Origin of the sequence: Salipaludibacillus agaradhaerens (assembly GCF_002019735.1) — a bacterium.
Lineage (GTDB): Bacteria > Bacillota > Bacilli > Bacillales > Salisediminibacteriaceae > Salipaludibacillus > Salipaludibacillus agaradhaerens.
On sequence record NZ_KV917378.1, the window covers coordinates 1,390,869 to 1,448,539 of the forward strand.

A 57,671-nucleotide genomic window follows, 5' to 3' on the forward strand; every position below is an offset into this window, starting at 1 on the left:
CACGGGATCGTAACTCGCCGGTTCATTCTACAAAAGGCACGCTGTCACCCATTAACGGGCTCCAACTACTTGTAGGCACACGGTTTCAAGATCTATTTCACTCCCCTCCCGGGGTGCTTTTCACCTTTCCCTCACGGTACTGGTTCACTATCGGTCACTAGGAAGTATTTAGCCTTGGGAGATGGTCCTCCCTGCTTCCGACGGGGTTTCACGTGTCCCGCCGTACTCAGGATACACTCCGGAGGAGTGACCGTTTCGGCTACAGGGCTTTTACCTTGTCCCGCGGACCTTTCCAGGTCGCTTCACCTACGATCACTCTTTGTAACTCCGTATGGAGTGTCCTACAACCCCAGAAGGCAAGCCTTCTGGTTTGGGCTGATTCCGTTTCGCTCGCCGCTACTCAGGAAATCGCATTTGCTTTCTCTTCCTCTGGGTACTAAGATGTTTCAGTTCCCCAGGTCTGCCTTCTCACACCCTATGGATTCAGGTGTGGATACCGCCTCATTACAGGCGGTGGGTTCCCCCATTCGGATATCTCCGGATCAACGCTTACTTACAGCTCCCCGAAGCATTTCGGTGTTCGTCCCGTCCTTCATCGGCTCCTAGTGCCAAGGCATTCACCGTGCGCCCTTTCTAGCTTAACCTCTTAAACCGCAGATCATCGACAGAGCGCGTCGTCAGCTGCGTTCGCTCACCATCCTCACGTACCTCAGTACGTTCCGGTGTTGCGCTCACTTGCTTCCTCGATCTCTTTGATGCTCTTTGTTTAAGCACACTTCTGGCTTATCACCAGGTGGCTTAAACCCTTTCCTTTATTAAAAAGGCGGTTTTAGGCGTCTTAATGGCCTTTTTCTAAGACACTCGGTTCTCTCATCGTTTGATTAAATCAAGCGATTGTGAACCGGTGATGTCATTTATCAGTCTTTCGTTATCCAGTTTTCAAAGGTCAATTCTTACCCAACGGGTAAGTTTTTCTATCTGAGAGTTTAACCTCTCAAAACTAAACAAAATAGCCAAAGCAAAGTTTTAATAAGCTGAGCTTAATAGCTCCTTAGAAAGGAGGTGATCCATCCCCACCTTCCGGTAGGGATACCTTGTTACGACTTCACCCCAATCATCTGTCCCACCTTCGGCGGCTGGCTCCAAAAGGTTACCGCACCGACTTCGGGTGTTACAAACTCTCGTGGTGTGACGGGCGGTGTGTACAAGGCCCGGGAACGTATTCACCGCGGCATGCTGATCCGCGATTACTAGCAATTCCGGCTTCATGCAGGCGAGTTGCAGCCTGCAATCCGAACTGAGAATGGCTTTATGGGATTCGCTTAACCTCGCGGTCTCGCTGCCCTTTGTACCATCCATTGTAGCACGTGTGTAGCCCAGGTCATAAGGGGCATGATGATTTGACGTCATCCCCACCTTCCTCCGGTTTATCACCGGCAGTCACCTTAGAGTGCCCAACTGAATGCTGGCAACTAAGATCAAGGGTTGCGCTCGTTGCGGGACTTAACCCAACATCTCACGACACGAGCTGACGACAACCATGCACCACCTGTCACTCTGTCCCCCGAAGGGGAACGCTCTGTCTCCAGAGGTGTCAGAGGATGTCAAGACCTGGTAAGGTTCTTCGCGTTGCTTCGAATTAAACCACATGCTCCACTGCTTGTGCGGGCCCCCGTCAATTCCTTTGAGTTTCAGCCTTGCGGCCGTACTCCCCAGGCGGAGTGCTTAATGTGTTAACTTCGGCACTAAGGGTATCGAAACCCCTAACACCTAGCACTCATCGTTTACGGCGTGGACTACCAGGGTATCTAATCCTGTTTGCTCCCCACGCTTTCGCGCCTCAGCGTCAGTTGTAGGCCAGAAAGTCGCCTTCGCCACTGGTGTTCCTCCACATATCTACGCATTTCACCGCTACACGTGGAATTCCACTTTCCTCTCCTACACTCAAGTCCCCCAGTTTCCAATGACCCTCCACGGTTGAGCCGTGGGCTTTCACATCAGACTTAAGAGACCGCCTGCGCGCGCTTTACGCCCAATAATTCCGGACAACGCTTGCCCCCTACGTATTACCGCGGCTGCTGGCACGTAGTTAGCCGGGGCTTTCTCGTGAGGTACCGTCAAGGTGCCGACCTATTCGAACGGCACTTGTTCTTCCCTCATAACAGAACTTTACGATCCGAAAACCTTCATCGTTCACGCGGCGTTGCACCGTCAGGCTTTCGCCCATTGCGGATGATTCCCTACTGCTGCCTCCCGTAGGAGTCTGGACCGTGTCTCAGTTCCAGTGTGGCCGATCACCCTCTCAGGTCGGCTACGCATCGTCGCCTTGGTAAGCCATTACCTTACCAACTAGCTAATGCGCCGCGGGCCCATCTTGCAGTGTGAGGATAAATCCCCACTTTTACATTCGGATCATGCGATCCAAATGATCATCCGGTATTAGCCCCGGTTTCCCGGAGTTATCCCAGTCTACAAGGTAGGTTGCCCACGTGTTACTCACCCGTCCGCCGCTCATTCCACCGGCTTCACCCCGAAGGGATCCGCCGGCTTCCTGCGCTCGACTTGCATGTATTAGGCACGCCGCCAGCGTTCGTCCTGAGCCAGGATCAAACTCTCCGATAGAGTTCGATGTCTCTGACATCATGTCCAAACTTTCGTCTGGCGTTGTTGAATGTTTCCACTCAACGCTTTGTTTCTTTGACGGGATATTTTCATATCCCACTTTGCTTGGCTTTTTGTTTAGTTTTCAAAGGTCAAAACGATAAAATATTATCCGAAGAAAATATCCATCCGCTTTTTTAGCGACTTTATTACTATAACACCATGACAACTTGTAAGTCAATATCTTTTCTTAAAAAGTTTATCACTGTGTTTAGCGGCGCTTTATAGCGACAAGAAATAATATAACATGTATCCAAACTAAAAGGCAACCCTATTTTAGAATAAAAATTTTCCATTTTAATAAAATATAAAGAGACTTTTCAATCCGTGGGCATTTGCGCCCTTCTCCACTGATTGGTCGTTGCGTGAATCAGGACATTAGCGCCCGTCATCTCCCGCCTAAATAGATTTTCTCTGCTCTCTATGTTGAGACGGGAGGTTTACGGACGGTTACCTGTGATAAATCAGTACAACATCTTCTCACTATTTATTATTAATATACACGCCTTCTAGGTCATGAAAACCTTTATTTTTTTACCAAAGAGAAGCTTCACTTACTAACTTATACTACATTTCTTAAGACAAAGCCTTCACTATAATTATGAAAGCTGTCCCTTAACTGTATATTTACGGTGATAGATTACTTGGCCTTTCGTATCTTCTTTAACGACATCGATGTATCCCTTTTGGACGAGAAATTCCACAAGAATGCTTAAATCCAATGTGTATTCATGATGGGAGAGCTGCTCTTTTAACTCCTGAATCGACCATGGTGTTGATTTAGATGCCATCAATTGAAGTAAGTGGGTACTACCCATTTTTGATTTCGTCATCAATTCGAATTCGTTAGCAATGAGCAAAAGTTCAAGTCTTTTCTCAATCGATTCCGCTCCTGTCACAAGCTCTGAATAAAGTTTATGTAGTTTAGGCTCTATTTTTTTCACCTGTTGCCATACCGTTACCTCAGGATAAAAACCATGCTCAATAACAGAAAGACGAGCCAAATGATGAAGAGCGTGTATTATTTGATTGTACGCATCTAAATAGTGGTGTTCTCGGTAAAGTAATTTCCCGTCTGTGAATCTCCGGATGAGCTTTGAAAATTCTCCGCCGATTTTTATTTGCCTTTCTTCTATAGGAAATTCTGCTAATCGCTGTTTGAACTCCTTTAAATATTCATTTCTATCAAATAACACTTTACCGTTAAGCACCCAATCAACAGCCCGACGATTCGAACTATTTAATAACCAACTGTTTAACTGTCTTCTATTAACAAGATGCATAGCTACTTTAATAGAATCATATTCATAATGCTTTAAAATCCAAGCAGGATGACTATCATCTAATATAACGAGCAACACTCTATCAAAATTATCTGTATTTGCATCTTCCTGAGCACGTTTCTCAATGACTATAATTCCTAAAGTACTATCATCACTTGTCCGATCTTGATAAAGCTGTCTTAGTCGATCATCCATGGAAGAACCTCCATTCAACACCACTTTATTAAATTATTATTAGCTTTTCTTCATTTAAACGCTTCGTTCATTACTCCATTTAAATGTCCTATCTAAAATTTACCTAAACAAACTCTTACGTTAATTAATACAAAATAAGATACAGCTTTTCATTTTAACACAATGGAATAAGAAGTTAAGCTCTTTTCTCATTTCGACGCGTTTTCAACAATTCCTTTTTTGTATTGTGAGAAAACCAGACAAGACTTCCTCGGCTTCAATCACATCTCTTTATTTGACCGTATTCTTACAACTCGTTCTAGTCACTTCCTATCCCAAAAAACAATTCGTGAACAAAGTGATAAAAATCTGTTAGATGTTCACTGTAACATGATAGAAACCAATCTTTCCTTCCTTCATAAGACGAACCTTCAATCAATGGCGTTTCCATACTTCCCCCACTAATTGATAGTCGCGTGAATCATTAGCGGCCGTTAGCTTCTACCAAAATAGATAGATGTGCTCTACTCTCTATTTTGAGGCGGGAGGTTTACAGACGGTTATGTTTGATAAAAACAAAAGAGGACATGACATATGTATATATTACGCCACTTTTTCATTAATCATTTAAAGAATAGAAGCCTGTTTCTTCTATTCTCTCCCCTCCATAGTATGATATAATTTTCCTTCGGGAGGCGTTTATCTATGGGTGTGAAGTATAGTAACAAAATTAACAAAATAAGAACGTTTGCGCTCGTGCTTATATTTGCCGGGATAATCATTATGTATTTAGGCCTGTTTTTTCAAACAAATTTTATTTTAATGTCTATTATTATGTTTCTAGGTTTTTTAGCGATCATTGCCAGTACCGTTATATACTTTTGGATCGGTATGTTGTCATCTAAAACGGTCCAAGTCGTGTGCCCCGATTGTGGGAAGCATACGAAGGTATTAGGACGGGTTGATGCTTGTATGTATTGTAATACCCCATTAACAATGGATAAATCGTTAGAAGGTAAAGAATTTGATGAGAAATATAATCACAAGAAAGGCAAGGAGGAATAACCTCTTTGTCTTTCTTTTCTTCTTCAGACTATTGATATTAACTATACAAAACAAAAAAACCGGAAACCATTAAAGGTTACCGGACCACATTAATGTTGTTGCTTTTTTTTACACTCTGGACATTTACCGTAAATTTCCATACGGTGGTTATCGACAGTAAAACCAGTGACGTGCTCCGCCAACGTTTCTACCTCGTCAAGTCCAGGATAATGGAAATCAACAATCTTTCCGCAGTCTTGACAAATGACATGATAGTGATGGGATGTATTACTGTCAAATCTGCTGGAAGAGTCCCCGTAAGTCAATTCTCTCACTAATCCTACCTCTTTAAATACACGAAGATTATTGTATACTGTTGCCACACTCATGTTTGGAAATTTCCCTTCTAATGCCTTATAAATCTCATCCGCCGTAGGATGTGTAGGTGCATTAATAAGAAATTCTAAAATAGCGTGACGTTGTGGCGTCATGCGAACTTTCGTATTTTTTAAAGAATGAAGGGCATCTTGAAGTTGATCATGCTTTTCCATTTACCTCACCTCTTCTATAAATAAAGCTAAAACAAGCTACAATCACATAGTTAAGACTACTTATTACTAGATCTACCTTTAAAGAAAGGATTATTAATTTATAATGTTTATAAACAGTATACAAAAGGCGGTCAATCGTTGTCAATGTTAATACCTTCAAAGAAGTTCAACGATTTTAAAATTGTTAAACAATGTTCAGAATTGATAATATATCCCCCTAACGCTCACGTAATTGAAAAAATGGTAAACTATCTTTGACATCAATTAAAAAGGACGTATACCTGCTTGCCATCTCTTTCGATTGCCCTTTTTGTTTTTCTTGCGCTAGGCATATTTGCTGCATCGTTTGCTGAAGGTTCTCCACGTCTTCTTCAGTAATACCAATCAAAAAAGTCGTACTACCTTTTTTCAAAAATCCTCCACTACTAGCTAGCTCTGTCATACGATAGTTATTTGCCTTCAACCCCTCTTCCATCGCTGTTCTATATCGATTTTGGACAACACATATCATTAATTTCATTACGACAACCTCCTATAAAATGAGTCTTCAATCAGTGAGTGTTTTCGTACTTTTCCCACTGGTTGGTCGTTGCAGAATCAGGACACTAGCGATCTTCATTATCTCCGCTTAAATAAATTTACCTCTGATCTCTATTTTGAGACGGGAGGTTTATGGGCGGTTATCTATGGTATATAGACTATGAACTAGTAGCCTTTGACAGGGTCGATTTTATTTAAGTAATCTCCTCGGCTAGTTAAAAACACGTGTAAATTATGTTCAAAAATGTCTAATGCCCGCGGCTGATATTGAGGAGATATTCCTGACATATGCGGCGTAACAGTGACTTTAGCATGTGACCAAAACGGGTGGTTGGCAGGTAACGGCTCTTCTTTAAACACATCCAAAACAACGTGCTTAAATTCACCTTCATCTAATGCCGTTAACAATGCATCTTCGTTAATGGCGTTACCGCGTCCGATATTAATAAGTACGGCAGTCTCTTTCATTACTTTGAATTGCGGTGTACGCAATATGTCGTCTGTTTCCGGTAACTTAGGTAACACAGACACAATAAAGTCCGAAGACTCAAGTAACGAATTTAACCCTTTTATCGTGACAACATGGTCTACATTCTCAACCGGACTCCCACTTCGATTAAGGCCAATGACTGTCATATTAAATGCTTTAGCTAAGCGGGCAATTTCTTTACCGATGGCACCTATCCCAAGGATTCCAATTGTTTTCCCATGTAGTTCTGTCATGACAGGAGATCTATCCCACTCTTTCTGCCGCTCATTCTCTATAAGTGTTTTCATTTGCCGTCCCGTCTGCAACATCATACTTAATGTGTATTCAGCCATAGGAATAGCATGTATTCCTCGAGCGTTAGTCACGATAATCCCTTGTCTCTCAATAGCGGTAAATGGCATTCTATCAAGTCCGGCGGAAATTACCATAATCCATTTCAAATTCGTTGCACGACTAATTAACGTGTCGTCTAGATCCTCACCATAAGTAATGAGAATATCAGCTTTTGTTAAATCTTTTTCCGCTTCCTCCATACTTGTATGAAAACGAAATGTCAATTCCGTATACTTTTCTGTTAAAAAGCGCCGTAAATCTTTTCGAATCTTAGCTGAAGATACTACAATCACGTTGTTCATCTCCTTCAGACTGTCTTTTGTTACCTATTATATTACCAAAGGCAAGCGACCGTCCATGACAAAAACCTCTTAGCCAACCTCCCTCTCCATTCAATTAGTACGTTCATATATAGATTGCCTTTTGTAGCACTTTACACAAATAAAAAATTAAAAAGGAGGGAGATCACCTAATTTAAGCGATCCCTCTCCTTTTTTTCTAAAGTAGTTTGTAACCAAACTTAATTTGAAACCTCTCTTAAATAGTTAAGAGCTTCTTCAACATGTCCTTTTACTCGAACTTTGCGCCACTCTTTTATTAAATTTCCTTCTTTATCAATGACAAAAGTCGAACGTTCTATACCCATATATTCTTTACCGAAGTTTTTCTTTAATTTCCAAACACCAAAATCCTCTGCTAACTGATGGTCTTCGTCTGCTAAAAGTTCAAACGGAAGATCATGCTTATTAATAAATTTTTCATGGCGGTCTACAGGATCAGGACTCACCCCTAAAATAACAGCGTCTAAATCACTGAAGCTATCATGATTATCTCTAAAATCACACGCTTCTGTTGTACATCCCGGCGTCATGTCTTTAGGATAAAAATAAAGAACAACGTATTTCCCTCTATAATCATTAAGAGAGACTTCCTGTCCACTATTCGATTTAAGCTGTCTACTAGGTACTTTCTCACCAATTTTAATTGTCATTACATTTACCTCCTCATCATAAAGGCTTCTAAGTGGGCTTATAAAGCCTTTTACACTAAAGTCTTTGTAAATTAAGTGTCTTGAGCTGACAGACAATGATCAAATAAATTTGCATCATTTTCTTTAAGGAGCTTTTGTCTTACTCGCACCGGTTCCATATGTCTGTCCACATTTCATGATACCCAAATAAGAGGCACTCTACAAATGATGTGATCGTTTACGACCCACATCATCGTAAGTAACGAAGGAGGTTACAACAAAAGCAGCTGGCAAAAGATATCCTATTAACGCCTGAAGGATAGCGATCCACCGTCCGATACCTTCAGGAATAATATCACCGTAACCGACTGTAAGTAATGTGACAGCGCTAAAATAAAGCGCATCTTCTATTAGGTGAAATAACGATTCACCTGGCATCTTTGTTCCTTCTTTAATAACTTGTACACCTAGAAGCTCTAGTGCAATGTAAACCACACCAAAACCAACCGTGACATTTAAATAGACCATGATTAAAACGAGAAAATGTTTGACCGAAAGTCGACGTTCGATTCTAGGTTGCTTTTGAATCAATAGATGCATACTTGCCACTACACCAACAAAAGAACTAATTATGATGATTATAATTAGGAGGTTTACCATCTTATCACCTCACGTTACTATATGAACTGAGCATTGCTATTAGGACAAATTTTCACTCAAATAAGTCAAAACTAGCTTGAAAGAAGGCATCCTGTTTGAAAAACATCGGGTAAAAGATTTCCGATAATGGCATATCCCCATTCTTTCTCTTTTCTCCTTTAATGGTACAATAACTAATGTGATATCTTGAACATTTAGGAGGTTTACAAGTTATGAAACTAGATAGATCAGAACAACTTAACAAAGAAGCCCACAACGTCATTCTTGGCGGGGTTAACAGTCCTTCACGTTCCTTTAAAGGTGTTGGTGGAGGAACACCTGTGTTTATGAAAAAGGGAAAAGGCGCTTATTTTTGGGATGAAGATGGCAACCAATACATAGATTATTTGGCAGCGTACGGTCCGATTATTACAGGGCATGCACACCCTCACATAACAGCAGCTATTAAAGCTGCCGCAGAGGATGGCGTGTTGTATGGGACACCAACAGCTTATGAAAACCACTTTGCTGACATGCTGAGAGAGGCAATTCCCTCTCTTGAGCGTCTTAGATTCGTTAATTCAGGTACAGAAGCCGTCATGACGACTATTCGCGTAGCAAGAGCTTATACAGGCAGGAACAAAATCATTAAATTTGCCGGTTGCTATCATGGTCATTCAGATCTCGTCCTTGTAGCAGCTGGCTCCGGCCCTTCCACTACAGGCAACCCTGATTCAGCTGGCGTCACAAAAAATATCGCTGAGGAAGTGATTACCGTGCCGTTTAATGACCCTCAAGCTCTTGAGGAGGCGTTAAACTACTGGGGAGATGATATTGCAGCTGTACTCGTTGAACCGATCGTTGGAAACTTTGGCATTGTTGAGCCTGCGGAAGGTTTTCTTCAAACAGTTAATCAATTAGCACATTCAAACGAAACTCTCGTCATCTATGATGAAGTTATAACAGCTTTTCGCTTTATGTACGGTGGCGCTCAAAACCTCCTTGGGGTGGAGCCTGATTTAACCGCTCTAGGCAAAATCATTGGTGGCGGCCTCCCAATTGGGGCATATGGGGGAAAGAAAGCAATCATGGAACAAGTATCACCTTTAGGACCAGCCTATCAGGCCGGTACGATGGCTGGTAATCCAGCTTCTATTAGAGCTGGAATAGCATGCCTTGAAGTATTAAGGGAGCCGAATGTTTATGAGAAACTAGATGATCTTGGCAAGCAATTAGAAAATGGGTTGCAAAAATCAGCGGACATCTATAATATACCAGTGACGATCAATCGATTAAAGGGAGCTCTGACGCTCTACTTCGATACGACCCATGTATCTAATTATGAGCATGCAGAAAACAGCAGCAGTCAAATGTTCGCTTATTTTTTCAAGCAAATGCTAAAAAGAGGGATAAACCTTGCCCCTTCTAAGTTCGAAGCTTGGTTTCTTACAATCGCCCACACACATGAAGATGTGGAAAAAACGATAAAAGCTGCAAGCGATGTATTTTCAAATTGGTCGAATGAATAAATATACAAAATGATTTTTCGGACGAGCATCTCCTTTCTCGTCCTTTTCTAACACGCAAACATTTGTAAACGCTTTCAAAATGACTTTTTTCTTTATTATTTCCTTCGACAATCGAAAAACTGTTGAATGTACTATTCTATTTTTTGTATAAATAATTGATTTTTAACGCTTAAAATGCTATATTGGATATAATTCTGACTATTCTGATTCAGGCATTATTGGCGACGTTTTTTGTAAGGTTTTCTAACAGATAATTTACGATTTTACAGGAGGTGAAGGTCAATAATTTGACCAGCATTATGAATGTTTCTAATGAGATTCAGCGTTTCCGCGGAGCGCTACAAAACGAGCATGACAGTTGTGGAATTGTCTCTTTCATAGAAAAAGAGAATATCCCTACAAAGAAGAACATTGACGATACGATAAAAGCATTACTAACAATGAATCACCGTGCAGGCTTTATTAATGAAGAAGGCGATGGTGTTGGTATCCATATTGATATCCCCCGTGCTCTTTGGAAGGAAAAACTGAATAAAGCAAATTTAGATGCTGCAATTGTCGATTCTCCTTCATTTGTTGTTGGTCATTTATTTATTGAAAAGACGAACGAAACAAGTAAATTTCAACAAGAAATGAAAGATCTTTTCGAAAAAAATGGGTTTCGTCTCATTTTTGAAAGCACGAACGAGACAAACTCAGCTGCTCTCGGTCCCATCGCTCAAAAAGCTGAGCCTGTTTTTTGGCAAATTGCACTTGAGTACAAAGACTGTAAGCAATCGTTCACAATGCTCCGCTCCAAGTTGTTTGATCTTACCTTAGCATGCGAAAAAAATCTGGCTGTTCACGTGGCGTCGTTAAGTCACGAAAGTGCCGTTTACAAAGTGATGGGAGCAGGCGACATATTACCGAAATACTACCCTGATCTTGCTAATCCACTTGTGGCATCAGCCATGACTCTCGGACACAATCGTTATTCAACAAATACATTATCTAATTTTTTCCGTGTCCAGCCATTTAGTGTTATTGGTCATAATGGCGAAATTAATACCATTGCTAAACTTCGCGACGAAGCAAATATGATCGGTGTGCCATTAGTAGACGGTGGCAGTGATTCACAAGATTTAAATCGGGTCATTGATACGTTTACGTCACGCCATCATCTATCACTTTTTGAAACAATGGAAATTTTATTCCCGCCTATCGTGAATGAAATTAAGCATTTCCCCGCACATTTAAAAGACTTATATACGTATATTCGCGAAGCCTGGGGACATTATGCTCAGGGACCAGCAGGAATTATCTCTCGATTAGGAGATGAAGCCGTCTTTAGTGTAGATTCCCTTGGGTTGCGTCCCGTATGGATGCTTGAAACGGATACTAGCTATATTTTTTCCTCTGAACAAGGTATTTTTACGACAAATCAATACGTGTCAGAGCCAAAACCTTTTGCTCCAGGTGAAAAAGTAGCCTTGAAGCGGAACAGTAAAGGGACAATTACTATCCTCTGGCATGATGAGCTACAAGAAGAAGTGTACAATCGACTAGCTTCAACGTTACGAATCAAAGAGGCCGGTGATCGCCTAACGACGCAATGGAATGAAAACTCGAATACAGTCCATTTTCAACAAAACGTGACACCAAGTGTGTATTCTGCAAATGGTTGGGATCGTGAACACATTCAGCTTATCGAGCAAATGGCAGAAAAAGGCGTAGAGCCGATTCGTTCACTTGGTCATGATGCCCCATTAGCAGCCATGCATCCTGGCCGAAAAAATGTGGCTGATTTCATTAAAGAGAGCGTAGCCGTGGTAACAAACCCTGCGATTGACCGTGACAGAGAAATGGAACACTTTTCAACGCGAGTGGTTATCGGTAAACGTCCTGAACTCTTTCTGGCAGAAGACTTAAATGCAATTGTCCATCTAGACTCACCTATTACTGCTGAAGGCTTAGCAGGAAAAGGGTTACAAGATGAATTTAGCCATCCTTCATTTGAAGGACTTTTGGAATACTTCGATAGGAATCATGAAGTGATGAAATTAACGCTTGGCAGATTCGAAGATGAGTCAGTGGAAGAAGCATTATCCCGTTTAACACACGATGCTGTATCTGCTATTAACAATAATAAAACTTTGCTCGTCTTTGATGATCAAGGTGTGCATGATAACGAGCTTTTCTGGCTTGACCCCCATCTCGCTATTTCAGCGGTGGATCAAGGGTTAACTCATCAGGAGCTACGCCGTCACTGTTCACTTGTTATTCGGTCTGGTAGTATAAGAACCCTTCATGATATTGCCGTTATCTTTGGGCTAGGTGCTGATCTCATTAATCCCTATATCATGTTTGCCAGCGTTGTGGACAACAACGCCGAACCAGCAGTTAAATTATATAGCGCCTTAAATAAAGGACTAGAAAAAATAATATCGACTATTGGTATTCATGAATTAAGAGGCTATGGACGACTTTTCTCCTCTATTGGATTAAATGAAGACATTGCTAAAGTGCTTAATATTGTTAACTATCTTGGCAGTAAAGACGTCAGTTATGGCTTTCTCGAAATGAAAAAGGACAGCGAATCGAGATTTGAGGATTACCATGATGAAAAAGCAAAGCCCGGAAAGACATTTCACATTTTTCCTAGAATTTGGAAATCTCTTGGCGACCTTGCCTCAGGGAAAATCACATATACAGAATACGGGGAAAAAGTCTCGGAACAAGAAATGAAAAACCCAACGACAATTAGACATTTCACAGATTTAAAAGCCCGCCAATCTGACATTCAACCTAATAATGTCGATGTGAGTGTTGGCCAGCATGACCTCCCGTTTATGATCAGTTCTATGTCATTTGGTTCACAAAACGAAGTGGCTTTCCGCGCCTATGCGGAAGCGGCAGATAGGTTAAATATGATCAGCTTTAACGGTGAAGGCGGAGAAATTAAGGATATGCTCGGCAAATATCCGAATACGCGTGGGCAACAAATTGCATCTGGACGTTTCGGTGTCAATGTAGAGCTGTTAAACTCATCTAATTTACTCGAAATTAAGATTGGTCAAGGGGCCAAGCCAGGTGAAGGTGGACACCTTCCAGGATCTAAAGTGACAGATAAAGTGGCGGCTGCTCGTAATGCTACTACAGGTTCCGATCTTATTTCACCATCAAATAATCATGATATTTACTCTATTGAAGATTTATCTCAAATGATTGCTGAACTTAAAACAGCTAATGATCAAGCAAAAGTCACTGTGAAGGTCCCAATCGTTCCAAATATAGGGACAATCGCTGTAGGAATAGCAAAGGCTGGGGCCGATTATATTACGCTAAGTGGGTTTGACGGCGGAACTGGTGCTGCAAGAGTTCATGCATTACAACACGTAGGTCTACCCGCGGAAATCGGTGTTAAAGCGGCCCATTTTGCTCTTTTGGAAGCAGGCCTTCGTCATAAAGTTGAAATCTGGGCAGATGGCGGTGTGAAAAGTGTCCAGGATGCTATTAAACTGATGCTTTTAGGTGCAAACAGAATCGGCTTTGGTACTTTATCTATGATTGCTGTTGGATGCACGGCGTGTCGAGGTTGTCATCTAGATACGTGTCATGTGGGTATTGCTACACAAATCGAAACCGTGGATCAAGCAAAAGATCATGGGCTTCGTCGCTTTGTACCACGCGAGTATGACCTAGCTGTTAATGGGCTCATGAATCTATTCACTGAATTCGGTAAAGAGTTACAAGCGTTGACGGCTGCCCTCGGTTTTGATAATACTCAGGACCTCGTAGGACGATCCGATTTACTTGAACAAACTCGCGGTCATGAACACTTAGACTTAGCCGACTTGTTAGCAACGTTACCTGAGCAAGATGTAGCACCTTTTGAACCAGTTAATGTATTAGAAGAAATACAAGAGCAACAATTAGCCGTAGCAGTTGGGTCTGAATTTGAGTACCTTGATGCTAATGTTTCTGAATTAACAACTTCTCGGGAATTTGAAGCAGTTACCGCTGAACAACGTATTCTTGGTAGCCGTGTTTCATGTCACCGCGTACGTGGTAAACTAGACGGTTCTTATCGCACGTTACCTGAGATAGATTTACGGTACACGAAAGGGTCCATTTTAGGTAATGGGCTCGGCGCCTATAATAGTGATGGTGTTAATATTCATATCTCTGGCGGAGCGCAAGACGGTGTAGGTAAAACCTCGTTTGGAGGATCATTTAAAGTATTTAAAACACAAGGACTTAACGGTCAGCTTATCAACGGATCTGTTGGAAAAGGGATAGGCTACGGCGCTCAAAAAGGGACATTTATTATTCAAGGAGACGCTGATTCACGCGCTGGAATTAGACTATCTGGTGCAGATATGATTTTCGGAGGTCGTGTGAAAAAGCCATTGAAAGCTAATAAACACTATAATACGGGCATTCATGCTAACATTAAAGGCTTTGCATTCGAGTATATGACGAATGGTCGAGGATTAGTTATGGGGGACCCAGGTCCTTGGATGGCGGCTGGTATGACCGGTGGTGTTGTCTATCTTCGACATGACCCGCAGATGGGACTTGACGAAAAAATGCTCAACAGCCGTATTGCCAAAGGAGCAAAAGTAACAATTGAACCTCTTACAAATAAAGGGGTACAAGATGTCGTCGAGCTATTAACCATCTATCACGACGAATTGCTACAATTAAATCAGACCGATGAAGCGGCTTACGTAGAACAATTGCTTGCCGATCCTGTCTCTCATTTTAGACAAGTAACGCCTGTTAAACAGCAAGCAGACCCTGCGGTATCGACAGAATAATAGTACGAAAAGGATGAGCTACAAGAGAGCTCATCCTTTTGTTTTCTTAAGTTTACGATAAATAGCTGATCGATGTATACCCAGCTTCCTCGCTGCTTCACTCGTATTATCATGACACGAATGAATAACTTGTTTAATATAATGAGCTTCAACAACTGACATAAAATCGCCAAGCGACTTGAACCGTGCCATATTATTTTTAATAAAATGATTTAACGCATAAGAGTCTGACAGTGCTTCCTCTTCCTTCAATTCCACGGGAAAATGTTCCGTTACGACTAATCTTTCAATATAATTTTTAAGTTCCCTTGCGTTTCCTGGCCAATCATGTAGAAGCAATTTTTGAAACTCTTCAGCACTTAAATAAATATTCTTGTTATATTTCTCATTCAATTCAGCTACAAAGTGTGAAATTAATCCTACAAGATCAAGCTTTCTCGTTCTAAGGGGCGGGACATGAATAGGAATGACATTTATTCGATAATATAAATCTTCTCGGAATAACCCTTTAGTGACCATTTCCCATAAATCACGATTGGTAGCTGAAATTATTCGACAATTAACCGTTAGATTACGAATGCCTCCAATTCTCCTTACATGGTTATTCTCTATAACATGGAGCAATTTAGCTTGTACTTCCAAAGGCATTTCTGATATTTCATCTAAAAAAAGAACGCCACCTTCCGCTTCTTCAATCATACCTTTTTTCGTTTCTGTTGCCCGGGGGAAAGCACCTTTTTCATAGCCAAATAATTCATGTTCAAAAAAATTAATTGGTATTGCTGCACAGTTGATTGAAAGAAACGGGCCATTTTTGTGGTGACTTTTCCGGTAAATATATTTTGCAATCATCTCTTTACCAGTACCTGACTCGCCATAAATGAGTACTTTACTTTCATATGATGTTATCTGGTTACATACTTTAATTATTTGTTTCATAGCAAGGCTTTCAGCAACTAATTTAGTATCACTTTCATCTATGCTTTGGCCGCTATCTTCAACAACTTTAGAAGGACACTCCTCTTTAGATAGATTCGCCTTATAGGTGTTAGATGTTGTCACCACGAGTTTAACTTTTCCATCACTTTGCAATAAAGGGGTAGCTGTGGAAAGAATACTAAATCCTTTATTTGTATTTATGGTACGTGATACTTTCTCTTTTTTCTCAATCGCTTCCATCGTGATTGAACGATTATAATAGCCCTTTTTCACCAAATCCTGGACGTTGCACTTCAATAACTCTTCAAGAGGCATGCCGACAGTTACAGCTGTAAAGTCATTAGAAATTAAAATATTCCCTTTTGCATCAGTGACAAACAGTGTAGAAGGAGAATCACTTAAATTTTCATTTATATGAGGATTCATTTATGCACAATCCTTTTTAGTTATTATTATAACAACATATTAAACTAATGCAGTCTCGTTTAAAAAAAGCCACGTGATCGTCACAATCAAACACCTCATTCACCTAAATAATGCAATGAATTCAAATTTAAAGCTGGACACACCTATCGTATTGCATAGCGTGAGTGTCCAGCTGACATGTTAATTGCCGATTTTCTCTTTAATCCTGTATTGTCCTAATTTTGTCATGACAACTTGTGCTTCGTCAAACATTGATGTAATCATATCTTCTACCGTGGTAAGTTTATTACACATGCCGCATATTTGTCCCGCCATGACAGAACCTTCATCCATATTTCCTTCAAAGACAGCTTTTCTAAGTGAACCTAATGAGAGTTTTTCTAATTCATCACGTGAAGCATTATTTTTTTCTAGTTTAATGTATTCGTCAATCATTTTATTTTTAATGCTTCGAACAGGTCCGCCTATGCTTCTGCCTGTTACAGTAGTGCTTGTGTCATCTGCATCAAGTACTGCTTGCTTGAAATTGTCGTGAGTAGGACACTCCACTGTTGTTAAGAAGCGTGTACCCACCTGAACACCTTGTGCCCCTAAAGCAAATGCCGCCGCAATACCTCTCCCATCTCCAATTCCACCTGCTCCAATAACTGGAATAGATACGGCGTTTGTCACCTGTGGTAATAAAGCCATCGTAGTCGTTTCACCAACGTGTCCACCTGCTTCTGTTCCTTCTGCAACAATGGCATCTACGCCAAGCGCCTCCATCTTCTTGGCTATTTTAACTGATGGAACAACTGGAATAACAATAATTCCGTGAGCTTTTAACTTTTCCATATATGGGGCTGGATTCCCTGCGCCAGTAGTAACTATTTTAATTCCTTCCTCAATAAGAACATTGATAAGTTCTGGGATATTTTCCATCATGAGCATTAAATTCACTGCGAATGGTTTATCTGTTATGGCCTTTGTACGTTGAATTTCCTCTCGTAGCCTTTCCGCCGAAAAGCCTCCAGATCCTATAATTCCTAAACCACCTGCATTAGAAACTGCACCAACTAATGGTGATAACGCGATTTGGGCCATTGCTCCTTGAAAAATTGGGTATTTGATTCCTAACATTTGGGTAAGTTCCATCATTAATTCCTCCCTGAGTTATTCCTAGTTAATTACGAAGCAGGTGTAAGTGTCGTATCCTGCTTTTGTTGTTTCACTTCCATATTTTTGAAAACAAAAGTTAATAAAAGGCCTATAAGTGAAATGATTAATGCTATATAGAAGGCATTAGTAAACATACCACCGTTCGCTTCAGCTACACTATTGGCTATTCGCGGTCCAAAGAATGCTGCACCCGAATATCCGATAAACGTTACACCATAATTGACACCATAATATTTCATACCGAACTTTTCCCCTACAATAGAAGGGAAAATTCCCATTGTACCTCCGAAACATAATCCTATACCAATAATAGCGATCGCAAATCCTGTAACAGAGGTTGCTTGTGCTAAAACTAACATTAATACTGCAATCACAATGTAAATCATCATAAGGCAATATGTTCTACCTATTTTGTCCGAAATAGCTCCCCAAAAAATTCGTCCGAGACAATTGCTCAAGGAGTAGAGGCTTACATATAAGGCTGCTGCCCCTGCTGTTAAGCCGAACATTGTTTGACCAATGACAGATGCATTTGACGTTACCATCATGCCTGATAACGCACCTATTAAAAACATAGAGGCAATAACATAGAAGATTGGTTTCTTAATCATCTCGTGCCATGGTGTATTAATGGCACTTCCTTTACCTGACTTGGCGGGTGGTATCCAACCTTCAGGAAGATAACCAGTTGGTGCTGGCTTAACAAATAGACCGCAACCTAGAATAATAAGTAAGAATGCTACCCCTAGTGTAAGGAGAGCAGACTGCACACCAAAGTTGCCAATAAGGAGATTTGCTACAGGCGCTATAGCAATAGTCCCCCCACCATAACCTGCTGTAACAATTCCAGCTGCCAGGCCTCGTTTATCAGGGAATAATTTCCCCGTGTTGCCGATTGTTGAAGAGTAAACAATTCCTTGACCGATTCCAGCGATAAGTCCGTACGAAATATAAAGCATCCAAGGTGCCGTACTAAGACCAGATAGTATAAACCCTCCGCCGAATAAAGCGCCACCTACAAAAATAGCTGTTTTCGCCTTTCCTTTATCAACCATCCTCCCTCCAAGAATCATAGGGATTGGTGAAATAGCCGCATTAATAGTAAATGCCACCATAATAGTTGACATAGACACATTAAATAACTCTGTTAACGGTAAGGCAAAGATACTAAAAGCATAGACAGCACCAACACATAGATTAATAATGGTTGAAGCGATTAGTATCTGCCATCTGTTTAAAATTCCGTTCATCTTTTTTCCCCTTTCACTTTAAACGGAAAGTGGTCAGCTTGTTAACTGATTAGAAGCTGGTCCACTAACGTCTGTCTACTAGCTTTTTAGTTTAAACGTGAGTAACTTGATTCTTAGTTAATAGTGTTTTTAGTTGTCCCCAGCTTTCCTGAAACATGGCTGTATCCATGTCTTTTAAGTTTGGAGAGATAGCCGGTTCAAATTCCATTTGTTCTAGAATATCTTTCTGCAAATCTATTCCTGGTGCAATTTCAGTAAGAGTCATTTTGCCATCAATCAATTCAAATACTGCTCTTTCTGTTACATAAACGACGTGTTGTCCGGAATTAACAGCAAAGGCTCCACTAAAAGTAATTTGCTGAACATGTTTTAGGAATTTCTTCGCTTTTCCTTCTTGCAAAATCGTCAGTTTGCCATCTTCCACCTTTGTCTTTAAACCACCTGCCGTAAAAGTACCAGCGAACACAAGTTTTTTGGCAGAATGAGAAATATTAATAAATCCTCCGCAACCAGCCACACGAGTTCCGAATTTACTCACATTAACGTTCCCAAATTCGTCTGTCTGCGCTAATCCTAAAACAGAGAGATCTATGCCACCACCATCATAAAAGTCAAACTGAGCATCGTGGTCTACAATAGCTTCCGAATTATAAGCGTGCCCAAAATCTTTAAGTCCTGCTGGGACACCTCCTATCGAACCCGCTTCTGTGGTCAATATAAATTGGTCATTCGCTCCTTCTTCTGCAGCCACAGTCGATACATCTACTGGAATACCAACACCGAGGTTTAATACAGCATTAGGCACAAGTTCAGCAGCTGACCGCCTTGCGATAACCTTTCGTTGATCTAAAGGTAATTTTTCAATACCTTCTAGCGGTACTTTTACGTGCCCAGAAAAGGCAGGGTTATAATACGTATTTTCAGTCTGAAAATGGTTTTCTGGTTGTGAAATGACCAAATAATCAACTAAGATACCTGGCACCTTAATATCTTTTGGATTCAGTGTCCCTTTTTTTGCAACATTCTCCACTTGAGCAATGACGATGCCACCTGAATTTCTTGCTGCTTGGGCAATTGGAAGAACCTCCATATGTAGTCCTTCCTTTTCTAATGTTAAGTTGCCATTCTCATCTGCAACTGTCCCACGGATTATGGCAACATTAATAGGGAAAGTTTTATAGAATAACCACTCTTCATCTTCGATTGTGATGACTTTTACTAAATCTTCCTTGGCCGAAGGTGACATCTTGCCTCCTTCTACTCTTGGATCCACAAATGTGCCCATACCAACTTTTGTAATAACACCTGGGCGTTTGGCTGCGATTTCCCTAAACAGTTGCGTAATAACTCCTTGTGGTAAATTGTAAGCTTCACATTTATCTTCCTCGATTAGCTTAGCCATGCCAGGCGAAGCAATAGCAATTCCACCAATCCAACGCTTCGTCAATCCTTCATATCCTAAGTGACTCATTCCTTTATCACGACGATTCCCTACAGCACTCGCATGCATAACTGTGAGATTTTTTGGATGACCGGTTTGTAGAAACCTTTCCTCAATTGAAATCCCCATCTCTTCAGCCCAACATGATAAGCCAAATCCGCTTGCTGCCACAGTATCGTTATCTTTAATTAACTCCGCTGCTTCGGCGGCCGTTACTACTTTCGCCACATTCATCACTCCTTAGTTGTAAAATGTGAAATGTTTCACATTAAAGCTTAAATAATAACTCGTCACATTAAAAAGCTATTATTTTAAGTCGACTTATTCCTTTGTGAATCATTTCACTTGAATCCTATAATAGAAATTTGATGTCGTCAATCTAGTGCAAACTGCCTGTGATAACGGCAAAAAAACGTCTCATGAATACGACACTTTCTATAACTAAGATGGTTACTCCCTCATATTTACCATGTCATTTTAAGATGAATAGATATAGGTCACATAAAACTCGCACTATTTTAAGGGAAGACAACTGTCTCATGATAGCGACACATCCAACTCTCTTATGCGAACTATCTTCAGTCATTTTCCATAATTTTTTCCATATTATTAATGCCACTTACTCGCCTATACTTCTTGGATTAAAATGGGTACTTAATAAAGGTCTTCTATAATAAGCTTTTCTTATAGTTTCGCTTCTTTTCTTCATCCAACTTTTCTTCCATAGACATGAACTTTGAATAAATTGTGACGTTTTTAGATGATGATATATTAACGGCTATTCTCAGAAATGAGACATCAGATAATGACATAATTAAAACAATGATTAAAGCAATTAACTTGACGGGTATACAGCCACTAGGCCCGTTCTATTTGATTGCTATTGATAATTAAAGCCATTTCAAGTAACAACTCCGCCATATCTACATGGAATTTTACGAAATTATAGGCGAACGCACCTTGATGTTTTAATGAAACGGGTGTATAGTACAGTTTTGTATTGATTGTCATTTTATTTCACACTCATTGAAAATGAATTGATTTTTATCTATTGAGTGAATCAGGACATTAGCTAAAGTTATCTTCCGTCTTAATAACTTTAGCTTTCTTCTCTATTTTTGAGCTAGGAGTTTTACGGAAGCTTATCTGTAATAAATGAAGTTTGATATGGTTCAATTCGGTTAACTATTATTTTATGTAAGAAAGGAATTTGACTTATTATGAGGCTCGGTGCCCGTATTTTCAAAACAGGATTAGCTGTAACATTAGCGCTTTACGCTGCTATGTGGATGGGATTTGAGACACCTGCATTTGGGGGACTCGCTGCTTTTTTTGCTGTGCAACCATCTGTTCACAAAAGTTTAGTACTTATATGGGACCAGATTCAAGCGAACATCATAAGTGCCATACTCGCCATCGTTTTTGTACTCGCTTTTGGCCATGAGCCATTCGTCATTGGTGTTGTCGTGCTTCTGATTCTTGGTATTCATATTAAATTAAAAAAAGAAGCGATTATTCCATTAGCTGTTGTGACAGCAATCGTCATTATGGGAAGTCCAACAGATGACTTTATTAATTTTGCGGCTAATAGGTTCATCCTTATTATGCTCGGTGTTTTTTCTGCTTTTATTGTCAACATGATTTTCCTTCCGCCTAAACATGAAAATCAGCTTTATCATAAAGTAACGTATGCAAACGACCAAATTATTCAATGGATTCGTTTAATTTTGCATCACGAGGTAGACTACCACACGCTAAAAAAAGATATTAAAAAAATCCGTGGTAGCGTATTAAAGGTCGAGAACATCTATGCGTTGTATAAAGAGGAACGGAGCTATTTTCGCAAAAATGAATATGCCCGTATGCGGAAGGTCGTATTATTCAGACAGATGATGACGTGCACGAAAAAAGCGAAAGAAATTTTAAAAAGTCTTAGCAGACATGATAATGTTTTAAATCAGTTACCTGAGGAAATGGGACAGCTTTTGCAGTTACAGCTCGACTATTTAACAAATTATCATGAAAGAATTTTATTAAAGTATTCCGGCAAAGTAAAGGCACAATCCACAACTGATTATTTTGAAGAAATTAATGATGGCAAACATCAATTAATTAATGTATTTATGACTTATCATAATACAGAGCAGATCACGTCTGATGACTGGATTCATTTCCTGCCTGTCATTGGTATTATTATTGAATACACTGAGGAGCTTGAACATTTAGACCGCTTAGTTGATGGATTTTTTACGTATCATACAGATGATAATGAAGTAAAAATTAGAGAGCGTGAAAGTTTCTAAAAAATCGAAGGGACAGTCCTATAAGTATTAACTTATGAGGGCTGTCCCTTTTATTTGGTCACCTTACACTAGCTCTTTAATCATATTTTCGATATTTTGTTAATGTAATTGTTGGACTTGAAAGAGGTCGTAATAGGCTCCTCGTTTCGCTAGAAGCTCACTATGTGTTCCATGCTCTATCAACACCCCATTATCAATCACGAGTATTGTATCAGCATGCGTAATCGTAGAGAGACGATGGGCCACGATAAAAGTCGTACGGTTTTCTGCCAAATTGACTAACGATTGTTGAATAAGCTTCTCACTTTCCAAGTCAAGTGCACTTGTTGCTTCATCAAAAATAAGAATCTGTGGACTTTTTAGAAATACTCGTGCGATCGCTACGCGCTGTTTTTGCCCACCAGAAAGCTTAACGCCTCGTTCACCGATATTCGTTTCGTACCCTTCAGGTAGCTCTGTAATAAACTCGTGTGCATTGGCAGCTTTAGCTGCAGCGTATACTTCTTCATCTGTCGCTTCTGGACGCCCCATTCGTATATTGAACATTACAGAATCGCTAAAAATGATATTGTCTTGGAACACGATGCCGATGTTATCACGCAATGACCGCATTTGGTAGTCGCGTATATCCTTGCCATCTACCAAAATTCTCCCTTCTGTCACATCATAAAAGCGCGGAATTAAGCTCATTATTGTGCTTTTCCCTCCACCACTCATGCCGACAATAGCCACTGTCTCTCCACGTTTTATAGTAAAGTTAAGATTCTTTAAAACTGGATCGCTGTCATTATAACTAAATGTCACATCATCAAATTTCACTTCACCATGTGGGAGACGGTAAGGTATCGCGTCTGGTTTATCTTTTATATCATATTCTTCATCTACAAGGTCAAACACCCGGTCCATGGAAGCAACAGACTGTGTAAGTGTCGTTGAGGAATTCACGAGTCGTCTAAGCGGATTATACAATCTATCCATGTACGTGACGAAGGCAACCATCGTACCGACTGTAAGGTTCGTTTGAATGACGAGAGCACCTGCAACACCAATTACCATAATAGGGGCTATATCAGTAAGTGTGTTAACGACTGCAAATGTTTTCGCATTCCACTTCGTATGATCAATGGCTTTCGTTAAAAAATGGCCGTTCCGTTTATCAAACGTTTGTTGTTCGTAATCTTCAAGGGCGAATCCGCGAATGACGTTCATACCATGAAGGCGTTCATGTAGATGGCCTTGCACCTCTGCTAATGCTTGTGACCTCTTCCTAGTCAAATCCCGTAAACGGCTATAAAAATACTTAATTGCCATACCATAGAAAGGCAATAATGCAATGGCTACCAAGGTCAGCCATATATCCATTGTAAACATAATTATAATGGCCACTAGAATCGTAAATAAATCGAGCCAAATATTCATCATGCCTGTCACAATAAAATTCTTCGTTTGTTCTACATCATGAATGACTCTAGAAATAATTTCTCCTGTTTTACTATTTGAGTAAAACCTTAGACTCAGCTTTTGTAGATGATCAAAAAGTTGGCCACGAATATCATACAGTATTTTATTCGCCGTCCACTGAGCAAAATATTGGCGATAATATTCAATAGGAGGTCGTAAGATAATAAAGACAATTAACACGATTCCCATGAGTAAATATAACTGACTAAGCTGCTCATGAGTAGACATTTCTTCAGCCCCGATAATGTCATCTATCACATACTTTAAAATTAATGGTATTAATAAAGGAAAACTAAACTTAAGCATGCCTATACCGACCGTTAAAATGATTTGTTTCATGTACGGTTTTACAAATATGAAATAACGTTTTATGCTTTGCATCTCTACCCTCCTTTTTAACTCTTGTTCTAAGTTGTCAGTGCTAGGACTATCGAATAAGCAAGTAGATATCTTAGCTAAATAGCAGCAAAGAGAAGAAGCGGCCCATAATCATTTAGGAGCCGCCTCATTTCCACAGTTATGTAGTATTAACGATATTGTAAAAAGCGTTCATACCAATATTCGATAAAACCCGGTTCAAAGGGACCTTTTTGTTGACTTATCCATGAAACAAGCTCGTCCACTGTTCTTCTCAAAATAATTTCCACTTCATCTGGATAGTTCATCTGTTTCTTATGTAACGTAAATTCATCTTCGTCGAGTAATTTATACGTCATATCTGGAAACACCTTAATATCCAAATCATAATCAATATACTTTAATGCTTCTTCATCGTAGGTAAAGGGTGTCCCAAGATTACAGTAATAATAAATGCCATCGTTACGGATCATCCCGATAACATTAAACCAATGTTTTGAAGTAAAAAAACAGATAGCCGGCTCACGTGTTCGCCATTGCCGACCATCTGATTCTTGAACAAGAATCCTATCATTACCTCCAATGACTTCATGGGACGTCCCTTTTAGTATAATCGTTTCTTCCCACACACGGTGTAGGTTTCCGTTATGTTTATAGCTTTGCACTTCAATATTACTGCCTACTCTCGGAAAATCCACATTGTTACTCCTTTCTTTATACTTTCTTCACGTTCTCGCAAGATATAAAGTATAAGAAAATCTGTCGTACTGCTTCTTAATTTTATGATCAGAAGCTCTAAGTGTCAGCATTTAATGATAGGTATTGGTCGTTCTATATCGGCTTCCGATGCGTCACCATCCGGTCCCTCACATCTAAGTAGAGATCTATTGGCGGGTGCTCAATGAGATAGTTTTTCAACTTAAAGTAGCTGATCTTATTCGTTTTGTCTCCTGGTACAATGGGTTCTTCACCGGTCTCCATAAAATAGTGATCACATGCCACCTGACAATGATCAATATATTTAGGGAACTCAGGGTCTTCGAAAATTTCAAAGGTTTCTTTAGACATATAAAATGGTCTATCCGGTTTACCACCTAAATATTTGTGCAAAAGATCGAAATCAATTTCGTGATTATCAAGAATAATACTTCGTAAAGAAATCTCTTCGTTTAATTCTTTCGCAAAATTGTTCACAGCCTCTTGCACATCTTCAATTGTTACCGATATAACATCAATTGATTCTTTCGTATGTTGCCTCCTTTTGTTTTCGGGTTTTCGCCGGAAAAACATATTTATCCTCCCTTGAAAGTCTGTCATAAAAAGTATGACGGCTTTAGGACACAATAAATAATAGCACATTCACATTAATCATATTTATTATACTATTCTTTCATACATTTTAAAATGATACAAAGGAAAACTTCCTGGAAGAATCTCCTCCAGAAACACCCCCATCGACATAGACTGAACCATAACAAAGAGGATGGCTCAAATAGGAACATACATACCTATACTGAGTCATCCTCTTTAAACAATCGCCACCGTTTCAATTGACAGTGAATACGTTATTCAATTTACTGTTGCTGTTTTTTTGAAGATGCTTGTTGTTTCTTTTGCTCAGACTGTTGATTTTGTTGACGCACTTCTTGAGCGTCAGTTTCACTTGCAAATTCATAATTCTGACCTTGGGCAGATTTTTGATTTTGCTTCTGAACTTGTTGAGCATTTGTTTTAGAAGCGTTTGGTTGTTGGTTATTTTTCATGTGTATCACCTCCACATGACTTAATATATCCAACGGTCAACATGTTACTCATAAAAAAATTATCATTTTATTCCATTTTTATTATTTATCGGTATCTAAACGTTAGGTCAGTAGAGATATTCCCCCATCTACAATGATCGTCTGACCACGAATCATTTTAGCTTCGTCAGATAATAAAAAAACAGCTGCATTCATTAAATCTTCAGGTTCTACCAATTGCCCTGCTGGTGTACGTGTTTTAGCATCTGCAAGTAATTCTTCACGGTTTGGAAAATGTGTTAAAGCATCCGTATCAACAGCTCCTCCTGAAACAGCATTAACCCGTATATTATAGGGTGCCAACTCTACTGCAAGATAGCGAGTTAATGCTTCAACTGCTGCTTTGGACACACCTACCGTTGTATAATTTGGTAAATATCTCCCTGCACCAAGTGAGCTCAGGCTCACGATTGCCCCTCCTGAATTTTGCCGTTTCATACGTTCTGCCGCCATTTGTGAACAAAACAGCATCGCCTTAGCATTCGTATTCATCGTCCAATCCCAATGGCTTTCTTCAATTTCCATAAGAGGCTTAAGCACTCCAGAAGCCGCGTTATTAACGAGAATATCAAGCCGACCGAATGTGTCATCAATCTGATTAAACAATTCTTCTACTTTCTCTTTTTTAGCAATATTTGCTTTAACGGCTATCGCCTCTCTGCCAAGTTTTCGAATTTCTTCAGCCGTCTCTTCGGCTTTAGTGCGACTTCTTGCGTAATTAACAACGATGTTATAGCCACGTTCAGCAAGCTTAAGGGCAATTTGCTTTCCTATTCCCCTACTACTTCCTGTAATTAAGGCTACCTTTGTATTTTTAGTGGTCATAATTATTTATCTCCTTTAATATTTACTCTGTATGCTCAAATGTATAAGTTCATTCTTTCATTGAAAAACTATACGTAAAGATTATACACTAGGAGGCACACCAATGTATGTTGGTAGAGACATGGCTGAGTTAACCATGACACCTAAGACAGAATGGACAGAAAAAGAATTAGCTTATTTTCATTATTTGTTTCAGCAGATTTCACCTTATTTAAGTGCTGAAGGCGTCACTATCCACCGCGAAATTGTCGAGGAAATTATGGACCGTGATGGGTTAACGCCTTTAGAAGCAGAGTGGACAAGTGGTACGAGACTTCATTTTGATTAACACTACTAGCAGCGACAGCCCCGTCTATACGGGGCTGTTAAAGGTTAAGCTAAAAATATCGCCCCATAAACGAGGGCGGCGGTTATCACAAATGCAGGATGCACCTTTCTAACTTCCATAAGAAAATAACTGGCTCCTAATAAAAAGATCGTATGTATCCACCCGTTATCACTTAAAGAAGAAAAGGCAAAGCGATATGTCATCAGTCCAAGTAGTACAGCAATCGCTGGTCTAACGATAGCGGATAACTTCTTTACTTTAGGAGAATCTTTAAATTTCATGAGTACTCCCATCAGCACGAGCATTAATATTAAAGATGGGGCGATGGTTGCAAAGAGAGCCACTACTGCGCCAAGAACGCCTGCTTGTTCAAAACCGACAAAACCGGCCATCTTCGTAGCAATAGGACCGGGCAATGCGTTTCCAAGTGCTAAAACCTCAGCAAACTCATCCACTGTCATCCAACCATAATTATGAACTACTTCATGTTCTACTAATGGGATTAACGCTGGACCACCACCGTAGCCAACGATATTAGGAATAAAAAAGGCGAGAAATATATGCCAATAAATCAAGAAGTCTCACCTGCCTTTTCACTGCCCTTACGCTTCTCAGGCTTAATAAAGACATAAAGAATGAGCCCGACGATTAGAATAGCAGGGTGAACACCTAATAATTGCAAGGTAATAACAGATAATATAACTAAAAACATCACTCTCAACCACCCAAAATCAGCGGTTGATTTCTTAATAAACCCCCATGTTAAAACACCTAACATCACAGCCACTACAGGCAAAACACCACGTGTCATTCCCTGTACCCATTCGTATTCACGAAAAGAGGCTAATGAAAAAAGTACGAAGATAAGTAAGGCAACTGTCGGTATAACTGAAGCCACAAGCGCATTAATCATACCTATGACACCTGCAATACGAAAGCCAATATAACCAGCCATTTTAGTGGCGATCGGGCCTGGTAATGTATTACCGATGGCTAATATATCAGACAACTCTTCTTCTTCAATCCACCCGTAGCGCTCCACAACTTCTTTTTGAATAAGTGGTATTGCGGCTGGTCCACCACCATAACCGAGAAGGCCCACTCTAAGGAAGGCCATAAATAAATTTATTTGTTTCATTTTTTCAGGACACCTTTCTTAATAGACCGCTACAGCTCCATCTGTTCTCGATTCGGTTCCTCCGCATAGTACGCCTGTGGTAGGATCACGCCAAATAATTTGACCTCTGCCGAAATTGTTACTGACGTGAGTGAGCATGACACTATGCCCTCTTGCAGCTAAAGCGTTAATAATGTGATTTGGGACGGATTGCTCAAACAAAACCTCTTTTTCTTTCATCCACTGCCACCTCGGAGCATCTAGTGCCGCTTGTGGGTTTAACCCAAAATCAATCGTATTCATAATGACTTGTAGATGCCCTTGTGGCTGCATAAAGCCACCCATTACTCCAAAAGGTCCTACAGGGTCTTTACCTTTCGTTAAAAACCCCGGAATAATAGTATGATACGTACGTTTACCTGGCTTCAATGCATTATCGTGTTCTGGATCAAGGCTAAAGTTATGCCCTCGATTTTGTAAAGAGATACCCGTGTTAGGGACGACTAATCCAGAGCCAAATCCCATATAATTACTTTGAATAAACGACACCATATTACCCTCGTCATCAGCAGTAGCTAAATAAACGGTTCCACTGGAGGAAGGGTCCCCTGCTTCCGGCAAACGTGCTTCTTCCCCAATGAGCTGCCGCCTTGATTCACTATACGTCTCACTGAGTAAATCATCCACACGTTGCTTCATATGGGACGCGTCAGTAATGTATGCTTCTCCATCTGCAAAAGCAAGCTTCATTGCTTCTATTTGTTTATGAAATGTCTCTTCATCATCACGAGAAGTAAATGTCTCATTTTTTAAAATATTTAAAGCCATTAAAGCTACTAATCCTTGCCCGTTTGGTGGTATTTCCCAGACATCATAGCCCTTATAATGAACCTTAATAGGCTCAACCCACTCAGGTTTATATGCTGCTAAGTCCTCTTTTCTTAAATAACCACCGTTTTGGCGTGAGAAGGCGTCCATTTTATCCGCTAATTCTCCAGTGTAAAAGGCCTCTCCATTTGTGCGGCCAATTGCTTCTAATGTAGTAGCATGCCCCTCCGAACACCAAATTTCTCCGGCTTTTGGAGCCCTACCTCCAGGTGCAAAGGTATCGAACCAGCTATTGAACATGTCACCTTTTAAAGTTTTACTGAAACTGTCGGTCGCTTTTCCCCAGAAGTATGATAGCACTGGGCTGAGGGGATAGCCATTTCTTGCATAAGATATGGCTGGCTTAAGAACTTCGGTTAGCGGTAGTTTGCCAAATTTCTTAGACAATTCAACCCAAGCCCCCGGCGCTCCAGGTACCGTTACAGGTGTCCATCCAAATTTAGGGATTTGCTCAATGCCTTGCTCTTTCAATTTTTCGATTGAAATGCTTTTAGGCGCCTGTCCACTTGCATTCAGTCCATGAAGCTTATTTTTTGTCCATACGAGAGCAAAGGCATCACCGCCTATACCATTTGATGTCGGTTCTACAACAGTAAGGCACGCAGCTGTAGCAATCGCTGCGTCAATAGCATTGCCGCCTTTTTTAAGGATATCTAAGCCAGCCTGTGAAGCTAAGGGTTGGGATGTTGCTATCATACCATTCCGTCCATATGTCACCATTCGTTTAGAAGGATAAGGATAATTTAAGGCATTTGCTTGTGTCATATGTGTGAAATCCTCCTGTTTTTTATCCATCTTAACATATTTCGCGTAACGAAATTGATTTTTTTAGCTAGAAGTAATACCTTATTTGTTTTCCAATAAGGTGATACACTACAAATGAAAGCTTCACATTTTAAAAATGTAGACATTCCAAAAACGCTTAGCGCTTTTCTTAATTAACACACTGTGAATGATGAGGACCGTGTAGAAGTGTTAGTCATACAAAATAAAGAGACTGTTAAACCTTTCAAAACGTGCGTCTTTTAAAGGAACATTTAACTTAATTATCATTATTTGTTGAAATCGAATAAAACGAATCTTCAATCAGTAGGCGTTTTCGTACACTGATTGATAGTTGCGTAAATCAGGACATGGGCGTCAGTTATCTGTGATAAATTATTAGCGCAAATTAATCGAACATTGAAAAATAAACGGTATCAAAATATCGTTTTTTAAGGGATTGCAATGAGCTAAGGCTTTAGATCCAATAAGGGGAAAGAGTTTATCACCTCATTTAGCTGAAGGAGATTTCTCAGGAAAGCGTCTATCTGGAAACAGAAGCAGTATGAAATTGTTCACTCGTGAAAATGAATCTAAACGTACTTAAAAGTTTGCATTTGATTGGCCACCATCCACATTCAATGTGGCCCCTACTACCCATCTGGCTCGCTCTGAGGCCAAGAAAACAACAACATCAGCTATTTCTTCAACCGTACCCAACCTGCCAGCAGGAATTTCTTGCTCAACAAACTGACCAATTTTTTCGGGGTCTTCTTCAAGCCTTTTTTGCCAATTTCCAGTAGGGTGTAAGATAGATCCTGGCGCTACACCGTTAACACGAATCCCATCTTTCGCCAACTCATCAGCCAATGATTTCGTAAAACTTATCATGGCTGCTTTCGCATTATTATAAGATGGTTTTCCGCCAGATTCTCTGCCAAAGATTGACGAGATATTAATAATAGCGCCTTGTTTCTTTTTCTGCATATAGGGAACAGCCATCTGACTAAAGTGGACAGCTGAGAAATAATTAAGCTGCATTGCCTCCTCAAACTGTCTCAAATCTGTTTCCATCGTTTTTCCACCGCTACTTCCTCCCACATTATTAATTAAAATATCAATGTCCCCAAACACTTCTAAAAAAGAGGTCATCACTTTTTCACGAGCGTGGAAATCCATTAGGTCTCCTTGAAATGTCACCACTCCTGGTAAGTCTCGTTTCGCTTTTTCTAAGTCTTTTTCATTTCGAGCAACGATCCCTACTTTCGCTTGCTCAGTCAAAAAAGCCTTAGCGATTCCTTTACCAATACCCTTTGAGCCACCTGTTATTAGGACTGTCTTCCCTTGCAATTGTAAATTCATGATTATGAACCCCTTTCAAAGTGAATGATCGATAATCTTCTGATGCGAGACAGGAAATGGATAATAACTTATATCGTCACGATCTACAAATAACCGTGTTGTTGCTCCTGAAAATACCGTTTCCTCTAATTTCGTTATAGTAGCTGTATACACTTCCATTTCCCAAACAATATGAGTGAAAACATGCCTTACTTCTTGAACGGCATCCTTTGCGAGACTCACTTCAACTCCAAGAGCACTTAAATGAGCTTTTAAATCATCGTTTGTATCAGTCACAGCTTCAATATTAGGAAATTGCCACAGTTTAGCAAGAAGGCCTGTTTCAGGTCTTTTTTCAATAAGTATTTTTCCTTCTTCATCTTTAACAACCGCTACTTTCATTTGTAATTTTTTTGGTGGCTTTTTCTTAGCTTTAACAGGTAGTATCTCTTGTACCCCTTCCTCGCGTGCAGCGCAATGCGATTGAACAGGACAAAGAAGACAGGCTGGCTGTCTAGGTGTACAGATTAGCGCCCCAAGCTCCATTAACGCTTGATTAAAATCAGAAGCTCTTTCCTGAGAAATGAGTTTCATAACGAGCATTTCAAACGTATGGCGTGCTGAGGGTCTACTTATATCATCATAAATAGTATAAAGTCGAGATATCACTCGCATGACATTACCATCCACGGCAGGCGCGGGTATGTTATAAGCGATGGAAAGTATGGCACCTGCCGTATAAGGTCCAACTCCTCGAAGACTTTGTACCTCATCAGGCGTGTCAGGCACTTGTCCTCCATATGTGGCTGCTACTTCCTTTACAGCCGTATGTAAATTTCGAGCTCTAGAATAATAACCGAGCCCTTCCCATGCTTTTAATACCGTCTCTTCTTCCGCCTCAGCCAAATCTTGTAATGTGGGAAATAAAGTCATAAATCGTTCATAGTAAGGGATAACGGTATCCACTTGGGTTTGCTGAAGCATGATTTCGGATACCCAAATTTTATATGGATCATTTTCTCTCCGCCACGGAAGATCCCTTTTATTCTCATCGTACCAATTGAGTAAGTCAGATTGAAATTGAACATTGTCAATATGTTTCACACTATATTCTCCTTTTGAAATATTAATATTAGGGTATGAATAAACTATAAGTGTGCGTGTCCCAAATCGAATACTACTGTCTTCTATTAGTGACATAACACATGCGTAATTTCACCTAAAAGGTTATTATAAAGCTTAAAGAGACTTTTTGTCATACAATGTGATAAAATAATAAAATTTTTGCTGACAGCTTACTTAAATGATACGATAAGCCCGAAACACGACTGACAACAAGAGGCAAGGAGGGAAACTTTATGGATACAGGAACCCATGTTGTCATGGGGATTGCCATAGGGGGATTAGCAACACTAGATCCTGCAGTATCATCTAGTCCTGAAATGACTCAAGCGGCTATGATTGGTGTGCTGGTTGGATCACAGGCCCCAGACTTTGACACCGTTTTAAAGTTACGTAACAACTCCTCATATATTAGGCATCACCGTGGTGTCACTCATTCGATTCCTTTTTTGTTTATATGGCCGACGGTGATTACCCTTTTTCTATATTGGTTAATTCCAAATCTAAATTTATATAACTTATGGGCTTGGATATTTCTCGCTGTATTTCTGCATGTTTTCGTAGATATATTTAATGCATATGGAACGAAAGCGTTAGCGCCATTTTATTCTAAATGGCTCGCTTTAGGTATTATTAATATTTTCGATGCCTTTATTTTCATCGCCCATATAATAGGCATTCTGTTTTGGAGGTTCGGCTTCCCACCAGGATGGACATTCCTCACCATGTATGGTGTAATCGTACTTTATTATATTTGGCGGATTAAAGCGCAGCGACGTGTTTATCATCATGTAAAGTCGTTACACCCTGATGCAACACATATTTTTACCTCTCCTACCTTTAAATGGAGTAGGTGGCATGTCGTTGTTCGAACAAACTCAATGATGTACGTTGCTGAAAGTAGAGCAAACAAAATTAACTATTTTGAATCATACCCTTTTGAGCCCATACCAGATGATCCGATTATTAACGCAGCACGAAAAGATAAAAATTTAGCAGCCTTCCTCTCCTTTTCTCCAGCTTATCGATGGGCGGTTTCCATTGAAAGGCATGGCTATTCAGTGAAGTTTGTCGATCTAAGGTATCGTAGTAAAGGGCACTATCCCTTCGTAGCAATCGTAAGAATGGATGAAGATTTACGTATTTTAAGCTCTTACACTGGATGGATTTATAACAACGCTTCACTTCGTCGAAAATTGGAAACCGTCGCAGTAGAATAATTAATATAGTCGAGATTGGAGATTAAACAACCACCAACGCACTCTTTTGAGTTCTGCTTAATAATTTAGACATCATGTTTATCCAAACATGATGTCTAATTGCATTAATACAAAGGTAAATGGCCAAATTATAAGAGAGAATTTAACTATTATATACATGACATTTTCTGACCAACTTAATGATTTTTTTGATTGCTTCTTTTTACGAAGATGTCTAAATAATAAGAATGACGATATCACGAAACCTAAAAACGCTAACCCTTGTAGTAAGTTCAAAAAAGGCATTATCATGAATCCTCTCACCCTTTCACACATTAAAAAAGAACTGGTGTCATGTTCGATTGAACTGAACTCACTATGGTTTAACCTCTGTTTTATAGAATGCTTATTTTTAAAAGCGTAACCTTAGCGTACTCATTAAATCGAGAAGAACAGCCTACTAAGTAGACTGCCCTCCATATTTTTATACGCTTATCTTAATGATAAAACTTCTTTTTTTCAAACCATTCTTTATATTTTGGTTTCTCTAATAATACTTCATGAAGTCGTGGTCCGTAATTATCTATCCACTGAGATAACACTTTTTCTGTCGTATCTTTTCCTTTATATTTTTGCCCTGCTTTTGCATACGTCGCCTCAAAATCTTCCCACAGCAGTTCTATCCAAGTACGAGCTTCAAAATAAGATAAGTGATCATTTTGTTCTAATAGTCGGTTAGTCAACCGTTCATAATAATCATACATATTAAAAGCTCCTTCCTGTTATTTCTTACATGTTATTAGCCCCCACTCGATGAAAGAGATAACCGGGAGAAATTGTTATCATTAAAAAATTGGACAAGTGGAGATAGTAAAGACAACCCTGTTAATAAAGGAGGTTAACCTTTTGCGTAATAATAACCGAGATTTGCCGAGTCGTATCTCATTAGATAAAGGCCGGCACGACATGTCACGTTTTGCTTCGAAACGACCAGATGGTTCAATAAAAGATCATCCAAAACAACGAATGGCTGCTTCCTCTGAAAAACAGGAGGATGACATTTAAGATTTTGAAGGGAGTTTCTCATAATGGTGAATACTCGGACTTTGAACGGCAAAAACAAAATGCAACAAGACCCTTTTCAATCGCCAAGAGCCAATCCAAAGCGTGCCTTTCATCAAGTAAATGGCGAAACCGAACAAAGCTTACACAATCAAATTTTGGAAGTTCAAACACGCAAAAGAACGTAACTATTATCAGGGAACAAAGGAGGAAGGGATGCTTTCCTCCTACCTACGTTATACGTCTCCCTAAGAGAGAAATGGGTACAGCTTCCTTGCCACTGTTGGCATTTCTATATCCCCAGGCAAAAACACCATTCAAATAATCAATTAAAAAGACGTCTTCACTGTCATTTATTTGATATTTTTCCCCTGCATGAAAATCATCCGGGCTTAACAAATAGGCTTGAGCGAGTAACATTTTTCGTTCATGTACCGCAAATTCATTAATCATCCCCATCTGTTCAGCTTTTTGAGCTTTCACTTTTAAATCAGCTACTTCTTGTTGAAGTTCTGCCATGGACATTAAACTATATTTCTCCAATGGCTCAGCCCCTTTCGTTTCATAAAGTTAAGCTTCAATCAGTGGGAGTCATCTCCTACTGATTGTTAATTTAACTTATCGAACCTTTAGGGAAAGTTTATCCCTCACCTACACTTTTCGACCTTCTTAAGTTATGAGGTAGGGGATTACTGCCCTTAAGAGTGGGATAAAGGTTCTTATTTACTAAACTTTAGTAACAAAGTAGCTAAAGCTCTTATCTTCTTTATACTATAATTTTTATGTTTTTTCTAAAGAAAAGAATTGTTACCTGTTATTACAGCTTAGAGAAGGTGTTTTCACAACGCATACATCACTTTCTTTACTCAGTAGTGTTAAACACCCATCAATGCGTCATAGTACTAATCTTACAGAAACGTTAAGATAAGCCCGATCGTTCCTGCGAAGAGGGCATAATACAACATAGGTAAAATTGTCATGCGAATAATTGCTCCTTCTCTTCCTACCAATCCTACAACTGAAGCAGCTGCAACGACATTTAAAACACAAATCATATTCCCGGCATTAGCTCCCATGACTTGAAGGGACAAAATAAGAGTGGGATCTGCACCGATTTGATCTGAAACACTTGTTTGGAACAAGCTGAACATCATATTACTAAAGGTCGCACTGCCCGAAATAAACGAGCCTAATGCACCAATAATAGGGGCCATGATCGGCCAACCGCTTCCCATCAAAGCGGATGCCGTGTTTGCCAGCTCAACTGGCATAGCCTCAAGACCACTTCCATTAATTCCTGAATTAATAAATATTCTCACCATAGGAACAGCAGTAAATAATGTAAGCGCCGTTCCTATTACTGCCTTACCTGACCATGTAAATGCACGCCTCACTTGATTTTTTGTCATTTTATGAACAAAGATTGTAATGATCACAACGAGTATGAACACGAAGCCAGGAATATAAAGCGGTTCTAACTGTTCACCGATCTCTGTACCTAAAATATTGTTCCAACCCACTGTGACACTCCGTAATTTTTCCTTAAATGGTAGCGCGTCAAGACGAGTAAGAACGAGAAACAAGCCTACTAGTAAATACGGTATCCAAGCGACAGCCAACGGTAACTGTGCTTTTGTTTTATCCGCCTCATCATTAGCAGTTATTTTCCCTACCCACGAAGATAACCAATTTTCTTCTTTAGCAAAGTCCCACGACGTTTTTGGTAACAGAAAACCTTTCTTGGCAGCCGGTATGACGATCATGAGTCCAATTAGTCCGCCAAAAATAGACGGGAATTCTGGTCCTAAAAAACGTGCAACTATCAAAGCTGGTAACGTAAAGCTTAGCCCTGCAAAAATGGCAAACTTCCAAATGGCCAAGCCGTCCTTCCACGACCTGTCTTCCCCAAAGAAGCGTGTTAAAATGAGGACCATGATTAGTGGCATAAAAGAGCCCACAATAATGTCAATACTCATAATTTGAGTTGCTAGCTGTTGGAGGAAAGCTGCCATGCCACCTGCTTCTGACACATAAGGTAACGCAATCGAACTCACTTCAGTTCCCTCGTATAGCCCTTGTTCTACTCCTACTATGATCGGTGTTCCAACTGCCCCAAAAGAAACAGGTGAACTATCAGCTATTAGAGCTAAAACAACGGATGCCAACGGAGGAAATCCTAAAGCTACAAGTAAAGGCGCTGCAATAGCTGCTGGTGTCCCAAATCCTGCTGCCCCTTCAATAAAAGCACCAAATAGCCAAGCAATAATAATTAATTGCACACGGCGGTCAGGAGAGACCCCCATAAAACTCGCTCTAATTGTGTCAATAGCACCGGAAAGTTTAAGTGTATTTAAAAGTAAAATTGCACCAAAAACAATATATAAGATGGATAGACCAATCATAATTCCTTCAATAAAAGACGCACTAATAATGATGAATGGCACTTGCCAATATACAATAGCTAATAATGCTGTCGCAACCAAGCTAATAGCCATAGCCCGTACAGCAGGCATTTTTAACACTACAAGAAAAAGCATAACTGAGATGATAGGTGTTAACGCAATAATTGATGACATAGATAAACATATTCCTTTCTAGTGATAATTTAACTGTTGTCGAAATTCAATACTAGCCTTCCCGTTGTTCTGTATATTTACTGCTGTCAAAGCCAGATTTTTTTAAAACAAGTATTCTTATTTTGTCCTTAATCATTATATCGACATTAAAAAACAATTTTAGCTAGCGAAAAAAACAGTTTTGTGTCGATTTTTAAAGCGCTTTCATAAATATCTAGAAAAGAATCCTGCTTTATTATGTCAAATTTTCTTCTTTTTTAGCCTGGAGCCATTGATCTATTAACTCTGTCGTAAACCCTCTTGAGAATAAAAACTGTTTTATACGCTGGTCACGTTCCCATTCAGGTTTTTTTTCATACTTCTTCCACGCTTTTTCTCCTTGTTTTTCTACTGCCCGCCATTCAATTTCTGGATCTTCTTTCAATTCAGCTTCTTTCAATGCCTCTACGGCTATAGAGTGTGAATAACCCCGCTGTATAATAAATTGAATCAATTTTTGCTGTTTCTTTTTTACTCCTTCATTCTTATAGGAGGATTGTTTTTTTTCAATCATAACGATCGCGTGGTGAAGCTGAAGCTCAGTGGAATATTGAGTCATTACATCATCAATAAGTGCTTGACTTATTCCTTTTTGATACAGCTCCTGCTGAATGATTAAAGGCCCTTTTTTTCCAGTATCACGTTTTGTACGAACAAAAGCTTCTGCAAATAGTCTGTCATCGATAAATTGCAGCTCACGGAGTCTGTCCATTATTTCTCCAGCCTGCTCATCACTGACTTCATGATCTTTCAAATAAGTTAACACTTCTAATTCAGAGCGCATTCTATAAGACAGAAAATTCAGCACTTTTTGCATCATCTTGTCTAAATTGTCTTTCTCCTGTAGTTGGGATATGTCGGCTTCTGAAATTTCTTTTCCTTTTAATAACTGTTCTTGTACTAGTAAATTTTCAGATACTGTAAAAGCATATTGATCTTTATTGTTTTCTTTTATATAAATATGAAATCTATCTTTTCTTTTTTTAGCTGCGGTAATTTTTGAAATAACTGGCACCCTAACCTCTCCTTTAGTTAAAACGTTTCAAGACGTACATTTAAAGGGAATAAAAGTATAACGGTATCAAAACCTTAAGGAGGTACAATCGATATGAAAATAGCTATAACAGGTGGAACAGGTCTCATCGGACAAGCTGTTACTAAAGAACTTATTTCAAGAGATCATCATGTCCTTATTCTAACGAGAAATAAAGAAAATAAAAAGAGTAAATATGGGATCACCTATGTAGAATGGCTAAAAGAGGGTACATATCCTGAAAAAGAACTTGAAGGTATTGATGGATTAATTAATTTAGCAGGAGAAAATTTGAATAGTGGCAGATGGACAGCGGATAAAAAGAAGGAAATATTGCAGAGCCGTATTGTCGCAACACGTGAAGTCGTACGAATAATCGAACAGCTAAAGAAGAAGCCTGACGTTTTAGTTAATGGATCTGCAGTAGGTTTTTACGGTACGTCCTTTACTCAAACATTTACCGAAAAAGAAACGACACCAGGGAATAATTTTTTAGCTGATGTTGTAGCAAAGTGGGAAAACGAAGCCTTGAAAGCAGCGCCAACTGTAAGAGTGGTATGTGCTCGTTTCGGCCTCGTATTATCGGTAGAAGACGGCGCCCTAAAAAAGATGTTACCACCATTTCGCCTTGGAGCTGGGGGGAAACTTGGCACAGGTGAACAATGGATGTCGTGGATTCATATCAGTGATGTGGCTAGAGCTCTAGCACATTCTCTCACTACTCCTTCCCTTCAGGGGCCTGTAAATATAACAGCTCCTCATCCACAAATGATGAAACACTTTGGGCAACAGTTAGCTGCTGTTTTAAATCGGCCATTTTGGGCCCCTGTACCAAGTAGTCTATTAAAATTCATACTTGGTGATATGAGTATCCTTATTTTAGAAGGACAAAGAGTCCTACCTGCGAAGTTAGAACAACACGATTTTCGGTTTCAATTTCCCCATCTACAAGATGCATTAACTGATTTGATAAAAAAATAATTATTTCTGCATAAATGGAATAACTTCTGGTCAGTATAAGGAAAAGCGACTAAAAGGAGGCTCTCCTATGGCTACCGACGCAAAGAAAAGAAAAACAAGGGCAGAAAAACGATTAACATCCCGCGCGCTTGAAATGGCCCATCAATCTGATTTCAAAGCGGCTGATAAAGCGTTCTCCAAGCACAAATCAAACTTGTAGTTGAACAATTAGTCAACATGATTAACTATGGATAAAAAGGAGCGGTTTCTATGGATCCACGTAAAAAAAGACGGGAAGCAACTGAGGACGATAGCAATAAAGATGTAAAATATAGTGATGAATTAGCTGATACAGAAGACCGTGAAGCACAAGCAAGAGCGAAAGCGGCTACTCAACGCGTTAATAAAAACAATATTTAATAAGACTCCTCTGCCTTCAATAAGCAGAGGAGTTTTGTCTTTTGTCTATTTAAAATTGTTTTCTTTACTACACAAATGGACAAAAGACAGTTATGATGGAGAGAGAAGATTAGTGTCATTATCATTCTCTTTGATCTATCTCTTGGAACACATGTTATGTTTATGTGCTATTCTCAGTCGTACATGAGCCGCCTGCTAGAAAGGAACTGAAGCAATAAAGTACCTTCATCACTCTTTTCAAGCGCTACTATATCTTATGAAAGAAAGGACCGGTGAAGTATGCCTGCATTACCACCAAGTTTCTTAGGAAAAAAAGTTTATCTGGATGGCCAAAACAGCCGTTATTACGTCTTAAAATATGAGGAGGTACAGGGGGTAAAGAAAATTCATGCGTTATTATTCGAGCGAGAAGCGCCTGTTATTTTCGCCGTTTTAGATCATAACGGTCAATTCCTTGACTCTTTTTTCCTGTCAAATAAAACGACTGTTGATTCATCTAAAGCAATGGAGCGCTATAAAAAAATAGCTGAACGCAAAAGTCATCATAAAGTAACCCAGGACGATTTAAAGGACGCACTTAAACCTGAGAAAGACGCTAAAATGAAAAACGATAATATTATTAAACACCTCATTGATGAACATCTTGAAGATATTAAGCATCAATGGCCATCTCGCCTAATTGCCCTGCAAAATGCTGACGGCAAAGCAGACAATTCTCTCATCATGACCACGCTGAAACAAGCTATTAAAGAAGCGAATGCTTTAAAATCATTTAAATTTATTTTAAATCACCGGATCGACTCATATATCCCACTTTTAGCTGAGCATATCAATGATCACCCTCAACTCATTCAAGAAATATCAGCCTATTATTTAAGCCACGACTACGCCAAAATCATGTCTCAATTCGTATTTAACGCAACTCAATACATTTCAATAGAAAATGCTGAAACAATTGAATTGTTATTAACAGAAGCACAAAAGATTGACAGGGTTAACTATTCATCGGTTTTTAAGCAAGCGTTAGTTAAATTACTAAAACGCGTTAAAGTTGAAACAAATATGCCGACAAAAACGTGGCTAGGAGAAACCATTCGCAATCACTCGCTTAAAAAAGATATTGTGGACATCTTAAAAAAGACGCGTTAAGCCAAAAGAACAAGCCGCTGTTTAACGTGGCTTGTTCTTTCATAGCTATCCTAGTGGTGTACATTCCGTCGAGCGAAGTCAACAAACTTAAATTTATCTGGTCGATGACGGGATTCTGTATATTGAAATAAACTTGCATCATCAAAATAAACGAAATTTTTCACAATGACAATATTGGTGAAACCGTCTAGGTCTAACAGACGTCTATCCTCTTCAGTCGGTTCAACAACACTAATTTCCTTCTTAGCAAAACTAATCGTTAATCCAAGTTCATGTTCAATGTACTCGTAAATCGAGTTCTCACAAGTTTCTTTCGTTAGATTACTAACAAAAGAATGATTAAGATAATCTTTATCAAGAATGATCCGCTCACCATCTATTTCCCTTACCCGATACACTTCCCAAACTTTATCTTTACCTGTCACATTTAAATGCCGCTGAATGTTTTGATCAGGCTTAATAAGCTCTAGCACTTCCACAATAGTACGATGCTCTTTCCCCATATTCACTGCTAGCTCTTTAAAACTGATCAACCCTGAAATGGGAAAGTCAATTTTTTTTGCATCGAGCACGATTGAGCCCTTACCTTGAATTTTTTGAATAAAACCATTTTGTGATAATAGTGTTAATGCTTTTCTAATCGTTTCTCGAGAGGTATTAAAGTCCTTCATCAAATCATGTTCGGACGGTAGCTTCGTATTGGCTGGATAGATACCAGACCGAATATCATCTGCAATTTCCCGATATATTTGAAAATATTTATTTTTCATAGACATCACCTTTTACAGTTTATCAAACTTTTTTCATATGATAAACTAACGACTCATAAGGCTTTATTGACATTGTTTTGCTTAGCACCTTATTCTCTTCATAATTAGTTAAAAGCAAAGTGGCTTCGTAGCTTTCCACGTCTAGATCATCTGGTAACTGACATTGTGTCTCCCCATCATAAAAATGGTTTATGACTAACAATTTCTCATCGTTATATGTCCGGACGTAGACGAAAAGTCTGTCGTCATTTTCTAAAAGCAACTGATAATCGCCATATGTTACTATATCTAATTCTTTCCGAAGATTAATTAGTCTCTTATAATGGTGAAAAATTGAATCTTTATCTTCAATAGCGGCAGACGCATTAATTTGCTCATAATTTGGAGCCAATGGAATCCATGGTGTTCCATCAGTGAACCCTCCATTTATGTCACTATTCCATTGCATAGGCGTCCTTGAATTATCTCGGGATTTAGCTTGGATAATCTTTAGAATCTCTTGCTCCCTATAACCTTCACTCTTTTTTGCTTCATACATGTTGAGCGTTTCCACATCGCGGTAATCATCTATCGTATTAAATTTTGGATCGGTCATGCCAATTTCTTCCCCTTGATATATATAAGGTGTCCCTTGCATCAAATGAATGGTCGTGGCTAACATTTTGGCAGATTGCTTATGATAGTCACCATCATTTCCATATCGTGTAACTACACGCGGCTGGTCATGGTTACACCAAAACAACGCATTCCACCCGCCACCTTTGTACATTTCAGTCTGCCAAGTTGATAAAATACGCTTTAATGCCCCAAAATCCATCTCGGCAAGGGCCCATTTTTCACCATCAGGATAATCGACTTTTAAATGATGAAAATTAAATGTCATGTTTAATTCTTTTCTATCCGGTCTCGTGTACTTAATACAATGGTCTATCGTAGTTGAACTCATCTCTCCAACTGTCATAACATCGTACTTGGAAAAAACACATTCGTTCATTTCATGGATAAATTCATGTACTCTTGGACCATCTGTATAGAATTTACGTCCATCACCAGGGAGAATCGTACCTTCATCATTAGGGAAATCCTGATCCTTTGAAATTAAATTAATGACATCAAGGCGAAAACCATCTACACCTTTTTGAAACCAGAAATGCATCATATCGTAAATAGACTGACGCACCTCTTGATTTTCCCAATTTAAATCTGCCTGTGTAACGTCAAAAAGATGTAAATAATAATCACGAGTCGTCTCGTTATATTGCCATGCACTTCCACCGAATTTTGACTGCCAATTTGTTGGCTCCTTCCCATTTACAGCACTCTTCCAAATATAATAATTCCTATATGGGTTAGCCTTTGATGATGCTGATTCTTTAAACCACTTGTGCGCTGTTGACGTATGGTTAACAACGATATCCATAATTATTTTCAAGCCACGTTCATGTGCCTCTTTCAATAATAAATCAAAGTCTTCCATCGTCCCATATTCTTCATGTATGCTGTAATAATCACTAATATCGTAGCCATTATCTCTCTGCGGCGACGTATATATTGGTGTAAGCCACAAGACGTCCACACCTAATTGTACTAGATAATCCAGTTTATCAATTATTCCTTGAAGATCACCAACGCCGTCACCTGTCGTATCGTTAAAACTCTTCGGATATATTTGGTAGACGACAGCTCTTCTCCACCATTCATTCATTTCGATTCCCATTGTGAAACCTCCGATTAAACGTTTTCAAAATATAACCTTTTTAAAATATTTTAATATAAGTATATCTTGTATATACAAGATAGTAAAGTGTCTTAAGATGAAGAAGATATAGAAATCATTCACTTATTTAGTGGGCAAGTCCCTTCTTTTATTTCATTCTCTCCCTTTCCATTGATCATCATCTTTAACAAAGTCGATGAGTTAGTGGAAAAATAATGTTAAATAGAATAAACGACTAACAAAAAAGGCATCATCCAAATGAATGATACCTTTGCGAGATCTAAAAACAATCCTTCTTATGATCGTTATTTAAGCGATTATAGTATTAAGCTTGGAAAAAGATTAATTCACTTGAATTAAATACTGGACATGCTCATGAAGGCTATCATCTTCAAGGTGAACCATCACATGGTATTCCCCTTCATCTTCGAACAGATGAACGGCTTCATACAAGCCAGCTTCCACTTCCTCGGCAGGAATCCACTCGTGGCGTTCATCGCCATGCTTCCAAATTTCATATTGGACTTCTCCATCCGACCAGGCCTCTTCTTCCCACTCCACATAAGCAGTTAGCGTCACCTCATCTCCAACTTCGGCTTCCTCTCCAGCTCGCCAATCAAGTGTCATATTCTCATGTAAATGACCTTGTTCATGACTATCTCCTTCGTGATCATGATGATCATTATTTTCTGCCGCATTGTTTTCTTCTTCATTTTCCTCTGTCGTATGGCCAACTGTTATTTCTTCAACTGGCATCACATGTGAGCCTCTTGCAGTTACATGGGGTTGTACCATATAGACCCCATTTTGAGAGAATTCATACGTCACTTCATATATTCCCTCTTCTCCCGGAAGGTCTGCCTCGATCATATCACTATCAGCTTTTTCCCCATCCAACCAAACTTCAAAAATAACTTCAGAAGCATCATCTACCTTTTCATCCCCTTGTAAAACAAGAGCCTGTAAAACGACTTCTTCCCCTAGTTCAGCTGTCTCAGGAATATTAATTTCAGCTTCTAATGGTTCTAAGTTCACATCATTAACATTCACCGCCCCAGAACTATTATCTGGTTCCCCTTGTCCACAAGCTGTTATTAGACCTGCTAATCCAATAACTACTAAACTAGTCATTACTCGCTTCATTTCCTCACCCCATGTTATTAATATTACTACTTTTACTATAGTAAAAATATATCCATTGAAAGCATACACGATTTTACAGTTAAGCGCCACCAATAGCTTGGTGTTCACATTTTCGTCACATTTGTCCCCGTCATCCTTCCTTGGGTAAGTTGAACTCTGTGAGGTAAATTTAGAACTTCTATGAACAAAGATCAAATCTCTCAGACACTAGTTCGTCTCTCCTCTTCCCTTACCCTCCCCTAGTTTTCTTATTTCGAGCTCAATCAGAACTGCTTTGTTCAGTCGTTCTAAATTTATCAGCCAATGACTTATTAAAAAACTCTCTAGCCACACTTTATTATTTTAGTAAAGAAAACGAGCTTTTCTCATAGACAATACTAGTGAGAAAAACTCGTTTAAATTTATTACAGATAGCCCTCCGTAAAACGACCATCTCAAAATAGAAAGGATCATCTATTTAGGCGAGAGCTAACGACCACTAAAGTCATGAATCAACTCCACGATCAATCAGTGGGATAGGAACGAAAACGACCACTAATTGAAGGTTTGTGTTACTCATTAAAAATCTTTAATGATGGTAAGGCATTACCGTCAAAATCAAACAATGTTTGGTTGTCCCATGCATTTCCTTCGCCATCTTTCCAACCAGCATTTTCAGCCGGTATCCATGTTGGTTCCCAATAGAAAAAACCTCTGCCATGATCATTTGGCACACCATGTATGACCGACATGACATCTTCTAAAAATGCTGTCTGTCCTTCAACAGTGGCCGGATAACCGCCTTCAACCTCTTCCTCTGTACCGAATATATTTGGAAAACCATCCCCCTCTTCCAATGTGTGAGCATAGGATGTTTCAACGACAATCACGTCTTTATTATATCTCTCACTGATGTCATTCAAGTTAGCTTGTAAGTCATTTAGGGAGCCATGCCAATAAGGATAATACGATAGTCCAATGACATCAAAGTCATGGACACCGTGAGCTAACATCTCATCAAACCACCAACGATACAAGTCATTGTCTCCTCCGTCTGCCAGGTGTAGCATTATTTCCACACTATGATTCTCTGGCAATGTGTCGTGAACGGCATCAATACCTGCATTTACTAACTGTAAGAGATTTTCAAATCCACCGTAATCTACGCCTTGTTCTTCTCCCCATGTTTTACCGTCTGGCCACAGCATGCCAGACTGAATTTCATTACCGATTTGAATCATATCTGGCAGGCCATCCACTTCTTCTAGCACTTGTAACGTTTCAGCTGTGTGGTCATACACAACATCGACTAATTCATCAAACGTCAAGTCTTCCCAAGCAGTCGGTTTGTTTTGTCTTTCAGGATCAGCCCAAAAATTTGAGTAATGAAAATTTAAGAGAAAGCCCATATCGTGTTCTTTTACGCGCTGTGCCATCGTGACTGTTTCCTCTAGGTCATTGGCACCGCCAACATTAACTGGGTCTTCCCATATTTTCAAACGTATATAGTTAACACCGTTATCTTTCAATATTTCCAGAGCGTCTTTCTCTACGCCATTATCGTAGAATGTCCCTCCGCCTCTTTCTACTTTTTGCAGTAAAGAGACGTCCGCTCCTTTAATAAAGGTTTCATCTACTTCTTTTTCACCCTCTGAAGCTAAAACGGTAAAAGAAAGTGCGGCGGCTGTCGAAAAAGCTAAAACACTTAATACTGTGCCTAAAATAAATGTCCGTTTCTTTTTCATCCACTATCACCTCATTAAAGAATTAATTGGTTGATGATCCTTTCAATACAGCAATACCGTATGGTTTTAAGCGAATCTCCGCGCCACTTTCCTCGTTATCTATCAGGTCAATAAACTGCTCACCTACTTCCACTGTTTGACTCTCACCTGTAAAGTTCATGAGAAATAGATAATCTGTTTCACCATCAGTACGCTTTTGTAAGGTAACGCCTGTAGGCAAGTGACTATTTAAGTGACGCTTCAGGCCTGCTTTGAAACTAATTTGCGTGTAAAATGCTTCGTAAAAATGTTGACTACCGTGTGCGGCTACATAGTAAGCTTGACCTTCACCATAAGCATGACTTGTAACAGCTGGCTTTCCAGCATAAAAATCATGTTCATACGTTGCAATAGTTTCTGCTCCTTCCAAACGGATAATGTCACATAACTCATAGACATTGTACTCCCCAGTCATATTAAGGGTGTTATCATCAGTCGCCACCATAACGTTCGTTTCATGATCATACAAAGCATCAATTTCTTCTGAATAAATACCTAACGTTTTCCGCAATGGTTCAGGGAAACCACCTAAATATACAAGATCATGTTCATCGACAATACCTGACCAATAAGTCGTTACAAAATGACCACCAGCAGCTACAAAAGCTTCAATCTTATCACTCACACCTGTTTTCATCATATAAAGCATCGGGGCAATCACAAGCTTATACTTTGAAAAATCACACTGAGAGTCAACTATATCCACTGAAATCCCTTGCTCCCAAAATGCTTGATAGTGTTGTCGAACCGTTCTTTCATAATGAATACCAATATTACGAGGACCTTGAGAATCTTTCACAGCCCAACGATTTTCCCAATCAAATACGATGGCAACCTCTGAATGAACAGATGTACCTGCCACATCACGCAATTGTTCCAAAACTCCACCTAATTCGCTTACCTCTCGAAAAACGCGCGTATCCTCTCCTCCTTTATGGTCAATGACAGCGCCATGAAGTTTTTCACTCGATCCTCTACTTTTTCGCCACTGAAAATATTGCACTGTATCTGCCCCATGAGCCACAGCTTGAAGGGAAGAAAGCAGATGCATGCCCGGCTTCTTTAATTTACTTATGTTTTGCCAGTTCGTTAAGCTTGGAGTGCTTTCCATGAGCATAAAAGGTTGCCCGTCTTTTAACGAGCGCATTAAATCATGGTTAAATGACACCCAAGAAGCTAGATTTGAAGGGGGTTCCCCATCGTGCCATGTTGGATACGAATCCCAAGAGACGACATCCACATGCTTAGCAAACTCCCAATAATTTAACCCTTCAAACGCTTCCATAAAATTCGTCGTTACAGGCAATTGATTGGCCTTTGTACGAATTCCCTCAACTTCGTGCTTAAAGAAATCAATTGTTTGATCTGTTACAAATCGATTCCAGTCGAGATTAAGCCCGTGAACTGATCTTTCACCATGAGGGGCCGGTGACTCAATTTGCGACCACGATGTTATTGTGTGACTCCAAAATGTCGTCCACCAAGCATGGTTCAATTTGTCAAGCGTCCCATATTTATTTTTAAGCCACATTCTAAAAGCTTCCTGACAATAGTCACAATGACAGTCACCTCCATACTCGTTTGAAATATGCCAACCGATAACAGCAGGATGGTCAGCATAACGTTCTGAAAGCTTCCTATTCATGATCGTCACTTTCTCTCTATAAATCGGGGACGTAAAGCAATGATTATGTCGTTCACCATGTAAATTTTTGATCCGATTTTTCGAAGTGCGCAGTACTTCCGGGTATTTCTCAGACATCCAAGCAGGCCTTGCCCCACTTGGCGTCGCTAAAAAGACATAAATATCGTTTTCATATAGCGTATCTAACACATTATCAAGCCATTCGAACGTGAACATCCCCTCTTCTGGCTCTAGAGATACCCATGAGAATATTCCTACAGACATGACATTGCAGGAGGCTTTTTTCATAAGACGTATATCTTCTTCAAATACACCAGGATAATCAAGCCATTGTTCAGGATTATAATCAGCACCGTGTAACAATCCTTGGATTTTATCACTGATGAAAGGGAATTTTTTCATAAAATCACATCACCTTTACATTCATTAATAAAGCTAAGCTTCAATCAGTGGGGGTTTTACTGCCCCTTAAGAGTGGGATAAAATGAGACATCACAAGCTCTTAACCTTTCGTACCACCAGCTGTTAGACCGGAAATAAGATACCGTTGTAAATATAAAAATACAGCGGCAATGGGAATAGCCACGAGAATCGCTCCCGCTGCAAAACGCGTAAAATTGTTATCGAATTCATTACTCACAAAATTAAACAATCCTAAAGCTAACGTAAAATTCTCTTCGCTTCTCAGCACAATTCTCGGTAATAAGAAATCCATAAACGGCGTCATAAATTGGAACAAGGCAACCACTGAGATTATGGGCTTAGCAAGAGGGATCATAATCGAATAAAAAACTCGTAACGGGCCAGCGCCGTCAATCCTTGCCGCTTCATCTAACTCTTTCGGCACTGTATCAAAATAACCTTTTACTAGAAACGTCATCATTGGCACACTAGCCCCGACATAGATGATAATTAACCCAACGAGATTATCGATAAGTCCTACCATATTTAATAAAAGGTAGATTGCCACCATCGCCATTAATATGGGGAACATTTGTAACACTAATAGGATAAATAAGCCGTTTTTCCTACCGACAAATTTAAACCTTGAAAAGGCATATGCAGTCAATGTAGATATGACTACTGAGAAAAACGAGGTTGCAGTCGCCACGATTAAACTATTTTTATACCATGTAACATAACGTCCCCGTGGATCATCAAAGAACAGCCATTTAAAATGCTCTAAACTCCAATTTTCCGGGATCATTGTAGCTGAAAATAAGCTTCTTCCTGGGTTAAGGGACATACCAACAGCCCATAAAAGAGGATAAGCAATGATGACAAACATAATTGCAAATACCCCATAAATCGCTGCCACTTCAAGTTTACTTTTTGTTTTAGCCTTCAATATACTTCACCCTCTTCCTTATAAGAACGGGTTCTTCTAAATTGTAAGAAAGCAAGTAACCCTATGATCAATCCGATAATCATAGAAATGGCAGCCGCCATACTATAATTTTGTTGGGAAAAAGTAAGATTGTAGACCCAAGAGATAAGAATATCGGTTCCACCTGCATTTTGTCCGCGAATAGCAGGTCCACCCTCATTAAAGAGATAAATAATATTAAAATTATTAAAGTTATGCGTGTATTGCATAATCATCAACGGTGCTGTGGCAAACATAACGTGTGGAAACGTTATTTTAGTGAACTTTTGCCACCTTGAAGCCCCATCCACATCTGCAGCTTCATACCATTCATTCGAGACACTTTGTAGCACACCTGTAAATAAAGCAAACACAAACGGGAATCCAAGCCAAACTTGAATGGAGATGATTGCGACTCGTGTCCAGAAGACATCTGTTAACCATGGAATGCTCATATTAAATAGCGGTTCCATAATCTGTCTATTAATCGCACCAAATCCATCATTAAACATAGCTGCAAAAATGAGGATAGATACGAATCCCGGCACAGCCCAAGGTAAAATAAGCATCGTTCTTAATGTTTTCTTAAATTTGATCCGCTTATCGTTCACGAGAACCGCAAGGAACAAGGCCAAAGCGATTTGAAGTGTGGTAGCGACAAGTGTCCATATAATCGTCCAGCTAATAACACTTAAGAATGTATTTTGCCAAATTGGTACAGTTGCAAGCTGTATAAAATTATCGAAACCTACCCAATCCAACAAAGCTGCCGGAGGGGCGTTCCTCAATCGATAATTCATAAATGCTAAAGATAGCATAAAAGCTAGCGGTAAAATAATCGCGAACACGACTAAGAAAAAGCCTGGACCTATGAGAAAATATGGAAATGTCTTTTCGTAAGTGTTGTGAAACGACTCTTTTAAAGAAGGAATCGTAAAACCACTCTTTAATTTTTCTGCATCTTTATAAGCGTCTCGTAAATTAATGCCATAGAATAATAGAGCCATTATTAAAAGAAAGATCGTCACAAGCCCTTGAATAATTAAAACGAGAGAATGATCTCTCCCCACTTGTGTACCGAGTGTAAAAATCCCCCATAATCCCATATCGATAAAATCTGTAAAGGCAATAATAAAAGCGAAAAAAAGAATAAAGAAGATACTTCCTTTATAAAATTTACGATTGTAAAATTGTCCTATACCTGGAATGATTGATAATAGAAGTGCTTGCAGCGGCTTATGATTAGTAAAACGGTGTGTATCTGGATCTGTTCCCACCCTGCTAGCCTCCTTTCTATAATTTAAACAGAAAGGAAAGTGTAGAACTTCCCTTTCCCTATAGCATTCTGAAGGGCTAGTTAATTCATCATGTCAATATAATCATGAATTTCTTCAACAGCTTCTTCTAGAATTTCTCCTGGATCTTGTCCCTCAGCGTTGAATTGTAAGGAATCTTCCATCGGGTCCCAAACTTGTCCCATTTCAGGAATATTTGGCATTGGCTCCGCTGATTGAGATTGCTCTAAAAAGGCTTCTGCAAACTCGTCTTCTACAGTAGCGTCAGGTCTAGCAGGAATTTCTCCGGTTTCTTCATAGTAGTAAGATTGAGCGTCAGCTGTTGATAAATACAGAGCTAATTGTGATGCCCAATACGTGTTTTCTGAGTAATTCGATACGAGCCACCCTTTGACACCTGCAAATGGTGTTGGCGTATTCCCGTTAGACAGCTCAGGAAGTGGCGCAACGCCTAGACTATCACCTAACGCCTCTGAATAAGACGCCATTGCCCATGGACCAGAAACGGCCATCGCGACTTTTCCATCTGTAAATAACCCATTAATCACGTCTTCATCAACACTACGGGGTAAAATTCCCCGTTCGAATAATGACTGAACTTCCTCATAGGCTTCAACAGCACCATCATTATCTAAACCAATATCGTCAATGTTATAATTTCCTTCATCATCTTGTGAGAAGACATAGCCTCCGTAGCCACCGATCCATGGATAAACATGGTAAAAATTCAACGCTTCAAATAAAAAACCATATTCGTCATGACTAGCATCTGTTAACGAGTCTGCCAACTCGTAAAGCTCGTCCATCGTTTCTGGGACAGCGTCTATAAGATCTTTATTATAGTAAAGAGCTGTATTTTCCATCACGAGGGGTGCGCCATAAACTTCGCCATCTAATGTAAATGCTGTGACAGCTTCTTCTGTATACTCAGCAAGAGTATCTTCATCTACCTCAAGAGGAGCTAATAAGTTTTGTGACGTCAAATCTCCGAGTCTATCATGTGGCTGAAAAATCACATCCGGTCCTATACCGCCTGGAGCATCTAACGCAAATGCTTCATCTTGATCGGCCATCAAATAGGCTGTCACTTCTACTTCAATACCGTATTCATCCTCAAACTGTGAAACTAACTCTTGAACGGCCGCAAACTGATACTCATCATCATTAGCCCAAATCTCTAACGAGTCAGGTTTTTCCGGTTCTCCTGTTTCATTATGATCATTGACAGTATTATTGGCATTTGACGTTTCTGTCTCTGTGTCATCATCCGGTCCACAACCAGCTAAAGCTGAAACGACAAGAATTGACATCCCTAAACTTACTATAAATCTTTTCATCAAGATTCAACTCCTTTTTTATTTTTTACTAGTAACACACTTAAATTATAAGCGCTTACATACCTCTTTTAATATAAAATAACTCTTAATTTTTATGAAAAAATGAAACAAATTAGAGTTATCCTTTAAAGGAATAGAGACACAAAATGAATAATTAATCATTATTAAAAATTCAATGTATATCTTTATTTATAAGGTTTAAAATCTAAACACTTCATAATAAATCTTTTAAAACTCAAATTTCGGGTGATACAACATTATAAAAATATGATACTTTATTAATTAAATTAACTGTGAAGGATACGATACTTTCTGGGCGTAATCCCCTCTTTTTTTCTGAACGTAGCAACAAAATTACTAACATCATTAAATCCTACTAGAGCAGCTACTTGATTGAGGGGAATCTCTTGATTCGATACTAAAATTTCTTTAGACTTTCTTATTCTAAGCTGAATTAAAAATGAATAAGGGCTAATACCAAAGGTATCTTGAAAGAGTCTATTTAAGTATTGAGGACTCATATTCATATGATTGGCAATATCCTGCAAACCTATATTATCGGCATAAACAATTTCCAACCAATCTACAACAGGCCGAACCTTCGTATAATTATGAGAAAGCGAAGGCTGATTGTTAATTTTCCCATAAGTTCTCAATTTAATTAAGAAATGATACAAGTAGCTAGATAGCTCTAAACGTGAGAATTCAGACTCCACCTCCACTTTATCGATCATTGCTTTCATTATATTGTAAAAATGCTTATCTTTGTTTTCGTTATACACAGCTGAAAAATTCAATTCTAATGCCTTTAAAATGGAGACAACAGAAACACCCCCAAATGTGATATAGGCAGTAGACCATAAAGAGCCATTCGTATAATAAGAATGGGGTGTATATGGCTTGAGGAAGATGCCTCTTCCCGGTGTCATCATATAAGATTGACCGTTAAAAGTGAAAGTTCCCTTTCCTTCTAACGTTAATAGCCAGTGAAAGTAAGGATACCCCTCCGGTCTTGTGAACTTTTGTTCCTGTGGATTATAGCCAACACTTTCTACAAATAACGGCAAGTTTTGTTCACCAGCTACAAAGGTGAACCTCTTTTTATGAAAATACATTACTAAATCACCTCTTTACTTTAAGCCTTCAATAACCATCAGAACATCTTTGTGTATTGTCAGTATGTCTAAGAACTTCTATGTGTCGTTCAGTTTTATTATAAACCAACCTTCAATCAGTAGCTGCTTTCGTTCTTCTTTCACTGATTGATAAGGTCCGTGATTAAGGAGATGAGCATCCGTTATCTGTGATAAAATACTTTATATCATAAAGGAGTGGGGATAAAAGGCATTTCCTCCCATTTGAAAAGACCAGGAGGCTAATCATCATGGAAAAAGAGGTCCATAAAGTAAGATCACGTGCTAGACGCTTTAAGAAATTATTTGAGAAAATCTCCATTAATGCGCTTCCGTGGGAAATTGACGGTATACATTATTTTATGGTGAATTATCTTAAATTTAATAAGCTCCAGGGGACAGCCATTTTCTCCCCGAAAAAACGGGACGAGCATCCTGCTTCTGCCCGGGAAGCCCACTCCCCACTATTTCAATTTTATAGGCTTATGAATGAAATACATGTAGTAGGTAATAGAAGAGCCACCATTGATCCTACTTATTTTGAACACCCCCTTTCTCTTTCTAGTGAGGTGGAAAATTCTGTTCTACAAGAAGGACATGCTTTTCTCACCACGTTATTTCATAAACAAATTCAGCTTAAGCATGTTTATGCTCATTTTTTCGGAGAATTAGCTAAACTGCGTCAAGATTCCAAACCATTATCACAAGTTCATCTAGACTTGGCAATAACGACGATTGCTGAGCTTGAGCTCTATAATTATGAAATAATGAAAGAGACAGCAAAGCATATACACGTGCTAAAAGATTGGATAAGCGCTATGAAACATGAAAAACTATGGGAAGAGATGTCTCAAAATCAACGTGTCTTCTTTCAACAAATGGTGCAAAATGAGCAGAAGATGAAGGAACAACTTAAAAGCCTGTCAATCACCCATCAGGCAAATCGAGATAAATTGTTAAAATCGACTAAGAAAAAATATACCAACTTCTTAAAGGAAGAACGGGTTAAAGACTTTGCCAGTCTTCGTTCCCCACGGTAAAGCCCATTTCCCCCCAAAAAGAAGATCAACTTAGTGATAAATATCCTTCTGATTATTTGAAGTACCTTTGCCCCCATCGCACTGGGTGTACAATGGCATAATCTTCGCACCTTACCTTATCAATTACTCGCACATACTCCTTGTATAAGGTGGCGTCAAAGAGCTAGGAAATCACGTAATCCTAGCTCTTTCATTTGGAGAAAAAACTTAACGCTAAATTCTGTTATAGTCCCCTACAATCAACTGTTTTTCATAAACTCAAACAAAGAAAACCCTTTCATATCAATATTTTTTTACCCTGTAATTAATTTACTTTCAAAAAATACCTTGCACTCTCTATTAATTATTGATAGAATTTATTCCATTAACGCAGTTAAATATTTGGTTAAGATTTGTTCAACATTTCACAAATTCGGTATGTTTATGCTTTTTAATAAGTGTTGAAAAGTGACTTTAGCACTTAGTAACAATCCCCTGGCTCTATAAAGGAATGTGTACCCCTATTGACCTGTACGGTTTGCAAGTTAACACGTGCTGCAGGTTTTTTCAATTTGCTTCACTAAAATGTTTCGTGTCACGAATTATATTGCTAGAAAGAAGGATTACACCTATGGAAACCACCTCATTAGAAAAAGTAGAACAGTTAGCATTAAAAAAAGAAAAAATATTTAAAAGTGGCATCTCACGCTATTTACTCCGTGCTATTCTTGCCAGTATGTTCATTGGATTCGGCGTCATTGTAGCCTTTAAGACGGGAAGTTTTTTTTATACAGAAGCGCCGCCCTGGACTTATCCTATGGCCGCTCTCACCTTTGGGAGTGCCATTATCTTAATTGCGTACGGTGGCGGTGATTTGTTTACCGGTAATACCTTTTACTTTACTTATACAGCTTTAAGAGGAAAAATGAAGTGGTCACGAGTGTTCACCCTTTGGAGCTATACTTACTTAGGAAATATTATTGGAGCTGCCTTTTTCGCTTTTTTAATTTTTACAACAGGGTTATTTAATAGTCCCGATGTAAACGCCTTTCTTTTAGGAGTTGTTGAAAAGAAAATGACCGATCCCACAATGGAGCTTTTTTTTCGCGCGATCCTTTGTAACTGGCTCATTTGCTTAGCCTTTTTCTTGCCGATGTCTATGAAAGAGGATATGGCTAAAATAATAACAATGGTGCTATTCGTTTTTTGCTTCTTCATCTCCGGCTACGAACATAGTATTGCAAATATGTGTACGTTCGCCATTGCATTTGTGTTAAATCCGCCTGATGCCGTCAGTATTCAAGGGATGATATACAATCTTGTGCCTGTTACACTTGGTAATATAATCGGTGGGAGTGTGTTAATGGCAGGTGTCTATTACTATATAAACAAGCCATTTCTATCAGATAACTAGATTACGAGCTTACCAATCTAGCATAAAAATAGCTGTCTCAAAAGAATTCTCTTTTGTAGACAGCTATTTTTGCATTCATTCTTTTTATGAGTGTGACTTCTTTCTTAGAAATCAAAGTAAACTTTCAATAAAAGGCACGAAAGAGGCGAGTAGACGAAGGACAGCACGTTTAAAAAAACTGACGCCTTCATTTTCATCGATTTCTTGGATGTTGTCCTTAGTCACGAGATGTGTATCCGCCTGCAAGTTAGTAATGTGACCTTCTAAAGCGGATGCAAACTCTTCCCCTTCTAAGACGATAACTGTTTCTGTATTTAAAAAGGCACTTCGTGGATCCACATTAAACGACCCTATAACACTATAATAAGAATCGATTATGAATGTTTTTCCATGAATTGATCCTTGTCCTGCATATTCATATAAGTCCACTCCATTTTCAGCTAGATTTTCACGATATCTCTCATAACCAGAATAGGCCAAGAGGTTTGGCGTGACTTTTTTTGAATTAGTCAGGACATCTAACTGCACAGCATCTGTTATCTTCTGTTGAAATGGAGACGTCATAACATCAGTAGGAATGACGTATGGGCTTTGAATCAAAACAGATTCTTCTGCGTCTTTTATGAGGCTCATGAGGTTTTGCCAAATGGCAGGCGAGTGGTTCATTCGCTCAATAGGATTATGCCAAATTTGAATCCCTTTCACTTGGATAGCCTCTTCTTCCCACTCACCCACGTTTAGATGAACAACCTTTTCAAATGTGTCATGTGCTTCATGTAACATGACCTTCTTCTCAGTAGCCGCTCTCTCTCGATAGAGCGATGGAACAAAAATCGGTTCATAGGAATAATCATGGTTAAAAAGCTCGTCAAAATATTGACTCATCTCCGTAATGGCAGACCTCTGATCGTCTCGTGCTGTTTCCTCTTTAATTAAGATGATATCCCTATCATAGACTGTATCGTCTACATCTGACTTAAAATATTTATCACCTATATTACGTCCACCTGTCATGACATAGTGATCATCTACAATTAATAACTTATCGTGCATACGATTATGCCAAGTATACGGTCGAAGCGGGTTAAAGGGTTCATAATACTTTAGCGTAATGTTTGGATGGGTGGATAACATGTAAGGTATGACCCTCAAATCACCTCTCATGTTATGTAACATCCCATCAAATAAAATTTCAACTTCCACCCCTCTATCCGCCGTTTCAAAAACAGCACCCATAAAAGCATCGGTCCAAACACCTGCATGAAAAGTATGATAGGTAATAGCTAAACGTTCTTCTGCTTTTTTTAACAAATCTAAACGTACGAAGCCAGCTTGCTCATTGTCTTCTATAATAACTACCTTCTCCCCGGCCATGAGCATCTTGTTCGCCATACCCTCATTTTCTGCCTGAGGATAAGATGGGAAATAGTGAAACATAAAGCCTGCAGTTAAAAGTGAGAACATGATGTATAGAAACAAGCTCCTTTTTACGTTCTTCCAATACATATGCTTCATATATCTCACTCCACCGAAGATTGTATTATTTAGGTAGTGTTACTTTGAATGTGGTTCCGTGACCTTTTTTACTCTTAACACTAATAGAAGCACCGTGTAAATCTACAATTTGTTTCACAATTGATAAGCCAATGCCTGTTCCTGTTTTTTTAGAACGGGCTTTATCCGTTTTATAGAACCTCTCCCATACGTGCGACAACTCTTCTTCCGTCATCCCCACGCCTTCATCACACACATTTACATCCACATTATTGCTATGTTTATTAACTTCTAATTGAATAGCAGTGCCACTGTCAGAGTTTTGTAGCGCATTTTGCAGTAAATTCCCCCACACTTGAGCCATTCGATCTTCATCAGCATAGATATAAATATCCTCTTCTGTATTTAATGCCATATCTATCCCATGTTTTGAAGCAGTCGGTTCCATTTTAGCTAGCATTGTACGTAACTGTTCTGTCAAGTTATATCGCTTGCAATCAAGTTTCCAATTTCCTGCCTCAAGACTTGTCTGATCTAACAGATCATTCACTAGTTTCATAAGCCGATCTGTCTCATGACGCATGATTGTAAGATAATGCTGATG

General features: G+C 39.2%; 50 protein-coding genes and 2 rRNA genes (2 of these 52 cut by a window edge). 14 read left to right on the forward strand and 38 right to left on the reverse strand.

The window, feature by feature from the left end:
* From BK581_RS06800 to BK581_RS06810, 3 genes are all read right to left on the reverse strand, one after another.
* Positions 1-644: ribosomal RNA gene (locus BK581_RS06800) — 23S ribosomal RNA — on the reverse strand (it extends 2,295 nt beyond the left edge of the window).
* A 411-nt stretch (positions 645-1,055) separates the two neighbouring features.
* Positions 1,056-2,622: ribosomal RNA gene (locus BK581_RS06805) — 16S ribosomal RNA — on the reverse strand.
* The 16S and 23S rRNA genes sit together here, the layout of an rRNA operon.
* A 638-nt stretch (positions 2,623-3,260) precedes the next feature.
* Positions 3,261-4,139 carry a nucleotidyltransferase-like protein gene (locus BK581_RS06810; RefSeq protein WP_078577456.1) on the reverse strand — a complete coding sequence of 293 codons (879 nt, stop codon included), beginning with the start codon at positions 4,137-4,139 and terminating at the stop codon, positions 3,261-3,263.
* A 684-nt stretch (positions 4,140-4,823) separates the two neighbouring features.
* Here BK581_RS06810 and BK581_RS06815 point away from each other — a divergent pair.
* Positions 4,824-5,183 (forward strand): YgzB family protein, encoded by a 360-nt coding sequence (locus BK581_RS06815; protein ID WP_078577457.1) that lies wholly within the window; start codon positions 4,824-4,826, stop codon positions 5,181-5,183.
* A gap of 89 nt (positions 5,184-5,272) precedes the next feature.
* Here BK581_RS06815 and perR read toward each other — a convergent pair whose 3' ends face one another.
* From perR to BK581_RS06840, 5 genes are all read right to left on the reverse strand, one after another.
* Complete coding sequence (gene perR, locus BK581_RS06820) at positions 5,273-5,713, reverse strand: peroxide-responsive transcriptional repressor PerR (protein WP_078577458.1); 441 nt, start codon at positions 5,711-5,713, stop codon at positions 5,273-5,275.
* 217 nt (positions 5,714-5,930) lie between these two features.
* On the reverse strand, positions 5,931-6,233 hold the full coding sequence (locus BK581_RS06825) for a cyclic-di-AMP receptor (protein WP_078577459.1): 303 nt from the start codon (positions 6,231-6,233) through the stop codon (positions 5,931-5,933).
* A 185-nt stretch (positions 6,234-6,418) separates the two neighbouring features.
* Positions 6,419-7,369 (reverse strand): D-2-hydroxyacid dehydrogenase, encoded by a 951-nt coding sequence (locus tag BK581_RS06830; RefSeq protein WP_078577460.1) that lies wholly within the window; start codon positions 7,367-7,369, stop codon positions 6,419-6,421.
* A gap of 227 nt (positions 7,370-7,596) precedes the next feature.
* Complete coding sequence (bcp, locus tag BK581_RS06835) at positions 7,597-8,067, reverse strand: thioredoxin-dependent thiol peroxidase (RefSeq protein WP_078577461.1); 471 nt, start codon at positions 8,065-8,067, stop codon at positions 7,597-7,599.
* A 198-nt stretch (positions 8,068-8,265) separates the two neighbouring features.
* Entirely contained in the window at positions 8,266-8,706 is a 441-nt protein-coding gene (locus BK581_RS06840; protein WP_078577462.1) for a potassium channel family protein, read from the reverse strand.
* Positions 8,707-8,918: 212 nt separating this feature from the next.
* On the opposite strand from BK581_RS06840, the gene BK581_RS06845 reads away from it, so the two are divergent.
* Together BK581_RS06845 and BK581_RS06850 are read left to right on the forward strand one after the other, a co-directional pair.
* Positions 8,919-10,214 (forward strand): glutamate-1-semialdehyde 2,1-aminomutase, encoded by a 1,296-nt coding sequence (locus BK581_RS06845; protein ID WP_078577463.1) that lies wholly within the window; start codon positions 8,919-8,921, stop codon positions 10,212-10,214.
* Positions 10,215-10,513: 299 nt separating this feature from the next.
* Complete coding sequence (locus BK581_RS06850) at positions 10,514-15,013, forward strand: glutamate synthase-related protein (RefSeq protein WP_078577464.1); 4,500 nt, start codon at positions 10,514-10,516, stop codon at positions 15,011-15,013.
* A 30-nt stretch (positions 15,014-15,043) separates the two neighbouring features.
* On the opposite strand, the gene BK581_RS06855 is transcribed toward BK581_RS06850, so the two are convergent.
* From BK581_RS06855 to BK581_RS20090, 5 genes are all read right to left on the reverse strand, one after another.
* Positions 15,044-16,378 carry a sigma-54 interaction domain-containing protein gene (locus BK581_RS06855; RefSeq protein ID WP_078577465.1) on the reverse strand — a complete coding sequence of 445 codons (1,335 nt, stop codon included), beginning with the start codon at positions 16,376-16,378 and terminating at the stop codon, positions 15,044-15,046.
* A 180-nt stretch (positions 16,379-16,558) separates the two neighbouring features.
* Positions 16,559-17,512 carry a DUF561 domain-containing protein gene (locus BK581_RS06860; RefSeq protein ID WP_078577466.1) on the reverse strand — a complete coding sequence of 318 codons (954 nt, stop codon included), beginning with the start codon at positions 17,510-17,512 and terminating at the stop codon, positions 16,559-16,561.
* A gap of 32 nt (positions 17,513-17,544) precedes the next feature.
* Positions 17,545-18,786: an L-lactate MFS transporter gene (locus tag BK581_RS06865; protein ID WP_078577467.1), complete on the reverse strand. Its 1,242-nt coding sequence runs from the start codon at positions 18,784-18,786 to the stop codon at positions 17,545-17,547.
* Positions 18,787-18,877: 91 nt separating this feature from the next.
* The gene (locus BK581_RS06870; protein WP_078577468.1) at positions 18,878-20,455 is read right to left on the reverse strand and encodes an acyl CoA:acetate/3-ketoacid CoA transferase; all 1,578 of its coding nucleotides are present in this window, start codon (positions 20,453-20,455) and stop codon (positions 18,878-18,880) included.
* A gap of 630 nt (positions 20,456-21,085) precedes the next feature.
* Positions 21,086-21,238: a hypothetical protein gene (locus tag BK581_RS20090; RefSeq protein WP_169837590.1), complete on the reverse strand. Its 153-nt coding sequence runs from the start codon at positions 21,236-21,238 to the stop codon at positions 21,086-21,088.
* 209 nt (positions 21,239-21,447) lie between these two features.
* Here BK581_RS20090 and BK581_RS06875 point away from each other — a divergent pair, with 209 nt between their 5' ends.
* Entirely contained in the window at positions 21,448-22,530 is a 1,083-nt protein-coding gene (locus tag BK581_RS06875; RefSeq protein WP_078577469.1) for an FUSC family protein, read from the forward strand.
* Positions 22,531-22,629: 99 nt separating this feature from the next.
* Here the strand turns inward: BK581_RS06875 and BK581_RS06880 are convergent, their stop codons facing one another.
* The 5 genes from BK581_RS06880 to fabL all read right to left on the reverse strand — a co-directional run bounded on the left by BK581_RS06880 (position 22,630) and on the right by fabL (position 26,975).
* Positions 22,630-24,372, reverse strand: a complete 1,743-nt coding sequence (locus BK581_RS06880; protein ID WP_078577470.1) for an ABC transporter ATP-binding protein — start codon at positions 24,370-24,372, stop codon at positions 22,630-22,632.
* A 146-nt stretch (positions 24,373-24,518) separates the two neighbouring features.
* Positions 24,519-25,046, reverse strand: a complete 528-nt coding sequence (gene ntdP, locus BK581_RS06885; protein WP_078577471.1) for a nucleoside tri-diphosphate phosphatase — start codon at positions 25,044-25,046, stop codon at positions 24,519-24,521.
* A gap of 133 nt (positions 25,047-25,179) precedes the next feature.
* Positions 25,180-25,638 (reverse strand): DUF3939 domain-containing protein, encoded by a 459-nt coding sequence (locus BK581_RS06890; RefSeq protein WP_078577472.1) that lies wholly within the window; start codon positions 25,636-25,638, stop codon positions 25,180-25,182.
* Between the two features lie 284 nt (positions 25,639-25,922).
* Complete coding sequence (locus BK581_RS06895; RefSeq protein WP_078577473.1) at positions 25,923-26,111, reverse strand: gamma-type small acid-soluble spore protein; 189 nt, start codon at positions 26,109-26,111, stop codon at positions 25,923-25,925.
* Between the two features lie 102 nt (positions 26,112-26,213).
* A complete protein-coding gene (fabL, locus tag BK581_RS06900; protein WP_078577474.1) occupies positions 26,214-26,975 on the reverse strand; it encodes an enoyl-[acyl-carrier-protein] reductase FabL in 762 nt (253 codons plus the stop codon).
* 103 nt (positions 26,976-27,078) lie between these two features.
* Here fabL and BK581_RS06905 point away from each other — a divergent pair, with 103 nt between their 5' ends.
* A complete protein-coding gene (locus BK581_RS06905) occupies positions 27,079-27,303 on the forward strand; it encodes a cytosolic protein (RefSeq protein WP_078577475.1) in 225 nt (74 codons plus the stop codon).
* A 44-nt stretch (positions 27,304-27,347) separates the two neighbouring features.
* On the opposite strand, the gene BK581_RS06910 is transcribed toward BK581_RS06905, so the two are convergent.
* The 5 genes from BK581_RS06910 to mutY all read right to left on the reverse strand — a co-directional run bounded on the left by BK581_RS06910 (position 27,348) and on the right by mutY (position 32,515).
* Positions 27,348-27,878, reverse strand: coding sequence for a chromate transporter (locus BK581_RS06910; RefSeq protein WP_078577476.1), 531 nt, complete (start codon positions 27,876-27,878; stop codon positions 27,348-27,350).
* Positions 27,875-28,441, reverse strand: coding sequence for a chromate transporter (locus BK581_RS06915; RefSeq protein ID WP_078577477.1), 567 nt, complete (start codon positions 28,439-28,441; stop codon positions 27,875-27,877). Before BK581_RS06915 ends, BK581_RS06910 begins: the two co-directional genes overlap by 4 nt.
* Before the next feature lie 18 nt (positions 28,442-28,459).
* Complete coding sequence (locus tag BK581_RS06920) at positions 28,460-30,073, reverse strand: gamma-glutamyltransferase family protein (RefSeq protein ID WP_078577478.1); 1,614 nt, start codon at positions 30,071-30,073, stop codon at positions 28,460-28,462.
* 600 nt (positions 30,074-30,673) lie between these two features.
* On the reverse strand, positions 30,674-31,432 hold the full coding sequence (locus BK581_RS06925) for an SDR family NAD(P)-dependent oxidoreductase (RefSeq protein WP_078577479.1): 759 nt from the start codon (positions 31,430-31,432) through the stop codon (positions 30,674-30,676).
* A gap of 15 nt (positions 31,433-31,447) precedes the next feature.
* Entirely contained in the window at positions 31,448-32,515 is a 1,068-nt protein-coding gene (gene mutY, locus BK581_RS06930; protein ID WP_245828919.1) for an A/G-specific adenine glycosylase, read from the reverse strand.
* Between the two features lie 254 nt (positions 32,516-32,769).
* Here mutY and BK581_RS06935 point away from each other — a divergent pair, with 254 nt between their 5' ends.
* Positions 32,770-33,753: a metal-dependent hydrolase gene (locus BK581_RS06935; protein WP_078577481.1), complete on the forward strand. Its 984-nt coding sequence runs from the start codon at positions 32,770-32,772 to the stop codon at positions 33,751-33,753.
* Between the two features lie 476 nt (positions 33,754-34,229).
* Here the strand turns inward: BK581_RS06935 and BK581_RS06945 are convergent, their stop codons facing one another.
* On the reverse strand, positions 34,230-34,496 hold the full coding sequence (locus BK581_RS06945) for a YfhJ family protein (RefSeq protein WP_078577483.1): 267 nt from the start codon (positions 34,494-34,496) through the stop codon (positions 34,230-34,232).
* Positions 34,497-34,638: 142 nt separating this feature from the next.
* Between BK581_RS06945 and sspK the strand changes: the two genes are divergently transcribed.
* Positions 34,639-34,797: a small acid-soluble spore protein K gene (gene sspK / locus BK581_RS06950; protein ID WP_169837591.1), complete on the forward strand. Its 159-nt coding sequence runs from the start codon at positions 34,639-34,641 to the stop codon at positions 34,795-34,797.
* A 59-nt stretch (positions 34,798-34,856) separates the two neighbouring features.
* Positions 34,857-34,982 (forward strand): YpzG family protein, encoded by a 126-nt coding sequence (locus BK581_RS06955; RefSeq protein ID WP_245829194.1) that lies wholly within the window; start codon positions 34,857-34,859, stop codon positions 34,980-34,982.
* A gap of 43 nt (positions 34,983-35,025) precedes the next feature.
* On the opposite strand, the gene BK581_RS06960 is transcribed toward BK581_RS06955, so the two are convergent.
* From BK581_RS06960 to recX, 3 genes are all read right to left on the reverse strand, one after another.
* The gene (locus BK581_RS06960) at positions 35,026-35,319 is read right to left on the reverse strand and encodes a YfhH family protein (protein ID WP_078577486.1); all 294 of its coding nucleotides are present in this window, start codon (positions 35,317-35,319) and stop codon (positions 35,026-35,028) included.
* Between the two features lie 383 nt (positions 35,320-35,702).
* Positions 35,703-37,370: an L-lactate permease gene (locus tag BK581_RS06965; protein ID WP_078577487.1), complete on the reverse strand. Its 1,668-nt coding sequence runs from the start codon at positions 37,368-37,370 to the stop codon at positions 35,703-35,705.
* Between the two features lie 235 nt (positions 37,371-37,605).
* Positions 37,606-38,424: a recombination regulator RecX gene (gene recX / locus BK581_RS06970; RefSeq protein ID WP_078577488.1), complete on the reverse strand. Its 819-nt coding sequence runs from the start codon at positions 38,422-38,424 to the stop codon at positions 37,606-37,608.
* 93 nt (positions 38,425-38,517) lie between these two features.
* Between recX and BK581_RS06975 the strand changes: the two genes are divergently transcribed.
* From BK581_RS06975 to BK581_RS06980, 4 genes are all read left to right on the forward strand, one after another.
* Positions 38,518-39,423, forward strand: coding sequence for a TIGR01777 family oxidoreductase (locus BK581_RS06975; RefSeq protein ID WP_078577489.1), 906 nt, complete (start codon positions 38,518-38,520; stop codon positions 39,421-39,423).
* A gap of 67 nt (positions 39,424-39,490) precedes the next feature.
* Positions 39,491-39,622 (forward strand): YfhE family protein, encoded by a 132-nt coding sequence (locus tag BK581_RS19825; protein WP_095995535.1) that lies wholly within the window; start codon positions 39,491-39,493, stop codon positions 39,620-39,622.
* Positions 39,623-39,672: 50 nt separating this feature from the next.
* Entirely contained in the window at positions 39,673-39,822 is a 150-nt protein-coding gene (locus BK581_RS19895; RefSeq protein ID WP_143709640.1) for a YfhD family protein, read from the forward strand.
* Between the two features lie 279 nt (positions 39,823-40,101).
* Positions 40,102-40,971, forward strand: coding sequence for a hypothetical protein (locus tag BK581_RS06980; protein WP_078577490.1), 870 nt, complete (start codon positions 40,102-40,104; stop codon positions 40,969-40,971).
* Positions 40,972-41,021: 50 nt separating this feature from the next.
* On the opposite strand, the gene treR is transcribed toward BK581_RS06980, so the two are convergent.
* The 9 genes from treR to BK581_RS07025 form a co-directional block, all read right to left on the reverse strand.
* Positions 41,022-41,741 (reverse strand): trehalose operon repressor, encoded by a 720-nt coding sequence (treR, locus tag BK581_RS06985; protein WP_078577491.1) that lies wholly within the window; start codon positions 41,739-41,741, stop codon positions 41,022-41,024.
* Between the two features lie 22 nt (positions 41,742-41,763).
* Positions 41,764-43,458, reverse strand: coding sequence for an alpha,alpha-phosphotrehalase (treC, locus tag BK581_RS06990; protein ID WP_276327419.1), 1,695 nt, complete (start codon positions 43,456-43,458; stop codon positions 41,764-41,766).
* A 342-nt stretch (positions 43,459-43,800) separates the two neighbouring features.
* Entirely contained in the window at positions 43,801-44,601 is an 801-nt protein-coding gene (locus tag BK581_RS06995; protein WP_078577492.1) for a FixH family protein, read from the reverse strand.
* A gap of 551 nt (positions 44,602-45,152) precedes the next feature.
* Positions 45,153-46,325: a glycoside hydrolase family 53 protein gene (locus BK581_RS07000; RefSeq protein WP_078577493.1), complete on the reverse strand. Its 1,173-nt coding sequence runs from the start codon at positions 46,323-46,325 to the stop codon at positions 45,153-45,155.
* 22 nt (positions 46,326-46,347) lie between these two features.
* Positions 46,348-48,411, reverse strand: a complete 2,064-nt coding sequence (locus BK581_RS07005; protein WP_078577494.1) for a beta-galactosidase — start codon at positions 48,409-48,411, stop codon at positions 46,348-46,350.
* Between the two features lie 100 nt (positions 48,412-48,511).
* A complete protein-coding gene (locus BK581_RS07010; RefSeq protein WP_095995536.1) occupies positions 48,512-49,357 on the reverse strand; it encodes a sugar ABC transporter permease in 846 nt (281 codons plus the stop codon).
* Entirely contained in the window at positions 49,354-50,652 is a 1,299-nt protein-coding gene (locus BK581_RS07015; RefSeq protein WP_078577495.1) for a carbohydrate ABC transporter permease, read from the reverse strand. Before BK581_RS07015 ends, BK581_RS07010 begins: the two co-directional genes overlap by 4 nt.
* Before the next feature lie 80 nt (positions 50,653-50,732).
* Complete coding sequence (locus BK581_RS07020) at positions 50,733-52,007, reverse strand: sugar ABC transporter substrate-binding protein (RefSeq protein WP_078577496.1); 1,275 nt, start codon at positions 52,005-52,007, stop codon at positions 50,733-50,735.
* Positions 52,008-52,294: 287 nt separating this feature from the next.
* Positions 52,295-53,122: an AraC family transcriptional regulator gene (locus BK581_RS07025; protein WP_078577497.1), complete on the reverse strand. Its 828-nt coding sequence runs from the start codon at positions 53,120-53,122 to the stop codon at positions 52,295-52,297.
* Positions 53,123-53,391: 269 nt separating this feature from the next.
* Here BK581_RS07025 and BK581_RS07030 point away from each other — a divergent pair, with 269 nt between their 5' ends.
* Positions 53,392-54,180: a hypothetical protein gene (locus tag BK581_RS07030; protein WP_078577498.1), complete on the forward strand. Its 789-nt coding sequence runs from the start codon at positions 53,392-53,394 to the stop codon at positions 54,178-54,180.
* Between the two features lie 610 nt (positions 54,181-54,790).
* The gene (locus BK581_RS07035; protein WP_078577499.1) at positions 54,791-55,573 is read left to right on the forward strand and encodes a formate/nitrite transporter family protein; all 783 of its coding nucleotides are present in this window, start codon (positions 54,791-54,793) and stop codon (positions 55,571-55,573) included.
* A 111-nt stretch (positions 55,574-55,684) separates the two neighbouring features.
* Here BK581_RS07035 and BK581_RS07040 read toward each other — a convergent pair whose 3' ends face one another.
* Both BK581_RS07040 and BK581_RS07045 read right to left on the reverse strand, forming a co-directional pair.
* The gene (locus BK581_RS07040; RefSeq protein ID WP_078577500.1) at positions 55,685-57,088 is read right to left on the reverse strand and encodes a phospholipase D-like domain-containing protein; all 1,404 of its coding nucleotides are present in this window, start codon (positions 57,086-57,088) and stop codon (positions 55,685-55,687) included.
* 25 nt (positions 57,089-57,113) lie between these two features.
* On the reverse strand, positions 57,114-57,671 hold the 3' end of the coding sequence (locus BK581_RS07045) for a HAMP domain-containing sensor histidine kinase (protein ID WP_169837593.1). Its footprint extends 831 nt past the window's final position; the window shows 558 of its 1,389 coding nt (coding positions 832-1,389); its start codon lies beyond the right edge, outside the window; its stop codon occupies positions 57,114-57,116.

Coding starts and splice junctions, on each gene's coding strand:
- BK581_RS06810 (WP_078577456.1), bottom strand. CDS start 4,139: ATGGATGATCGACTAAGACAGCTTTATCAAGATCGGACAAGTGATGAT.
- BK581_RS06815 (WP_078577457.1), top strand. CDS start 4,824: ATGGGTGTGAAGTATAGTAACAAAATTAACAAAATAAGAACGTTTGCG.
- perR (WP_078577458.1), bottom strand. CDS start 5,713: ATGGAAAAGCATGATCAACTTCAAGATGCCCTTCATTCTTTAAAAAAT.
- BK581_RS06825 (WP_078577459.1), bottom strand. CDS start 6,233: ATGAAATTAATGATATGTGTTGTCCAAAATCGATATAGAACAGCGATG.
- bcp (WP_078577461.1), bottom strand. CDS start 8,067: ATGACAATTAAAATTGGTGAGAAAGTACCTAGTAGACAGCTTAAATCG.
- BK581_RS06840 (WP_078577462.1), bottom strand. CDS start 8,706: ATGGTAAACCTCCTAATTATAATCATCATAATTAGTTCTTTTGTTGGT.
- BK581_RS06845 (WP_078577463.1), top strand. CDS start 8,919: ATGAAACTAGATAGATCAGAACAACTTAACAAAGAAGCCCACAACGTC.
- BK581_RS06850 (WP_078577464.1), top strand. CDS start 10,514: ATGAATGTTTCTAATGAGATTCAGCGTTTCCGCGGAGCGCTACAAAAC.
- BK581_RS06855 (WP_078577465.1), bottom strand. CDS start 16,378: ATGAATCCTCATATAAATGAAAATTTAAGTGATTCTCCTTCTACACTG.
- BK581_RS06860 (WP_078577466.1), bottom strand. CDS start 17,512: ATGGAACTTACCCAAATGTTAGGAATCAAATACCCAATTTTTCAAGGA.
- BK581_RS06865 (WP_078577467.1), bottom strand. CDS start 18,786: ATGAACGGAATTTTAAACAGATGGCAGATACTAATCGCTTCAACCATT.
- BK581_RS20090 (WP_169837590.1), bottom strand. CDS start 21,238: ATGACAATCAATACAAAACTGTACTATACACCCGTTTCATTAAAACAT.
- BK581_RS06875 (WP_078577469.1), top strand. CDS start 21,448: ATGAGGCTCGGTGCCCGTATTTTCAAAACAGGATTAGCTGTAACATTA.
- BK581_RS06880 (WP_078577470.1), bottom strand. CDS start 24,372: ATGCAAAGCATAAAACGTTATTTCATATTTGTAAAACCGTACATGAAA.
- BK581_RS06890 (WP_078577472.1), bottom strand. CDS start 25,638: ATGTTTTTCCGGCGAAAACCCGAAAACAAAAGGAGGCAACATACGAAA.
- BK581_RS06895 (WP_078577473.1), bottom strand. CDS start 26,111: ATGAAAAATAACCAACAACCAAACGCTTCTAAAACAAATGCTCAACAA.
- fabL (WP_078577474.1), bottom strand. CDS start 26,975: ATGACCACTAAAAATACAAAGGTAGCCTTAATTACAGGAAGTAGTAGG.
- BK581_RS06905 (WP_078577475.1), top strand. CDS start 27,079: ATGTATGTTGGTAGAGACATGGCTGAGTTAACCATGACACCTAAGACA.
- BK581_RS06915 (WP_078577477.1), bottom strand. CDS start 28,441: ATGAAACAAATAAATTTATTTATGGCCTTCCTTAGAGTGGGCCTTCTC.
- BK581_RS06920 (WP_078577478.1), bottom strand. CDS start 30,073: ATGACACAAGCAAATGCCTTAAATTATCCTTATCCTTCTAAACGAATG.
- BK581_RS06925 (WP_078577479.1), bottom strand. CDS start 31,432: ATGAATTTACAATTGCAAGGGAAGACAGTCCTAATAACAGGTGGCTCA.
- BK581_RS06935 (WP_078577481.1), top strand. CDS start 32,770: ATGGATACAGGAACCCATGTTGTCATGGGGATTGCCATAGGGGGATTA.
- BK581_RS06945 (WP_078577483.1), bottom strand. CDS start 34,496: ATGTATGATTATTATGAACGGTTGACTAACCGACTATTAGAACAAAAT.
- BK581_RS06955 (WP_245829194.1), top strand. CDS start 34,857: ATGCAACAAGACCCTTTTCAATCGCCAAGAGCCAATCCAAAGCGTGCC.
- BK581_RS06960 (WP_078577486.1), bottom strand. CDS start 35,319: ATGTCCATGGCAGAACTTCAACAAGAAGTAGCTGATTTAAAAGTGAAA.
- BK581_RS06965 (WP_078577487.1), bottom strand. CDS start 37,370: ATGTCATCAATTATTGCGTTAACACCTATCATCTCAGTTATGCTTTTT.
- BK581_RS06975 (WP_078577489.1), top strand. CDS start 38,518: ATGAAAATAGCTATAACAGGTGGAACAGGTCTCATCGGACAAGCTGTT.
- BK581_RS19825 (WP_095995535.1), top strand. CDS start 39,491: ATGGCTACCGACGCAAAGAAAAGAAAAACAAGGGCAGAAAAACGATTA.
- BK581_RS19895 (WP_143709640.1), top strand. CDS start 39,673: ATGGATCCACGTAAAAAAAGACGGGAAGCAACTGAGGACGATAGCAAT.
- BK581_RS06980 (WP_078577490.1), top strand. CDS start 40,102: ATGCCTGCATTACCACCAAGTTTCTTAGGAAAAAAAGTTTATCTGGAT.
- treR (WP_078577491.1), bottom strand. CDS start 41,741: ATGAAAAATAAATATTTTCAAATATATCGGGAAATTGCAGATGATATT.
- treC (WP_276327419.1), bottom strand. CDS start 43,458: ATGGGAATCGAAATGAATGAATGGTGGAGAAGAGCTGTCGTCTACCAA.
- BK581_RS06995 (WP_078577492.1), bottom strand. CDS start 44,601: ATGAAGCGAGTAATGACTAGTTTAGTAGTTATTGGATTAGCAGGTCTA.
- BK581_RS07000 (WP_078577493.1), bottom strand. CDS start 46,325: ATGAAAAAGAAACGGACATTTATTTTAGGCACAGTATTAAGTGTTTTA.
- BK581_RS07005 (WP_078577494.1), bottom strand. CDS start 48,411: ATGAAAAAATTCCCTTTCATCAGTGATAAAATCCAAGGATTGTTACAC.
- BK581_RS07020 (WP_078577496.1), bottom strand. CDS start 52,007: ATGAAAAGATTTATAGTAAGTTTAGGGATGTCAATTCTTGTCGTTTCA.
- BK581_RS07025 (WP_078577497.1), bottom strand. CDS start 53,122: ATGTATTTTCATAAAAAGAGGTTCACCTTTGTAGCTGGTGAACAAAAC.
- BK581_RS07030 (WP_078577498.1), top strand. CDS start 53,392: ATGGAAAAAGAGGTCCATAAAGTAAGATCACGTGCTAGACGCTTTAAG.
- BK581_RS07035 (WP_078577499.1), top strand. CDS start 54,791: ATGGAAACCACCTCATTAGAAAAAGTAGAACAGTTAGCATTAAAAAAA.
- BK581_RS07040 (WP_078577500.1), bottom strand. CDS start 57,088: ATGAAGCATATGTATTGGAAGAACGTAAAAAGGAGCTTGTTTCTATAC.